The organism is Iamia sp. (assembly GCF_035575815.1).
Taxonomy (GTDB): Bacteria; Actinomycetota; Acidimicrobiia; order Acidimicrobiales; family Iamiaceae; genus Iamia.
In genome coordinates, this window is record NZ_DATLXO010000088.1 from 1 (window position 1) to 54451 (window position 54451).

Annotated in this window: 62 protein-coding genes and 2 tRNA genes (1 of these 64 cut by a window edge); 27 read left to right on the forward strand and 37 right to left on the reverse strand. The window is 72.1% G+C overall.

The window, feature by feature from the left end:
• A partial coding sequence (locus VNL12_RS09370) for a P-II family nitrogen regulator (protein WP_325593859.1) occupies positions 1-280 on the forward strand: 280 nt, incomplete at its 5' end.
• 75 nt (positions 281-355) lie between these two features.
• Here the strand turns inward: VNL12_RS09370 and mnhG are convergent.
• From mnhG to gpmA, 7 genes are all read right to left on the reverse strand, one after another.
• Positions 356-676 carry a monovalent cation/H(+) antiporter subunit G gene (mnhG, locus tag VNL12_RS09375; protein WP_325593861.1) on the reverse strand — a complete coding sequence of 107 codons (321 nt, stop codon included), beginning with the start codon at positions 674-676 and terminating at the stop codon, positions 356-358.
• A complete protein-coding gene (locus tag VNL12_RS09380) occupies positions 673-933 on the reverse strand; it encodes a monovalent cation/H+ antiporter complex subunit F (RefSeq protein WP_325593863.1) in 261 nt (86 codons plus the stop codon). Before VNL12_RS09380 ends, mnhG begins: the two co-directional genes overlap by 4 nt.
• Positions 930-1454, reverse strand: a complete 525-nt coding sequence (locus tag VNL12_RS09385) for a Na+/H+ antiporter subunit E (RefSeq protein WP_325593864.1) — start codon at positions 1452-1454, stop codon at positions 930-932. Before VNL12_RS09385 ends, VNL12_RS09380 begins: the two co-directional genes overlap by 4 nt.
• Positions 1455-1694: 240 nt before the next feature.
• Positions 1695-3179, reverse strand: coding sequence for a proton-conducting transporter membrane subunit (locus VNL12_RS09390; protein WP_325593866.1), 1485 nt, complete (start codon positions 3177-3179; stop codon positions 1695-1697).
• Positions 3176-3598: an NADH-quinone oxidoreductase subunit K gene (locus VNL12_RS09395; protein WP_325593868.1), complete on the reverse strand. Its 423-nt coding sequence runs from the start codon at positions 3596-3598 to the stop codon at positions 3176-3178. The genes VNL12_RS09390 and VNL12_RS09395 overlap by 4 nt, the downstream gene beginning before the upstream one ends.
• The gene (gene mbhE / locus VNL12_RS09400) at positions 3595-6438 is read right to left on the reverse strand and encodes a hydrogen gas-evolving membrane-bound hydrogenase subunit E (protein ID WP_325593870.1); all 2844 of its coding nucleotides are present in this window, start codon (positions 6436-6438) and stop codon (positions 3595-3597) included. Before mbhE ends, VNL12_RS09395 begins: the two co-directional genes overlap by 4 nt.
• A gap of 309 nt (positions 6439-6747) precedes the next feature.
• Positions 6748-7548 (reverse strand): 2,3-diphosphoglycerate-dependent phosphoglycerate mutase, encoded by an 801-nt coding sequence (gpmA, locus tag VNL12_RS09405; protein WP_325593872.1) that lies wholly within the window; start codon positions 7546-7548, stop codon positions 6748-6750.
• Between the two features lie 193 nt (positions 7549-7741).
• Here gpmA and dnaK point away from each other — a divergent pair, with 193 nt between their 5' ends.
• The 8 genes from dnaK to VNL12_RS09445 all read left to right on the forward strand — a co-directional run bounded on the left by dnaK (position 7742) and on the right by VNL12_RS09445 (position 15590).
• Positions 7742-9616, forward strand: coding sequence for a molecular chaperone DnaK (gene dnaK, locus VNL12_RS09410; RefSeq protein ID WP_325593874.1), 1875 nt, complete (start codon positions 7742-7744; stop codon positions 9614-9616).
• The gene (locus VNL12_RS09415) at positions 9616-10263 is read left to right on the forward strand and encodes a nucleotide exchange factor GrpE (RefSeq protein ID WP_325593876.1); all 648 of its coding nucleotides are present in this window, start codon (positions 9616-9618) and stop codon (positions 10261-10263) included. Before dnaK ends, VNL12_RS09415 begins: the two co-directional genes overlap by 1 nt.
• A 5-nt stretch (positions 10264-10268) precedes the next feature.
• Complete coding sequence (gene dnaJ / locus VNL12_RS09420) at positions 10269-11435, forward strand: molecular chaperone DnaJ (protein WP_325593878.1); 1167 nt, start codon at positions 10269-10271, stop codon at positions 11433-11435.
• Between the two features lie 159 nt (positions 11436-11594).
• Positions 11595-11975: a heat shock protein transcriptional repressor HspR gene (locus VNL12_RS09425; protein ID WP_325593880.1), complete on the forward strand. Its 381-nt coding sequence runs from the start codon at positions 11595-11597 to the stop codon at positions 11973-11975.
• Positions 11976-12028: 53 nt separating this feature from the next.
• Positions 12029-12262: a hypothetical protein gene (locus VNL12_RS09430; protein WP_325593882.1), complete on the forward strand. Its 234-nt coding sequence runs from the start codon at positions 12029-12031 to the stop codon at positions 12260-12262.
• A 66-nt stretch (positions 12263-12328) separates the two neighbouring features.
• A complete protein-coding gene (locus tag VNL12_RS09435) occupies positions 12329-14812 on the forward strand; it encodes an ATP-dependent Clp protease ATP-binding subunit (protein ID WP_325593884.1) in 2484 nt (827 codons plus the stop codon).
• 149 nt (positions 14813-14961) lie between these two features.
• Positions 14962-15198: a FitA-like ribbon-helix-helix domain-containing protein gene (locus tag VNL12_RS09440; RefSeq protein WP_325593886.1), complete on the forward strand. Its 237-nt coding sequence runs from the start codon at positions 14962-14964 to the stop codon at positions 15196-15198.
• The gene (locus VNL12_RS09445; RefSeq protein ID WP_325593888.1) at positions 15192-15590 is read left to right on the forward strand and encodes a type II toxin-antitoxin system VapC family toxin; all 399 of its coding nucleotides are present in this window, start codon (positions 15192-15194) and stop codon (positions 15588-15590) included. Before VNL12_RS09440 ends, VNL12_RS09445 begins: the two co-directional genes overlap by 7 nt.
• A gap of 105 nt (positions 15591-15695) precedes the next feature.
• Here VNL12_RS09445 and VNL12_RS09450 read toward each other — a convergent pair whose 3' ends face one another.
• Both VNL12_RS09450 and VNL12_RS20910 read right to left on the reverse strand, forming a co-directional pair.
• Positions 15696-16082 (reverse strand): type II toxin-antitoxin system VapC family toxin, encoded by a 387-nt coding sequence (locus VNL12_RS09450; RefSeq protein ID WP_325593890.1) that lies wholly within the window; start codon positions 16080-16082, stop codon positions 15696-15698.
• Between the two features lie 159 nt (positions 16083-16241).
• Entirely contained in the window at positions 16242-16589 is a 348-nt protein-coding gene (locus tag VNL12_RS20910; protein ID WP_349257827.1) for a putative Ig domain-containing protein, read from the reverse strand.
• A gap of 87 nt (positions 16590-16676) precedes the next feature.
• Here VNL12_RS20910 and VNL12_RS09455 point away from each other — a divergent pair, with 87 nt between their 5' ends.
• Entirely contained in the window at positions 16677-17222 is a 546-nt protein-coding gene (locus VNL12_RS09455; RefSeq protein ID WP_325593892.1) for a Uma2 family endonuclease, read from the forward strand.
• Between the two features lie 60 nt (positions 17223-17282).
• Here the strand turns inward: VNL12_RS09455 and VNL12_RS09460 are convergent, their stop codons facing one another.
• The 5 genes from VNL12_RS09460 to VNL12_RS09480 all read right to left on the reverse strand — a co-directional run bounded on the left by VNL12_RS09460 (position 17283) and on the right by VNL12_RS09480 (position 19655).
• Positions 17283-17777 carry a hypothetical protein gene (locus VNL12_RS09460; RefSeq protein ID WP_325593894.1) on the reverse strand — a complete coding sequence of 165 codons (495 nt, stop codon included), beginning with the start codon at positions 17775-17777 and terminating at the stop codon, positions 17283-17285.
• 4 nt (positions 17778-17781) lie between these two features.
• Positions 17782-18138 (reverse strand): helix-turn-helix transcriptional regulator, encoded by a 357-nt coding sequence (locus VNL12_RS09465; protein ID WP_325593896.1) that lies wholly within the window; start codon positions 18136-18138, stop codon positions 17782-17784.
• 144 nt (positions 18139-18282) lie between these two features.
• Positions 18283-18681: a type II toxin-antitoxin system VapC family toxin gene (locus VNL12_RS09470; RefSeq protein WP_325593898.1), complete on the reverse strand. Its 399-nt coding sequence runs from the start codon at positions 18679-18681 to the stop codon at positions 18283-18285.
• Complete coding sequence (locus VNL12_RS09475; RefSeq protein WP_325593900.1) at positions 18678-18917, reverse strand: FitA-like ribbon-helix-helix domain-containing protein; 240 nt, start codon at positions 18915-18917, stop codon at positions 18678-18680. Before VNL12_RS09475 ends, VNL12_RS09470 begins: the two co-directional genes overlap by 4 nt.
• Positions 18918-19043: 126 nt before the next feature.
• Positions 19044-19655: a hypothetical protein gene (locus VNL12_RS09480; protein WP_325593902.1), complete on the reverse strand. Its 612-nt coding sequence runs from the start codon at positions 19653-19655 to the stop codon at positions 19044-19046.
• 6 nt (positions 19656-19661) lie between these two features.
• Between VNL12_RS09480 and VNL12_RS09485 the strand changes: the two genes are divergently transcribed.
• The 4 genes from VNL12_RS09485 (at position 19662) to purD (ending at position 24716) form a co-directional block, all read left to right on the forward strand.
• The gene (locus VNL12_RS09485) at positions 19662-21335 is read left to right on the forward strand and encodes a PQQ-binding-like beta-propeller repeat protein (protein WP_325593903.1); all 1674 of its coding nucleotides are present in this window, start codon (positions 19662-19664) and stop codon (positions 21333-21335) included.
• A 48-nt stretch (positions 21336-21383) separates the two neighbouring features.
• On the forward strand, positions 21384-21878 hold the full coding sequence (locus tag VNL12_RS09490; RefSeq protein ID WP_325593905.1) for a hypothetical protein: 495 nt from the start codon (positions 21384-21386) through the stop codon (positions 21876-21878).
• Between the two features lie 83 nt (positions 21879-21961).
• A complete protein-coding gene (locus tag VNL12_RS09495; protein WP_325593906.1) occupies positions 21962-23299 on the forward strand; it encodes an adenylosuccinate synthase in 1338 nt (445 codons plus the stop codon).
• Between the two features lie 214 nt (positions 23300-23513).
• Positions 23514-24716, forward strand: coding sequence for a phosphoribosylamine--glycine ligase (gene purD, locus VNL12_RS09500; protein ID WP_325593908.1), 1203 nt, complete (start codon positions 23514-23516; stop codon positions 24714-24716).
• 207 nt (positions 24717-24923) lie between these two features.
• Here the strand turns inward: purD and VNL12_RS09505 are convergent, their stop codons facing one another.
• On the reverse strand, positions 24924-25946 hold the full coding sequence (locus VNL12_RS09505) for an LLM class flavin-dependent oxidoreductase (RefSeq protein WP_325593910.1): 1023 nt from the start codon (positions 25944-25946) through the stop codon (positions 24924-24926).
• A 161-nt stretch (positions 25947-26107) separates the two neighbouring features.
• Here VNL12_RS09505 and purE point away from each other — a divergent pair, with 161 nt between their 5' ends.
• Positions 26108-26581 (forward strand): 5-(carboxyamino)imidazole ribonucleotide mutase, encoded by a 474-nt coding sequence (gene purE / locus VNL12_RS09510; protein WP_325593912.1) that lies wholly within the window; start codon positions 26108-26110, stop codon positions 26579-26581.
• An 18-nt stretch (positions 26582-26599) separates the two neighbouring features.
• Here the strand turns inward: purE and VNL12_RS09515 are convergent, their stop codons facing one another.
• Complete coding sequence (locus tag VNL12_RS09515; protein WP_325593914.1) at positions 26600-26986, reverse strand: hypothetical protein; 387 nt, start codon at positions 26984-26986, stop codon at positions 26600-26602.
• Positions 26987-27110: 124 nt separating this feature from the next.
• Here VNL12_RS09515 and purB point away from each other — a divergent pair, with 124 nt between their 5' ends.
• The 4 genes from purB to purQ all read left to right on the forward strand — a co-directional run bounded on the left by purB (position 27111) and on the right by purQ (position 30799).
• Positions 27111-28484, forward strand: a complete 1374-nt coding sequence (gene purB, locus VNL12_RS09520; RefSeq protein WP_414654870.1) for an adenylosuccinate lyase — start codon at positions 27111-27113, stop codon at positions 28482-28484.
• 29 nt (positions 28485-28513) lie between these two features.
• Positions 28514-29401, forward strand: coding sequence for a phosphoribosylaminoimidazolesuccinocarboxamide synthase (locus VNL12_RS09525; protein WP_325593918.1), 888 nt, complete (start codon positions 28514-28516; stop codon positions 29399-29401).
• 469 nt (positions 29402-29870) lie between these two features.
• Entirely contained in the window at positions 29871-30125 is a 255-nt protein-coding gene (gene purS / locus VNL12_RS09530) for a phosphoribosylformylglycinamidine synthase subunit PurS (protein WP_325593920.1), read from the forward strand.
• The gene (purQ, locus tag VNL12_RS09535; RefSeq protein ID WP_325593922.1) at positions 30122-30799 is read left to right on the forward strand and encodes a phosphoribosylformylglycinamidine synthase subunit PurQ; all 678 of its coding nucleotides are present in this window, start codon (positions 30122-30124) and stop codon (positions 30797-30799) included. Before purS ends, purQ begins: the two co-directional genes overlap by 4 nt.
• 71 nt (positions 30800-30870) lie before the next feature.
• Here the strand turns inward: purQ and VNL12_RS09540 are convergent, their stop codons facing one another.
• Positions 30871-31302 (reverse strand): hypothetical protein, encoded by a 432-nt coding sequence (locus VNL12_RS09540; RefSeq protein ID WP_325593924.1) that lies wholly within the window; start codon positions 31300-31302, stop codon positions 30871-30873.
• A 220-nt stretch (positions 31303-31522) separates the two neighbouring features.
• Between VNL12_RS09540 and purL the strand changes: the two genes are divergently transcribed.
• Genes purL through purM form a run of 3 tightly spaced genes read left to right on the forward strand, consistent with a single transcriptional unit; the run spans position 31523 to position 36402 of the window.
• Positions 31523-33745: a phosphoribosylformylglycinamidine synthase subunit PurL gene (gene purL, locus VNL12_RS09545; protein ID WP_325593926.1), complete on the forward strand. Its 2223-nt coding sequence runs from the start codon at positions 31523-31525 to the stop codon at positions 33743-33745.
• Between the two features lie 45 nt (positions 33746-33790).
• Positions 33791-35332: an amidophosphoribosyltransferase gene (gene purF, locus VNL12_RS09550; protein WP_349257828.1), complete on the forward strand. Its 1542-nt coding sequence runs from the start codon at positions 33791-33793 to the stop codon at positions 35330-35332.
• Positions 35333-35349: 17 nt separating this feature from the next.
• Positions 35350-36402 carry a phosphoribosylformylglycinamidine cyclo-ligase gene (purM, locus tag VNL12_RS09555; protein WP_325593930.1) on the forward strand — a complete coding sequence of 351 codons (1053 nt, stop codon included), beginning with the start codon at positions 35350-35352 and terminating at the stop codon, positions 36400-36402.
• A 99-nt stretch (positions 36403-36501) separates the two neighbouring features.
• On the opposite strand, the gene VNL12_RS09560 is transcribed toward purM, so the two are convergent.
• Both VNL12_RS09560 and VNL12_RS09565 read right to left on the reverse strand, forming a co-directional pair.
• Positions 36502-36870, reverse strand: a complete 369-nt coding sequence (locus tag VNL12_RS09560; protein WP_325593932.1) for a hypothetical protein — start codon at positions 36868-36870, stop codon at positions 36502-36504.
• Complete coding sequence (locus VNL12_RS09565; RefSeq protein WP_325593934.1) at positions 36867-37667, reverse strand: ParA family protein; 801 nt, start codon at positions 37665-37667, stop codon at positions 36867-36869. Before VNL12_RS09565 ends, VNL12_RS09560 begins: the two co-directional genes overlap by 4 nt.
• Positions 37668-37995: 328 nt before the next feature.
• On the opposite strand from VNL12_RS09565, the gene VNL12_RS09570 reads away from it, so the two are divergent.
• Complete coding sequence (locus tag VNL12_RS09570) at positions 37996-38124, forward strand: hypothetical protein (protein WP_325593936.1); 129 nt, start codon at positions 37996-37998, stop codon at positions 38122-38124.
• Positions 38125-38284: 160 nt separating this feature from the next.
• Here the strand turns inward: VNL12_RS09570 and VNL12_RS09575 are convergent, their stop codons facing one another.
• Positions 38285-38725: a type II toxin-antitoxin system VapC family toxin gene (locus VNL12_RS09575; protein WP_325593938.1), complete on the reverse strand. Its 441-nt coding sequence runs from the start codon at positions 38723-38725 to the stop codon at positions 38285-38287.
• Positions 38725-39021, reverse strand: a complete 297-nt coding sequence (locus tag VNL12_RS09580) for a hypothetical protein (RefSeq protein WP_325593940.1) — start codon at positions 39019-39021, stop codon at positions 38725-38727. The genes VNL12_RS09575 and VNL12_RS09580 overlap by 1 nt, the downstream gene beginning before the upstream one ends.
• A 121-nt stretch (positions 39022-39142) precedes the next feature.
• On the opposite strand from VNL12_RS09580, the gene VNL12_RS09585 reads away from it, so the two are divergent.
• Entirely contained in the window at positions 39143-39379 is a 237-nt protein-coding gene (locus VNL12_RS09585) for a hypothetical protein (RefSeq protein WP_325593942.1), read from the forward strand.
• Between the two features lie 206 nt (positions 39380-39585).
• Here VNL12_RS09585 and VNL12_RS09590 read toward each other — a convergent pair whose 3' ends face one another.
• The 3 genes from VNL12_RS09590 to VNL12_RS09600 all read right to left on the reverse strand — a co-directional run bounded on the left by VNL12_RS09590 (position 39586) and on the right by VNL12_RS09600 (position 42561).
• A complete protein-coding gene (locus VNL12_RS09590; RefSeq protein WP_325593944.1) occupies positions 39586-41316 on the reverse strand; it encodes an N-acyl-D-amino-acid deacylase family protein in 1731 nt (576 codons plus the stop codon).
• A gap of 155 nt (positions 41317-41471) precedes the next feature.
• Complete coding sequence (locus VNL12_RS09595; protein ID WP_325593946.1) at positions 41472-41831, reverse strand: VOC family protein; 360 nt, start codon at positions 41829-41831, stop codon at positions 41472-41474.
• A 43-nt stretch (positions 41832-41874) separates the two neighbouring features.
• Positions 41875-42561: an FHA domain-containing protein gene (locus tag VNL12_RS09600; protein WP_325593948.1), complete on the reverse strand. Its 687-nt coding sequence runs from the start codon at positions 42559-42561 to the stop codon at positions 41875-41877.
• Between the two features lie 190 nt (positions 42562-42751).
• Between VNL12_RS09600 and VNL12_RS09605 the strand changes: the two genes are divergently transcribed.
• On the forward strand, positions 42752-43912 hold the full coding sequence (locus VNL12_RS09605; protein ID WP_325593950.1) for a CapA family protein: 1161 nt from the start codon (positions 42752-42754) through the stop codon (positions 43910-43912).
• A 37-nt stretch (positions 43913-43949) separates the two neighbouring features.
• Here VNL12_RS09605 and VNL12_RS09610 read toward each other — a convergent pair whose 3' ends face one another.
• Together VNL12_RS09610 and VNL12_RS09615 are read right to left on the reverse strand one after the other, a co-directional pair.
• Positions 43950-46067 (reverse strand): alpha-ketoacid dehydrogenase subunit alpha/beta, encoded by a 2118-nt coding sequence (locus tag VNL12_RS09610; RefSeq protein WP_325593952.1) that lies wholly within the window; start codon positions 46065-46067, stop codon positions 43950-43952.
• 19 nt (positions 46068-46086) lie between these two features.
• Positions 46087-47283 (reverse strand): Glu/Leu/Phe/Val dehydrogenase dimerization domain-containing protein, encoded by a 1197-nt coding sequence (locus VNL12_RS09615; RefSeq protein WP_325593954.1) that lies wholly within the window; start codon positions 47281-47283, stop codon positions 46087-46089.
• A 129-nt stretch (positions 47284-47412) separates the two neighbouring features.
• Between VNL12_RS09615 and VNL12_RS09620 the strand changes: the two genes are divergently transcribed.
• The gene (locus VNL12_RS09620) at positions 47413-48831 is read left to right on the forward strand and encodes an NAD-dependent malic enzyme (RefSeq protein WP_325593956.1); all 1419 of its coding nucleotides are present in this window, start codon (positions 47413-47415) and stop codon (positions 48829-48831) included.
• A 138-nt stretch (positions 48832-48969) separates the two neighbouring features.
• On the opposite strand, the gene VNL12_RS09625 is transcribed toward VNL12_RS09620, so the two are convergent.
• The 6 genes from VNL12_RS09625 to orn form a co-directional block, all read right to left on the reverse strand.
• Entirely contained in the window at positions 48970-49392 is a 423-nt protein-coding gene (locus VNL12_RS09625; protein WP_325593958.1) for a hypothetical protein, read from the reverse strand.
• Between the two features lie 65 nt (positions 49393-49457).
• Positions 49458-49533 (reverse strand) — tRNA-Phe (locus tag VNL12_RS09630).
• A 38-nt stretch (positions 49534-49571) separates the two neighbouring features.
• A tRNA-Asp gene (locus tag VNL12_RS09635) sits at positions 49572-49649 on the reverse strand.
• A gap of 75 nt (positions 49650-49724) precedes the next feature.
• Positions 49725-50084, reverse strand: a complete 360-nt coding sequence (locus tag VNL12_RS09640) for a WhiB family transcriptional regulator (protein ID WP_325593960.1) — start codon at positions 50082-50084, stop codon at positions 49725-49727.
• A gap of 132 nt (positions 50085-50216) precedes the next feature.
• The gene (locus VNL12_RS09645; protein ID WP_325593962.1) at positions 50217-50423 is read right to left on the reverse strand and encodes a hypothetical protein; all 207 of its coding nucleotides are present in this window, start codon (positions 50421-50423) and stop codon (positions 50217-50219) included.
• 184 nt (positions 50424-50607) lie between these two features.
• Positions 50608-51162 carry an oligoribonuclease gene (orn, locus tag VNL12_RS09650; protein WP_325593964.1) on the reverse strand — a complete coding sequence of 185 codons (555 nt, stop codon included), beginning with the start codon at positions 51160-51162 and terminating at the stop codon, positions 50608-50610.
• Positions 51163-51237: 75 nt separating this feature from the next.
• On the opposite strand from orn, the gene dut reads away from it, so the two are divergent.
• The gene (gene dut, locus VNL12_RS09655; protein WP_325593966.1) at positions 51238-51675 is read left to right on the forward strand and encodes a dUTP diphosphatase; all 438 of its coding nucleotides are present in this window, start codon (positions 51238-51240) and stop codon (positions 51673-51675) included.
• A gap of 55 nt (positions 51676-51730) precedes the next feature.
• On the opposite strand, the gene VNL12_RS09660 is transcribed toward dut, so the two are convergent.
• From VNL12_RS09660 to xseA, 5 genes are all read right to left on the reverse strand, one after another.
• Entirely contained in the window at positions 51731-52492 is a 762-nt protein-coding gene (locus VNL12_RS09660) for an RNA polymerase sigma factor SigF (protein ID WP_325593968.1), read from the reverse strand.
• Positions 52489-52902, reverse strand: coding sequence for an ATP-binding protein (locus VNL12_RS09665; RefSeq protein WP_325593970.1), 414 nt, complete (start codon positions 52900-52902; stop codon positions 52489-52491). The genes VNL12_RS09660 and VNL12_RS09665 overlap by 4 nt, the downstream gene beginning before the upstream one ends.
• A gap of 94 nt (positions 52903-52996) precedes the next feature.
• On the reverse strand, positions 52997-53440 hold the full coding sequence (locus VNL12_RS09670) for an ATP-binding protein (RefSeq protein WP_325593972.1): 444 nt from the start codon (positions 53438-53440) through the stop codon (positions 52997-52999).
• Between the two features lie 174 nt (positions 53441-53614).
• Positions 53615-53866 carry an exodeoxyribonuclease VII small subunit gene (xseB, locus tag VNL12_RS09675; RefSeq protein ID WP_325593974.1) on the reverse strand — a complete coding sequence of 84 codons (252 nt, stop codon included), beginning with the start codon at positions 53864-53866 and terminating at the stop codon, positions 53615-53617.
• Positions 53859-54451: the final stretch of an exodeoxyribonuclease VII large subunit gene (gene xseA, locus VNL12_RS09680; RefSeq protein ID WP_325593976.1), read on the reverse strand. It continues 874 nt past the right edge of the window; 593 of the gene's 1467 nt are visible here — the last part of the coding sequence; its start codon lies beyond the right edge, outside the window — the gene reads right to left on this strand; the stop codon is at positions 53859-53861. Before xseA ends, xseB begins: the two co-directional genes overlap by 8 nt.

Genomic DNA, 54451 nt, shown 5'->3' on the forward strand with positions numbered 1-54451 from the left:
GAAGACCGCGGGGGTCGTCGGGATCACCGTGACCGAGGTGAAGGGGTTCGGTCGCCAGGGCGGCCACACCGAGACCTATCGGGGCACGGAGTACCAGATCGACTTCGTGCCCAAGGTCAAGCTCGAGGTCGTGATCGACGATGTCGAGATGGACAAGGTGGTCGACGTGCTGGTGGCCGCGGCGGCCACCGGGAAGATCGGGGACGGCAAGGTGTGGGTGCCCCCGATCGAGGCGATCGTACGCATCCGCACCGGCGAGTCGGGGGTCGACGCCATCTAGCCCCGGCCCACCCCGGAACCGCCGAAATTGCGTACATGAGTCGCGCTCGGCGCGACTCATGTACGCAATTTCGGGTCAGTCCAGCTCGTCGACGACGGTGTGGTCGCTCTGGCGGGCGCCGGCCTCGTGCGCAGCGCGGCCGATGAGGTGCGCGGAGACCGGCGCCGTCACCAGCTGGAACGTGGCGGCGAGGAGGAGCTTGGTGACATCGGAGACGTCGTCGACAGCCAGGGCGGCGCCGACCAGGCAGAGGGTGATGCCGAGGGTCGCGGGCTTGGTCGCGGCGTGCATGCGGGCGTAGACGTCGGGCAGCCGGTAGAGGCCGATGACGGCCACGACGGTCAGAGACGCGCCGGCCACCACGAAGAGCCCCGCGAGGATGTCGAGGAGGTTCACGGACCCCGCCGTCCCATGTAGCGGGCGATCGTCACCGTCGCCAGGAAGCCGAGCAGGCTGAGCACGAGAGCGACATCCGCGTACGTGCCGTCGCCGGTCGCCACGATGCCCACCGCGATCCCCGAGATGATCGTAGCGGTGACGGTGTCGAGGGCGATGGCGCGATCGGGGAGGCCCTCGGAGCGCACGACGCGCAGAAGGCAGAGCGCGGCCGACACGGCGAGTGCCGCGAAGCAGACCGTCGCCACGACCGTCATCGCTCGCCCTCGTGGTCGTCCCCGCCCCCCGGGATCGGGGTGAAGGCCGCCGCGGCTCGAGCCTGGAGGTCGAGCACCCCGGCACGAAACGTCTCGAGGTCGCCCAGCCCGAGCACGTGGACGTGCAGCACGCCGGGGTTTGACCCTGCGGTCAGGGTCAGCGTGCCGGGGGTGAGGGTGATGGCGTTGGCCACGAGGGTCGTCACCAGCGGGGTGGCGCCGGGCAGCTCGATCCGGACGATGCCGGCGCGGAGCCGGGCCGGGGTGGGGACGAGGACGGTCACCAGCACGCGGATGCTCGAGGTCACCAGGCTGCCGAGGACGAACAGCACGAAACGGGCGACGCCCACGGGGTGCACCCGGTGGAGGCGCGGCTCATCAGCGAGGGGGAAGATCACGAGCACGCCGGTGGCCACGGCCAGGCCGCCGAGGAGGTTGGCGAGGGTCGGGTCGCCGTTGAGGAGGACCCAGACGAGGGTGAGGACACCGAGCCAGGGCAGGCGACGGCGGGTGGCGGTCATCGGTGGACCGTTGGATCGTCGGACACGTCCGGCCGGGTTGGTGTTGCCGGGGACCGATGACCCCTGACGGCTTCGCCGTCAGAGAGGCCGCGCTGTCTGGTTCGCTCGCTCCACTCGCTCATCGGTTCGCCGTTGGATCGTCGGACACGTCCGGCCGGGTTGGCGTAGCCGGGGACCGATGAGCGCTGCCGGCTCCGCGGGCTTCGCCGTCAGAGAGCCCGTTTTGTCTGGTTCGCTCGCTCACGGTGCCGCCTCCACGTCGCCGGCGTAGTGGCCTGGTGTGGTCAGGTCGGCCGCGGCGCGCTCGCAGAGGGCGTAGAGCGGCCCGGCCCCCAGGGCCACGGTCAGGGTCACGGCGACGAGCACGGCCGTGGCGCCGCCCATGGTCGGCCGGCGCCGGAGGATGCCCCCCTCGCGTGCGTCGCCGTCGGACTTGGGACCCCAGAACGCGCCGAGCCAGATCTTGGCCATCGACACGAGGGTCAGCAGGCTGACGACCAGGGCCACGGCCACCAGGACGTACTGGCCGTCGTCGACCCCGGCGGTGATCAGCCCCAGCTTGCCGACGAACCCCGAGAACGGGGGCACCCCGGCCAGGCTGAGCGCGGGCACGGCGAACAGCAGCGCCAGGGGTCCCGATCGGCGGGCCAGGCCACCCAGCCGGTCGAGCTCGCCGGTGCGCTCGCTGGATTCGACTACCCCCTCCACGAGGAACAGCGAGGTCTTGGTGGGGATGTGGTGCAGCAGGTAGAAGACGGTCGCCGCAACCCCGGCCGCACCCCCGATGGCGAGGCCCATCACCATGTAGCCGATCCCGCTGACGATGAGGAACGACAAGATGCGCTTGATGTCGCTCTGGGCGATGGCCCCGAGCACGCCGATGAGCATGGTGAGGGCCGCGACCACGATCAACAGGGTGCGGTGCTGGTCGGGGAAGAGCAGGGTCTGGGTCCGGATCAAGGCGTAGACGCCGACCTTGGTGAGCAGGCCGGCGAACACCGCGGTCACCGGGCTGGGAGCGGTGGGGTAGGAGTCGGGCAACCAGAAGAACAGGGGGAACACCGCGGCCTTGAGGCCGAAGGCGATCAGGAGCAGCATCTGGAGCCCGGTGCGCAACCCCGGGTCGAGCTCGGCCAGACGGACCGGCAGCTCGGCCAGGCTGAGGGTGCCGGTGGCGGCGTACACCAGGCCCACCGCGGTGAGCAGGAGCAGCGACTCGAGGGTGTTGATGACCACGTAGGTGGTGCCGGCACGCACCTGGCTGGGGCGCCCGTGCAGGGTCAGCAGCACGTAGCTGGCGATGAGCAGGACCTCGAAGGCGACGAAGAGGTGGAAGAGGTCGCCGGTCGAGAAGGCGGCGGCGATGCCCGCGGCGAGCACCAGGTAGGCGGGGTGGTAGTAGGGCGAGCGCTCGTCGTTCGCACCTTGCCCGACGGCGAACACCAGCACCGTGAGCAGGGTCACGAAGGCGATGACGAGCATCAGGGCCGCGAGGCGGTCGACGACGTAGGTGATGCCGATCTCCGACGGCCAGCCGCCGAGGCGGGCCACCACCGCGGCGTCGTCGCGCTCGACCGCCACCAGGAGGACGACCGAGATGGCGAGCGTCGCCCCGAGGCTGACCAGGTTGACGATGCGCTGCACCTGCTGGTGACGCACCGCGAGCAGGCTCAGCGCCGCGCCCAGGAGGGGCAGGGCGAAGGTCAGGGGGACGAGTCGGGTCATCGGGGTCCGCCCTCGCCCGGGGGGTCGGGCTGGGTGTCGGCGTCGACGCCCCCGTCGGTCCCGCCATCGGCATCGTCCATGGGGCCGGCCAGGCGCCGGTCGGAGAGGTCGTCCTCGACCTCGTCGTTGCCGTCGACGGTCCAGTTCCGCCAGGCCAGGGCGAGCAGGAAGGCCTGGAGGGCGAAGCCGATCACGATGGCGGTGAGCACCAGGGCTTGGGGCACGGGGTCGGTGAAGGTTCCCTCCCCGCCGATGACCGGGGCGGTGCCCCGCCGCCCGCCGGCGGTGAGCAGCAGCAGGTTGACGCCGTTGCCCATCACCGCGACACCCAGCACGATGCGGGTGATCGTCCGGTGGAGCATGAGGTAGGTGCCGGTCGCGAAGAGCACCCCTATGAGGGCGACGAGGGGAAGGCTCACCGAGCTCCCGCCCGTGGCGACGCGCCAGGCTCGGCCAGCCCCGGCGGGTGGCCGCTCGACTCCGAACCCAGGTGGGTGAGCACGCTGAGGACCACGCCCAGCACCAGGACGTACACGCCGATGTCGAACACCGTGGACGACACCAGCTTCACCGTGCCGATCAGCGGCAGGCCGACCTCGGCGATCGACGAGGTCAGGAACTCCTCGCCCGTCGCCGCCGCGGTCAGACCGGTCCCGACCGCCAGCAGCAGGCCGGTGGCGATGAGCCCCGACGTGGGCAGGGCCCGGGGGCGCCGGAGGTGGGGCGACCCGGCCGCCAGGTAGCGCATGACGAACGCCATGCCGGCGATGAGGCCGCCGGCGAAGCCGCCACCGGGGGCGTTGTGGCCCCGCAGGGTCACGTACACCGAGACCAACAGGATCAGGGTGAAAACGGCGCGGGAGACCTGGTCGAAGATCACCGAGCGGGCGCCGATGGCGTCGGGCGGGTCGGGCTGGGGCCCGGCTCCCGACAGGTGGGGGTCGCCCAGGGGATCGGTCCCCGCACCGTGGTCCCGCCGGGCGGCGCGCACCAGGTTGGCTACACCGGCGGCGGCGATGGCGAGGACGGTGATCTCGCCCAGGGTGTCGACGCCGCGGACGTCGACGAGGATCACGTTCACCACGTTGCGGCCGCCCGCGTCGGGCTCGGACCGGGCCACGATCTCATCGGCGACCGGGCTGGTGGTGCGCGCCGTGCCGGCGACGAGGGCGAAGGTGGCCACGCCCAGCCCCACGGCGAGGGAGATGGCGATCCGCACGGCGCGGGGAGCCCACTCCGGGGGCGGCGAGTAGCCCTCGGGGAGGTGCCGGAGCACGAGGAGGAACACGACGAGGGTGATCGTCTCCACCAGCACCTGGGTCAGGGCCAGGTCCGGGGCCCCGTAGAGCATGAAGATGGCCGCCATGGCGTAGCCCACGGCACCGAGCATCAGCACCGCCACGAAGCGACGGCGCGCCACCACCATGGCGGCGGCCATGGCCGCCGCGAGCACGGCGACCGCGGCCTGCAGGACGCTGCCCCCCGTGGCGCTGGTGCCGCCCGGACCGATCCCGGCCCCGCCCACGAACGCCGCCGTCATGGCCGCGATGAGCACCACGAACACGACGGCCATGTAGGCCGGCAACGACCCGCTCTGGACGATCGCCGTGACCCGGCGGGCACCGACGAGCAGGCCGTCGAGGGTGGACTGGAAGGCCCGGGTCCCCGACAAGCGCGCCGCGGGCAGGCCCGGGGACCGGGCGAGCAGGAGGTGGAGCCCCGCGCCGGCCGCAACGATGCCCACCGAGAGGAAGAGCGGGAGGTGGAGCCCCGCCCACAGGGTGAGGTGCCCCTCGGCGGCGGGGTCGAGCGCCTCGCTGGCGACCCCGAGCCGGTCGCCGAGGGGGCCGGCGAGCAGCCCGCCGGCGATGGTGAGCCCGACGAGCACACCCACCGGTCCGGTGAGCCCGACCGACGGCGGGTGGCGCACGGTGGCCGGTTCGTCCGTCGGCCCGGGACCGTCGGAGAAGAGCCCGAACCAGAGCCGGGCCGAGTACGCGGTGGTCAGGACCGAGCCGACGACGACCACCACGAGGGCGACCACGCTCCACGCGTCGCCCTCCTCGACGAGGGCGTCGAGGGCGGCCTCCTTGGCCACGAACCCGAGCAGCGGGGGCAGCCCGACCATCGAGGCGGCGGCGACCGCGGTCATCGCCGCCACCCACGGCAGGCGGCGGCCCACTCCGGTCAGGCGGCGGATGTCCCGGCTGCCGGTGGCGTGGTCGACGATGCCGACGGCGAGGAACAGCGCGGCCTTGAACAGGGCGTGGCCCACCAGCAGGGCCACCCCGGCGGCGGTGGTGGCCGGGTGGCCGAGGCCGAAGAGCACCATGAGTAGGCCCAGCTGCGACACGGTGCCGTGGGCCAGGAGAAGCTTGGCATCGTGCTGGCGCAGCGCGCTGATGCCGCCGGTCAGCATCGTCAGCCCGCCCACGACGACGAGGGTCGGTCGCCACCACGAGACCTCGGCGAAGAGGGGCGCCAGGCGGCCAACCAGCACCACCCCCGCCTTCACCATGGTGGCCGAGTGGAGGAAGGCGCTGACCGGGGTGGGCGCGGCCATGGCCCCGGGCAGCCAGAACTGGAACGGGAACTGTGCCGACTTGGTGAACGCCCCGACGAGGACGAGCACCAGGCCCACCTGCACCACCACGGCGGTGGCCGGCGCCGCGCTCAGCCCGGCGAGCGACGTGGTGCCCGCCGCGTCGGCGAGCAGGGCTAGGCCACCGAAGAGGGCGAGGCCACCGGCCCCGGTGACGAGCAGGGCCTGCTGGGCGGCGGACCGGGCGCCGGCGCCCTCGTGGTCGAGGCCGATCAGCACGAAGGAGGTGATCGTGGTCGCCTCCCAGAAGATGAAGAGCGTCCAGGTGTCATCGGCGAGGACGAGCCCGAGCATGGCGCCGGCGAAGGCGACGAACCCGCCGGCGAAGCGCGAGAGCCGCTCGAGGGGCACCTCGGGGCCGAAGTAGCTGCCCGAGTACGCCAGCACGAGGGTGCCCATACCGGTGACGACCAGGGCCATGAGCAGGGCGAACCCGTCGAGCCGGAACGACAGGGCGACGTCGAGGTCGGGCAGCCAGGTCCAGCGCTGCGAGCGTTCGGCCCCGTCGAGCACACCGCCGATCTGGGACGCGAACCAGGCCGCGGCGACACCGGGGACGACCAGCGCGGCGGCGATCGTCCCGCGCCGGCCGAGGCGCGCGCCGAGGCCGAGAAGAAGCGCGGCAGCAAGGATGTGCGAGGTGACGAGGAGGACCATGGACCTACGGGGTCGGAGATGACATCGCCGACCAGGCTTCCCGGCACACCCAGACCGAAGGGTACCAGCCCGCTATCCCGCCGCCTCCCTGGTAGGCGGGTTCGCGGACCCGCCGATGGCGTCGATGAGACGCACCTGTTCGGCCGGCCCGCCGTTGCCGGGACCGATCGGATGGCGTGTCCGGGGTCCCGACCACGTTGGTGACCTGGGAGCGCAACGGGCCGACGCCTCCCGTGCCCCCCGGATGGTGGTCTCACGGCTCGTAGCGGGTGGCCGGATCTTCCGCCCCGGTGCCTCTCGGTCGGGGGCCTACCGGCCCCAGGTCTCTGCGGCGGGGGACCGGGCCGCCTGCTGGGCCACGGCGGCGGCGGCGGCCGCCACCGCCGCGGGGTCGCCCAGGCTGCGGGCCAACGGGTCGCCGGGTTCGGCGGGTCGCATCGTGGCGGGGTCGAGCTCGTACACGAGCGGGACCCCCGTGGGCAGGTTCAGCTCGGAGATGGCATCGTCGGCGATGTCGTCGAGGTGCTTCACGAGGGCCCGCAGGCTGTTGCCGTGGGCGGCGACGAGCACCGTGCGCCCCGCCGCCAGGTCAGCGACGATGGCATCGAACCAGTAGGGCAGCATGCGGGCCACCACGTCGGCCAGGCACTCCGAGGTCGGGAGCACGTCGGGTGGCAGGGCGGCGTAGCGCCGGTCCTCGTTGGGGTTGTGGGCGTTGTCCGGGGCGATGGGCGGCGGCGGCGTGTCGTAGCTGCGCCGCCAGATGTGCACCTGGTCGGCTCCGAAGCGCGCCGCCGTCTCGGCCTTGTCCCGGCCCGTGAGATCGCCGTAGTGGCGCTCGTTCAGCCGCCAGTGGCGCCGCACCGGCACCCACGAGAGGCCCATGGCCAAGAGGGCCAGGTCCGCGGTGTGGATGGCGCGGGTCTGCAGCGAGGTGTGGACGACGTCGGGGGCGAGGCCGGCCTCGGCCATGAGGCGCCCCGACTCGCGCGCCTCCTGCTCGCCGAGGGCCGAGAGCGGGGCGTCCCACCACCCGGTGAAGAGGTTCTCGGCGTTCCAGGTGCTCTGGCCGTGGCGGAGCAGGACGAGGGTGGCGCGGGCGCGGCTCATGGCCGCCACAGTAGGAGGGTCCACGCCGGGCAGGACGACGGTGCTCAGACGACGGGCAAACCGCCACCGTGATGGGTCGACGAGACCCGGCAGGGCGGCAGTTTCGGAAGATCTCGGCGTCAGGTTGATAGTCGGGCACTCAACTTTTATCCTGACGCAAGACACATCTCGTCCCGCACCGGAGGAAACCCCCATGCCCAAGGCCGTCGGAATCGACCTCGGCACCACCAACTCGGTCGTCAGCGTCCTCGAGGCGGGCGAACCGATCGTCATCCCCAACGCCGAGGGGTCGCGCACCACCCCGTCGGTCGTCGCCTTCTCCAAGGCGGGCGAGGTCCTGGTGGGTGAGGTGGCCAAGCGCCAGGCCATCACCAACCCGGGCCGCACCATCCGATCGGTCAAGCGCCACATGGGCACCGACTGGAAGATCGAGATCGACGGCAAGGGCTACACGGCCCAGGAGATCTCGGCCCGCACCCTGATGAAGCTCAAGGCCGACGCCGAGTCGTACCTGAACGACACTGTCCACCAGGCCGTCATCACCGTCCCCGCGTACTTCAACGACGCCGAGCGCACCGCCACCAAGGAGGCGGGCCAGATCGCCGGCCTCGAGGTGCTGCGGGTCATCAACGAGCCCACCGCCGCCGCCCTCGCCTACGGCCTCGAGAAGGTCGGCGAGGACCAGGAGCAGACCGTCCTCGTCTTCGACCTCGGCGGCGGCACCTTCGACGTGTCGGTGCTCGAGATCGGCGACTCGGTGTTCGAGGTGAAGTCCACCCACGGCGACGTGAACCTGGGCGGCGACGACTGGGACCAGGCCGTCATCGACTGGATGGTGTCGGGCTTCAAGAACGCCCACGGCATCGACCTGGCCAAGGACCCGATGGCCGAGCAGCGGCTGAAGGAAGCGGCCGAGAAGGCCAAGATCGAGCTCTCGTCCACCCAGCAGACCCAGATCAACCTGCCCTACATCACCGCCGGCGCCGATGGCCCGTTGCACCTCGACGAGACCCTCTCCCGGTCGAAGTTCCAGGAGCTCACCGCCGATCTGCTGAACCGGTGCCGGGGCCCCTTCGAGCAAGCCATCTCCGACGCCGGGCTCTCCCAGGGCGAGATCAACCACATCATCTTGGTGGGCGGCTCCACCCGCATGCCGGCGGTCACCGAGCTCGTGCGCGAGCTCACCGGCAACGAGCCGAACAAGGGCGTCAACCCCGACGAGGTCGTCGCCGTCGGCGCCGCCGTCCAGGCCGGCGTGCTCAAGGGCGAGGTCAAAGACGTCCTGCTCCTCGACGTCACCCCGCTGTCGCTCGGCATCGAGACCAAGGGCGGCGTGATGACCCGCCTCATCGAGCGCAACTCCACCATCCCGACCCAGCGCAGCGAGACGTTCACCACCGCCGATGACATGCAGTCGCAGGTGGAGATCCACGTCCTGCAGGGCGAGCGGGAGATGGCCCAGTACAACAAGACGCTGGGAAAGTTCCAGCTCGTCGACCTGCCGCCTGCGCCCCGGGGCGTCCCCCAGATCGAGGTCACCTTCGACATCGACGCCGATGGCATCGTGCACGTGTCGGCCAAGGACCGGGCCACCAACAAGACCCAGTCCATGACCATCACCGGCCAGTCGTCGCTCGACAAGTCGGCCATCGACCAGATGGTCAAGGACGCCGAGGCCCACGCCGAGGAGGACCGCAAGCGCAAGGAGGACGTCGAGGCGCGCAACCAGGCCGACACCCTCGTCTACCAGGTCGAGAAGGTGCTGCGCGAGCAGGGCGACAAGGTGGAGGGCTCCGAGAAGGAGGCCGCCGAGGCCGCCCTCTCCGAGCTCAAGAGCGCGCTCGAGGGCTCCGACACCGACGCCATCCGGGCGGGCACCGAGGCGCTCATGACCGCCAGCCAGAGCCTCACCCAGAAGCTCTACGACGCGGCCAAGGCCGAGAACGAGGGCTCCTACGGCGAGGCCGGCGGCGCCGGTGCCACCGACGGCGGCTCCGACGACGACGTGGTCGACGCCGAGGTCGTCGACGACGGCGACGCGGATGACACCGCCAAGGGCAGCTCCTGATGTCCGAGGTGCCTCCGGAACCCGGCGAGGCCGAGGAGCCGACCGGCTCACCGGTCGCGCCCGACACCCCCGGCTCCCCGGTCGCTGACGCGGGCGGGGGCGACGACGGCGACTTCGAGTCGATAGTCGCCGGCCTCGACCCCGCCGGCGCTCCGGGCTCACCCGACGACGGCGGGCCGATGGTTCCCCCGGCGGACGTGTCGGTCGAGGCCCTGCTCGACGACATCGAGCGACTGACCGGCGAGCGCGACGACTACCTCAACCGGCTGCGCCGGGCCCAGGCCGACTTCGAGAACTCCAAGAAGCGGCTCCAGCGCGACGCCGGGAGCCGGGCCGACGCCGTGACCGGTCGCCTTGTCGAGGACCTGCTTCCGGTGCTCGACGCGTGCGACGGCGCCATCGCCCACGGCGAGGCCGCGGTCGAGCCCGTGTTCGCGGCCCTCGTGCAGATCCTCGAGAAGAACGGCCTGGAGCGCATCGACCCGGCGGGCGACGTGTTCGACCCCACCCGCCACGAGGCGGTCATGCACGAACCCGCCAGCGACGACGACGACCCGGCGCTGTCGGTGGTGGCTGACGTGCTGCGCATCGGGTACGCCTGGAAGGGTCGGGTGGTCCGCGCGGCCATGGTGAAGGTCAGGGGCTGAGCGCCGTGGCGCCCCAGCGGGAATGGCTCGAGAAGGACTACTACGCCCTCCTCGGCGTCTCGTCCGACGCGGACCAGAAGGCCGTCACCAAGGCCTACCGGAAGCTGGCGCGCGAGCTGCACCCCGATGCCAACCCGGGCAACGCCACCGCCGAGCAGCGCTTCAAGGACGTCTCGGCCGCCTACGACGTGATCGGCGACGCTGAGCGCCGCAAGGAGTACGACGAGGTCCGGGCGCTCGCCGCCTCGGGTGGCGGCTTCGGCCCCGCTGGCGGCTTCGGCCCCGGCGGCGGCTTCGGGCCGGGTGGCGGTGGCTTCGCCGGCGACCCGGCCGACCTCGGCGACCTCGGCTCGTTGTTCGGCAACCTCTTCGGTCGCGGGCGGGGCGCACCGGGTGCCCGTCCCGGCGCGCGGCCCGGCCCCCAGCGCGGCCAGGACCTCGAGACCGACCTGCACCTGTCGTTCGTCGACGCCGTCGAGGGCGTCACCACCAGCGTCCGCCTCCTGGCTGATGCGGTGTGCGGCACCTGCCACGGTGACGGCGCCCGCCTCGGCACCGCCCCCCGACAGTGCCCCCGCTGCGGCGGCCTCGGGTCCATCGCCGAGGATCAGGGTCCGTTCTCCTTCAGCAGCCCCTGCCCGCAGTGCCGGGGCCGGGGCTCGATCATCGACGATCCGTGCCCCACGTGTGGCGGGTCGGGCATCGAGCGCCGCCCCCGCGAGGTCAAGGTGCGCATCCCCGCCGGCGTCACCGACGGGCAGCGCATCCGGGTGCGGGGCCGCGGCACCCCGGGTCGCGACGGCGGTCCCGCCGGCGACCTCTACGTGGTGTGCCGGGTGGCGCCCCACGAGCTGTTCCGGGTCAAGGGCCGCGACCTCACCCTCACCCTGCCGATCACCTTCGCCGAGGCCGCCCTCGGTGCGGATGTCGCGGTGCCGACCCTCAACGGGTCCACCGTGACGGTGCGCATCGCCGAGGGCACGCCCACCGGACGCACCCTGCGGGTGCGGGGCCGCGGCGTGCCGGCCAGGGCCGGCCCGGGCGACCTGCTCGTCACCGTCGAGGTGGCCGTGCCCACCCGGCTCACCGCCGCTCAGCGCAAGGCCATCGAGGAGCTCGCCGCCCTCACCGCGGATGAGTCCCCCCGCGCCCACATGGAGCCGGTCCCGTGACCCGGCCGCGTCGTCGAAGCTCAAGCTTTGAGCGGTTGTCCGACCCATGCGCACTCAACCGCTCAAGGTTCGCCCCGCCGGGGCCACCCTCGTCGTCCGCTGGTCGCCTCTCCGGGGCGGAGGCCGACGGGCGTGCCACCATGGCGGCCGGAGGTCGTCGTGGTTAGGTCCGCCCGAGCCGTCTACGTCATCTCGGTCGCGGCCGAGCTGGCCGGCGTCCACCCTCAGACCTTGCGCATCTACGAGCGCAAGGGCCTGGTCGACCCGGCCCGCACCGCCGGCGGCAGCCGCCGCTACAGCGACGACGACATCGCCCTGTTGCAGCGCATCACCGAGCTCACCGACGAGGGCCTCAACCTGGCCGGTGTGCAGCGGGTGCTGGCGCTGGAGGAGGAGGTGCGGGCGCTGCGCGCCGCGCTCCACGGCGCCGAGGCCGCCGCCCGGCGCGAGGTCGCCGAGGTCGAGCGTCGCCACCGGTCCGAGCTGGTCCCGGTGTCACAGTCGGTCGTCTTGTACCAAGGTCGCCGTCGCCGTCGCTGACCGGTGACGACCCCGACGGTGCGGCCTGACCCGAGCCGGAGCACCATGGGGATGTGACGACCGATGCGGCAACGGCCATCCGGGCCGCCCACGAGTGGTTCGAGGCCAACAGCGGGTGGGCGCCGCCGGACGAGGAGTGGCTGGCCGACTGGGTGGCCGATGGCCTGTCGCGCTGCCCCGACGACTGCCTGGCGGCCTACGACGGGTGGTGCGAGCACGGCCTGGCCTCATGGTGGCTGATCCTCCGCGACCTCGACGGCACCCTCGGCGACGACGTCCGCTCCTGAGGCAGGCTCGGGAGAAAACCTGACAATCCCATTGGCAAGTTCGGGGGCGGCCCTTAGGCTGCGGTGATGGCGCTCGATCCGAACCGCTGGACCCTGAAGACCCAGGAGGCCGTGCAGGCCGCCACCGAGGCGGCGCGATCCGCCAGCAACCCCGAGGTGACCCCGGATCACCTGCTCATGGCCCTCCTCGGCCAGAGCGAGGGCATCGTGCTCCCCGTCCTGACGAAGGTCGGGCTGGCGCCGCTTCCCCTGCGCAACGCCACCGGGGAACGCCTGGCCAAGCTGCCCCGGGCCTACGGCAGCGAGGTGCGGATGAGCCGTGAGCTCACCAAGGTGATGGATGTCGCCGAGGCGGCCCGGGTGGAGCTCACCGACGAGTACCTCTCTACCGAGCACCTGCTGCTCGCCCTCGCCGACCGGCTGGACGTGGCCCGCGACGACCTGCTCACCGCTCTGCGGGAGGTGCGCGGCAGCCACCGGGTGACCAGCCAGAACCCCGAGGACACGTTCCAGTCCCTGGAGCGCTTCGGGCGCGACCTGACCGAGGCCGCCCGCCAGGGCAAGCTCGATCCGGTCATCGGGCGCGACGAGGAGATCCGCCGCACCATCCAGGTGCTATCCCGCCGCACCAAGAACAACCCGGTGCTCATCGGCGAGCCCGGCGTCGGCAAGACCGCGATCGTCGAGGGCCTGGCCCGGCGCATCGTCGAGGGCGACGTGCCCGAGGGTCTGAAGAACCGCCGGGTCATCTCCCTCGACCTCGGCGGCATGGTCGCGGGGGCCAAGTACCGCGGCGAGTTCGAGGAGCGCCTCAAGGCGGTGCTCAAGGAGATCACCGACGCCGAGGGCGAGGTCATCACCTTCATCGACGAGCTCCACACCATCGTCGGCGCCGGCAAGGCCGAGGGGGCCATGGACGCCGGCAACATGATCAAGCCCATGCTGGCCCGCGGCGAGCTGCGCCTCGTCGGGGCCACGACCCTCGACGAGTACCGCAAGTTCATCGAGACCGATGCCGCCCTTGAGCGCCGCTTCCAGCAGATCTTCGTCGGCGAGCCCTCGGTCGAGGACACCATCGCCATCCTGCGGGGCCTGGCCGAGCGCTACGAGGTCCACCACGGGGTGCGCATCCAGGACTCCGCCCTGGTCGCCGCGGCCGTGCTGTCGGACCGCTACCTCACCGGGCGCTTCCTGCCCGACAAGGCCATCGACCTCATCGACGAGGCGGCGTCGAAGCTCCGCATCGAGATCGATTCGCTGCCGACCGAGATCGACGTCGTCGAGCGCCGCATCCGCCAGCTCGAGATCGAGCGAGTGGCGCTGGCCAAGGAGACCGACCCGGCCTCGGCCGAGCGCCTGGCCGCCCTCGAGCGCGAGCTGGCCGACCTCAGCGAGACCTCCGGTGGCATGAAGGCCCACTGGCAGGCCGAGAAGGAGGCCATCGAGGACATCCGTGAGCTGAAGGAGTCCCTCGAGGCCCGCCGCAGCGAGCTCGAGCGTGAGCCCGACCTCGAGAAGGCTTCGGAGATCCGCTACGGCCAGGTCCCCGCCCTCGAGAAGCAGGTCGACACCGCCACCGCCCGCCTGGCCGAGCTGCAGTCCACCAAGCGCATGTTGAAGGAGGAGGTCGACGAGGAGGATGTGGCCGGCATCGTCAGCTCGTGGACCGGTGTCCCCGTCACCCGAATGATGGAGGGCGAGGTCGCCAAGCTCGTCCGCATGGAAGACGTGCTCCACGCCCGGGTCGTGGGCCAGGACACCGCGGTGGCCGCCGTGGCCAACGCCATCCGCCGCAGCCGGGCCGGCCTGTCGGACCCCGACCGCCCCATCGGCTCGTTCCTGTTCCTCGGGCCCACCGGCGTGGGCAAGACCGAGCTGGCCCGCACCCTCGCCGAGTTCCTCTTCGACGACGCCAAGGCCATGGTGCGCATCGACATGAGCGAGTACATGGAGAAGCACACGGTGAGTCGCCTCATCGGCGCCCCTCCCGGGTACGTCGGCTACGGCGAGGGCGGCCAGCTCACCGAGGCGGTGCGCCGCCGCCCGTACTCGGTGGTGCTGCTCGACGAGATCGAGAAGGCCCACCCCGACGTGTTCAACGTGCTGCTCCAGGTCTTCGACGACGGCCGCCTCACCGACGGCCAGGGTCGCACTGTCGACTTCACCAACACGGTGCTGATCATGACCTCGAACCTGCCCGGTGATCCGCAGGACTTCTTCAAGCCGGAGTTCATCAACCGCATCGACGACATCGTGCGGTTCCGCTCGCTCACCGAGGACGACCTGGGCCCCATCGTTCAGATCCAGCTGGAGTCGCTGCGGCGTCGCCTCGAGGCCCGGCGCATCGCCCTCGAGGTCACGCCCGGTGCCCTCGTGGCTCTGGCCCGCGAGGGCTTCGACCCCGCCTTCGGGGCCCGTCCCCTCAAGCGGGTCATCCAGCGTGAGATCGGCGACCGCCTGGCCGTCGACCTGATCGAGGGCAAGGTGGCGGAGGGCGACACCGTGACCGTCGACGTCGGCCACGACGGCGCCATCACCGTCGAGGGCTGATCGACCGACCGACCCGCACTCCAAACCCGTCGTACTGGGCTGCGACCTGGCTGCTCCAGCAGCCAACCCAGCCAGTACGTCGAGGGTTGAGCCCCGGACCGTGGCCCGAGGCGATGGCCTTGCGCATGCAGCAGCGCTATTGTGCATGCATGACCGTCACGATCACCATCCGCAACGTCCCGGATCCGGTGCGAGATGCGCTCGCGGCTCGTGCGGCCAGCCAGGGCCGGTCGCTGCAGGAGCACCTGCTCCGTGAGCTGACCCGTCTGTCGAGCGCGGCGACGGTTGACGACGTGCTCGACCGTGCCCGGGCGCGGGTGGCGGCGACAGGGTCCTCGGTGACGACCGAGTCGATCCTGGCCGCGCGCGACGCCGATCGATGGTGACCGTGGTCGTCGACTCCTCGGTCCTGTTCGCACTGGTGGCGGCGGGGCTGGAGGGAGAGTGGGCGCACACAGAGGTGCGCGGCCATGACCTGGCCGCTCCGCACCTGGCGCCCTTCGAGACGGCCAACATCCTGCGACGCCACGAGATGGCCGGTCTGATGACGAGCTCGGAAGCGGTGCAGGCCCATGCCGACCTCGTCGATCTGCCCGTCGACCTCGTGGGCTACGGCGCACTCGTGCCGAGGGCGTGGGATCTGCGGGCCAACCTCACGTCCTACGACGCCAGCTACGTCGCCCTGGCCGAGGCGTTGGGCGTCCCCCTGGTCACGCTCGACCGGCGGCTGGCTCGGGCGCCGGCGTTGGGCTGCGACGTGCGCACCCCCGACAGCTGACGATGCCCGCCCGGCGCCCTTGGGTCGCGGGTCCCTCGCAGCGGCGCGGCAGCATCCGTCCGAGGAGCACTCGGATTCACCGGGTCGGTCCGGTCTACGTCCCCGTCAGGCAGGCGGGATGACGACCGATACGCCCAGGCGGGGCGCGCTTGCCAGCCGCCGATCGGAGGTCACCAGCTCGGCATCGAGCAGCCGGACAAGCTCGACGTATACCGCGTCGGCGATGCGGATGTTGTGCCGCATGTCCCACCCCGCTTCGATGATTGGGCGGACCGCCGACCGGTGAAGAGGCCAGGCATGCACTTGGTCGACCATCGCACGGGCACGGACGGCATCGATCTCCTCCGTCTGCTCGAACCCGCGGATCGTCCCGATCACCTCGACGTAGAAGTGCTCCGGCACCGAGATCCCATCGGCCCAGGCAAGCCTCGGTTGGACCCAACGACCTCGGGCCGACTGCAGCAAGACCTCGACTGCGGCCGAGGCAGTCAACCGCGTTCGCTGGATCGGACCGTTGCGAGCATCTCGGAGGCTGAGAGCGTGAGACCGGTGACCGCCTCGCCGTCGCCCTCCTCGAGAGCAAGGTCGCCGACGGCGACAACGTCAAGGTAGGCGCCGGACGGCGAGATCACCGTCGACGGGTGAGGATGCTCAGCCGTGTCGGTCCCACACGAACACATCCGAGTGGTTGTTGGTGTCGTCGGGGACCAGGGTGCCGGTGATTCGGTCGCCAGACAGCGACAGTCCGCTGGGCAGGCCCGCGGCGGTCCAGGTGTAGGGGGCTCGACCGCCGGTGGCGGTGAGCGTGGCTGCGTACGGCTGGCCGACGGTGGCGGCGGGCAGTGATGTCGTCGTGATGGCCAGTGGTGGCGCTGGTGGGTGGTGGGGGGTGGGTCGTTGGTGCCGGCTTGGGCGAGGCGTCGGGTGTAGAGGCGGGTGGATCCGAGCTCGACTTGGCCGCCGATGGCGTCGTCGATGTTGAAGTCGAGCCAGAACCATGGGTTCTCTCACCGCTGTCCCAGCAGGTCACGCGGGTCGGCAACCGCGAGATCGGCGACCGCCTGGGCCGCATGTACCGTTAGGGGTGTGACCGAGGCGATCCTCACCTACCGGTGGACCCCCGAGGGGTTCGTGCGGGCCTGGGAGGCGGGGGCGTTCGAGCGGCGGGTGGAGATGGTCGACGGTGAGGTGATCCCTGTGGTGATCGGCGATTGGCACGGCGCGACCACGGCCCGCCTCATCCGGGCCCTGTCGGCCGAGGGCGTCGAGATCACCACCCAGACCCTGCCCGCCGGCGATTCGCTGCCCGACCCTGACTGCTGGGTCCGCCGGGCTGCCGCCCAGCCGGTCGGGATGCTCGGCGACCGGCTGTCCCGTTGGGCCAGCGACGACGTCGTCCTCGTCGTTGAGGTGGCCGATCACACCGCGACATTCGACCTGACTGTGAAGGCCCGGCTCTATGGCGAGGCCGGCTTCCCGTCCTACTGGGTGGTCACTCACGAGGCGTTGTACGAGCACCTCGGTCCCACGCCGTCGGGCTACAGCCAGCGCAACGAGCACCGCGTCGGCGCATCCGTTGCACTGCCGTACGCCGCCGCCGAGCTCTCGGTGGCCGGGCTCGTCTCCACCTGATCGAAGCAGTCGCCCTGAGAGGCTCGGTGCGGTGCGGCCGCTCCCCGATGCGAAGCCGGTTCAACGATGTCCCAGCAGGGCGCGAAGGGCCGGCAGGATCAGTCGGTCCTTGGGCCGGTCGGCGGCCTCCTTCGACCGGATGACGTCCTCGAGGGCGGCCACGGCGACCGACGTGCCGTCGAGGTCGACGACCACCGCCCCCGGGCGTAGGTCGTCCCAGCCGTCGGTGCCGGTCGGGATGAAGGAGATGTCGAGGTCGCCGTGGCGTGTCGTCAGGTTCCACACCCCGGAGCCAAGGAGGCTGCGACCGTCGTGGTCGAAACTCAGGCCCCCGACGATCCCCGCCACCCGGATGCGGGCATCGAGCTCCGCGAGGGCGGAGGAGAGCCGCTGGGCGTTCGGCGCGTCTCGACGGGGGGTGATGTCGATGTCGGTCGTGACGTGGTCGGCACCGTGGAGCGCGGCGGCGATGCCTCCGATCACCACATGGTCGACCCCGTGGGCCGCGAGCACGCGCAGGATCGCACCGGGGTCGAAGGGCTCGGGATCACGCACCAGGTCACCGTCGCGCCGCGGACATCGACCGGCGCCCGCGCAGGACGAAGTTGGCCGCCCTGGTGGCCCGGTCGAGGCGCTGCGCGGGGGTGAGGCGGAGGTTGGCCTCGATCCGGGCCCGTTGCCCGTCGTCGAGCGTCGCGGCCTCAGGCTCGACGGCGCCCTCGGCGACGAAGGCCAGGTCGTGGCCGCACGCCGCGGCCAGGCGGTGGGCCGTGCGCAGCGATGGTGACACCGCCCCGCGCTCCCACCGGGCGATCGCGGACTGCGTGGTGCCGACCCGTCGGGCCAGCTCGGCTTGGGTCAGACCGGCCCTGAGGCGCAGGGCCCGGATCTGGTCCTCGGCGGTCGGATCGTCCATGGTCCGACGCTATCGACTGGTGAGTGCACATCTGTTATGTGACCTCGCTCCTGAGCGGTCGGCGACAGCCGAACCCGACCTCAGACCCATTGCGGCCATCGTGCTGCGGGCGTCAGGGGTTGAGGGGTTCAGGGCGGCGCGGCGTCACGAGCGTGGGGGCACCAGGATCTCGCAGCTCGGACCGGGGGCGCCGGCCATGCGACGGTCCAGGGTCACCAAGGGGATGTCGAGCGCCTCGGCCAGGGCCAGGTAGGCCGCGTCGTACGCGGTCACGTTGTGGCGAAGGACCCAGACGCGGGCGGCGAACGGCCGATAGGGGTAGAGATCGATCCGCAGAGCGACGAGGTCGTGGTGGGCCAGCGCTCCGGCCGTCGAGTTGATGAGCGATGCGCCCTCGAGGCGGCGCAGCACGTTGGCCACCTCGACCACGGCGTGGTGGGGCGCGGCGAGGCGGGACCCGGCGACGTGCTCGGCCGCCCAACGCGCATCGCGCCCCTGGTCGGCGAGGGCCGACACCAGCACCGAGGCGTCGACCACGATCACCGGTCGCGATCGGCGCGAAGGGCGGCGAGGATCTGGTCGGTCCCGATCGACTGGCCGGTCGCATCGACCCGGTCCCGGGCCCGGGCGACGACCTCGGCGACGGTCGGGAGACCGGCCATCTCGTTCACCTCACCGAGCAGGTACTCCTGCAGCGACTTGCCCTCCGCCGCGGCCCTCGACGCCAGCACCTTGCGGGTGGCTTCGGGCACGTTTCGAATCGTGATCGTCGTGGCCATGCCGTCAGAGTAGCGACGTAGCCGCGGCGATGCCGCCGGATTCTCGTCAGGGGCGGCCGGTCCGAGGCGCTCGGCGGCCGAGTCCTCGACAGGAGGCGGGCGGGCGAGGTCGGCCGGACGAATGAGTCAACCCAGGTGGCTCCAGACGAAGACATCGTGGTGGCCGTCGGTGTCGTCGGGCGCCAGCGGTGACCCTGCGGAGGAGAACGCGACCTGGGATCCGTCGGCGGAGATCGTCGGGTAGCTCCAGCCGCCGGTCCCATCGCTGATGCGCGTGGTCGTCGAAGTCACCTGATCCCAAACGAAGAGGTCCCTCTCGCCGTTGGTGTCGTCGGCGACGAGGTCCGAGGCGAAGGACCCGAATGTGATGTGGCGTCCATCGCTGGAGATGGCGGCCCCGCCGGAGTCATCGTTGCCGTCGGTGATGCGGGTGATGACCCCGGTGGTGCGGTCCCAGGTGAAGACGTCGGTTCGGCCGTTGGCGTCGCCCGGGACCAGGTCGGACGCTCGTGAGTGGAACGTGATGTGGCGGCCGTCGGCCGAGACGGCCGGATCGTAGGAGTCGTCGTTGCCGTCGGTGACGCGGGTGGTCGTCCCGGTGGTGCGATCGACCGTGAAGACGTCACCCTTGTCGTTGGTGTTCCCGGCGACCAGGTCCGATGCGTAGGACTGGAGGGGCCGCTCCCAGCGACCGGCGCCGGGGCTGTCCCGGGGGCGGGCACCGCGAGTCCCTAGCATCGGCCCGTGCACGCCGACGGTCCCCTGCAGGGCCAACCCCTCCGCTCCCGGATCAAGCACCGGCGCCAGCAGCGGCTGGTGGGCACCCTCACGGTCCTGACCCTGGTGGTCTTCGCGTGCGTCAACGACCGGGTCGCGGGCACGGGGCCCTTCGCCACGGCGAACAGCTCGAGCGCGTCGTCGCCCACCCGCCCGGAGGCCGATGAGGTCGCCGCGGTCCCCGACGGCCCGGCGGCAGGGGCCGAAGGCGAGAACGGCGGGACGGGGGACGCCGAGCAGGAGGGGGAGGCCGAGGGGGCGGATGGGCCCACGGCCAACGGGTCGGACTACGACGGCTGGGTCGACCCGGCCTCGTCGGGCAACCCGTGGACGACCGAGGTGGAAGGCCTGCTCACGTTCCGGGGCAACCCGACCCGTTCGTTCTACGGCACCGGCCCGGCCCCGGCCGCTCCCGAGGTGCTCTGGAGCGTGCCCGAGGGCGGAGGCTTCTGCGGGGAGTCGAGCGTGGGCGGCGCCTCGAAGACCTGGTGCGGCACGGGTTGGACCGGCCAGCCCTCGGTCTGGGAGGACGACGGCACGACGTGGGTCGGCTTCGGGGCCTACGACAAGAACATCCACTTCCTGGACGGCGACGACGGCTCGGACCTCATCGGCGCCTTCGACATCGGCGACATCGTCAAGGGCTCGGTCACCCGCGACCCCGACGGCTTCCCCCTGCTCTACAGCGGCAGCCGAGCCGACTTCCACGTCATCGCCACCGACCGCGCCAGCGGTGCGGCCGAGAGCCTGTGGAGCATGGCGGCTGACGAGGTCTCGCCCACCAAGTGGAACGACGACTGGGACAGCTCGCCGCTGGTGATCGACGACCACCTCTTCCAGGGCGGGGAGAACGGGCAGTTCTACATCGTGAAGCTCAACCGCGCCATGGGTGACGACGGCCTGGTCACCGTCGCCCCCGAGGTCGTGTTCAACGCGCCCGCCTGGGACGAGGAGCTCCTCGCCGACCTGGCGGGGTCGGGCAGCCGGGTCAACGACGTCTCGGTCGAGAACTCCCTCGCGATATCGGGCGACACCCTCTACTTCGCCAACTCGGGCGGGCTCGTCCAGGGCTGGGACATCTCCGGTGTGGCCAACGGCGAGGACCCGATCCGCACCTTCCGGTTCTGGGCCGGCGACGACATCGACGCCTCGATCGTGATCGACGAGGAAGGGATGCTCTACGTCGCCCAGGAGGTGGAGCGGGCCTCGAGCAGCGAGCGCAACCTCGAGGTCGGCCAGCTGGTGAAGCTCGACCCCTCGAACCCTGATGACCCCATCGTGTGGTCGGTGGCCGACGACCGGGGCATGTGGGCCACCCCGGCCATCGCCGGCGGTGTCGTCTACGCGCCGACCGACAGCGGTCGCATCGTCGGCGTCGACCAGGAGAGCGGTGAGATCCTGTGGGAGAAGGACCTGCCCGGGCCCACGTGGTCCTCGCCCGCCATCGTCGACGACGTGTGGATCCAGGGTGACTGCAACGGCGCGCTCCACGGCTTCGACGTGTCGGACCCCCGCGTTCCGCCGCCCGAGCTGTGGAGCGTGCAGCTCGAGGGCTGCGTCGAGTCCACCCCCGCGGTGTGGGACGGGCGGATCTACGTCGGTGCCCGCGGCGGGAAGTTCTACGCCATCGGCGACGCCTGAGGTCCAGACCCACGCTCACAGTCGACCTCCGGGAGCCGATGGGACCACATGGTCCGTCTCGGTCGCACCCCCGCCGCGCCCCGTCCGGTTCCGGTCGTCATCCTCGTCGTCGCCCTCGCCTTGGGGTCCGTTGCCGGCTGCGCGTCCTCATCGGGTTCCAGCCAGGCAGAGTACGTCGTCGCCGCCGACGGGATCTGCCAGAGCACCGACGACCGGCTCGCGGACCTCGAGGAGACCTACCAGGAGGAGTTGCGCGGTGGTGACGACGCGGCGCCGGACGCGGCGCCGACGGTCGACCCCCGTCCGGAGCGCTGGGTGCGGGCCCGGGTGATCCCCCAGTACAAGCGCCTCGACGGCGGGCTGCGCGGCATCACCCCGCCCGGCGACGACGCCCGCTACCTCGCCGACGTGTACGACGACCTGACCGCGCTGATCAAGGAGCTGAACCTCCGGCCCGGCCAGGGGCGCGACCTGATCCGGGAGGACGAGGAGCTGCGCACGCGGTTCTCGACCTACGGCATGAAGGTGTGCGGCCGGATCTGAGCCCCGGTCGCGGTGTGGGCGCGCCCGGTGCGGTGCCCGACAGGTAGGTTCCCATCGTCCTGTCCGCATCAGAGGAGACCGTCGTGCCCGCCACCGTCCTGGTCGGCACCCAGTGGGGTGACGAGGGCAAGGGCAAGTTCACCGACCTCGTCGCCAAGGAGGCGTCGATGGTCGTCCGCTACCAGGGCGGCCACAACGCCGGCCACACCCTGGTCGTCGACGGCGAGCAGTTCGCCCTCCAGCTCCTGCCCAGCGGCATCCTCTACGACCACATCACCCCCGTCATCGGCAACGGGGTGGTGGTCGACCCGCAGGTGCTCATCGCCGAGATGGACACCTTCGCCCGCCGGGGCGTCGACGTCTCGCGCCTGCGGGTCAGCGGCAACGCCCACCTCATCCTGCCGTTCCACCAGGAGATCGACCGCCTCACCGAGCGCCGCCTGGGCCGGGCCAAGCTGGGCACGACCAAGCGGGGCATCGGGCCGGCCTACGCCGACAAGTCGTCGCGGGTGGGGCTGCGGGTGCAGGACCTGCTCGACGCCAAGATCTTCCGGACCAAGCTGGAGGCCTTGGCCAAGGAGAAGAACCAGGTCCTGGCCAAGGTCTTCAACCAGCTGCCCCTCGACGTCGACGAGATCGCCGATCGCTACCTCGACGAGTACCTGCCTCGAATCCGGGACCACATCGCCGACACCGTCAACCTGGTGCACGACGCCCTCGATGCCGGCCAGCACGTGCTCTTCGAGGGGGCGCAGGCCACGTTCCTCGACCTCGACCACGGGACCTATCCGTTCGTCACCTCGTCGAACCCGGTCGCCGGCGGGGTCTGCACGGGCGCCGGCGTCGGCCCCCGCTACATCGACCGCGTGGTCGGCGTGGCCAAGGCCTACGTCACCCGCGTCGGCACCGGGCCCTTCCCCACCGAGCTGGCCATGTCGTATGACGCCATCGGCGGCAAGGACCGCGAGGGCGTCGACGCCGAGGAGGTCCGGATGGGGGACCACTTCGTCGACGTGGGCCGGGAGTACGGGGTCAACACTGGCCGTCGCCGTCGCCCGGGCTGGTTCGACGCGGTGATGCTGCGCCATGCGGTACGCCTGAACTCGCTGTCGGAGCTGGCCATCACCAAGCTCGACATCCTCGACGCGCTCGAGACGGTGAAGCTGTGCGTCGCCTACGAGGTCGACGGCCAGCGCACCACCCAGCTCCCGTACCACCAGTCGGATCTCCACGCCGCCCGTCCCGTCTACGAGGAGATGCCCGGGTGGCGGACCGACCTCACCGCCGTCACCGAGGCGTCGGACCTGCCGGCCGAGGCGGCCGCGTACCTCGATCGCCTCGAGTCCGAGGTCGGCGTCCCGGTCGCCCTGGTGGGCACCGGGCCGGGCCGCGACCAGTTCGTCCACCGCCGCGACCCGTGAGCTCCCCGTCCCGAGTGGTCACCCCCTCGTACCGGTACCGGATCTGGGGGTGGGAGCACCCACTATCCCGACCAGTTCGTCCACCCTCGCCGCCAGATGTGCGGGCGTGCCCCCTGCGGACCGCGTCCCCCTCGTACTGGTACGGGATCTGGGGGTGGGAGCACCCGATCTCCCGACCAGTTCGCTGCGGTGGGTCGACGTGAGGGTCTGCATCGTGGGCTCCGGAGGGCGCGAGCACGGCTTGGCGATCGCCCTCGGGTGCACCGCCGAGGTCGTGGTGGCGCCCGGGAACCCGGGCATCCCGGATTCGGTCGCCACCGACCCGGAGGACCTCGAGGCCGACCTGTTCGTGATCGGACCGGAGCAGCCACTCGTCGACGGCCTGGCCGACCGGTTGCGGGCGGCCGGCCGACGGGTGCTCGGCCCCGGCGCGGACGGAGCCCGCGTCGAGGGGTCCAAGGCCTACATGAAGGAGCTCGTCGGCCAGGCGGGCGTGCCGACCGCCCGCTACGGCGTGTTCTCCGAGGTGGACCCGGCGCTGGCCTTCCTCCAGACGCTGCCCGGGCTCTACGTGGTGAAGACCGATGGACTGACCGCCGGCAAGGGCGTGCTGGTCACCGAGTCCTTTGAGGAGGCCGCAGCCGACGTGCGCGACAAGCTCTCGGGCCTGTCGTTCGGCGCCGCCGGGCGCACGGTGGTGATCGAGGAGGGCCTCACCGGCCCCGAAGCATCGGTGTTCGCCATCTGCGACGGCACCCGGGCCGTGACCCTTCCGCCGGCCCAGGACTTCAAGCGCCTGGGCGATGGCGACGCGGGGCCCAACACCGGGGGCATGGGGGCCTGGTCCCCGGTGCCGGTCGCCGGGGTCGAGCTAGGCGACGAGGTGGTCGCACGCTTCGTCGAACCCACCCTCGCGGCCCTTCGCGCCCGGGGCGTCGACTACCGAGGCGTGCTCTACGCCGGGCTGATGCTCACCCCCGACGGCCCCAAGCTGATCGAGTACAACGTCCGCTTCGGAGACCCCGACTCCCAGGTGGTGCTCCTGCGGGTCACGTCCGACCTGGCCGAGCTGCTGGCCGCCGCGGCCGACGGTGACCTCGGCCGGGCCCCGCCGGTCACCACCACCGACGACGTCGTCGTGGCCGTGGTGGCGGCCAGCGACGGCTACCCGGTCGCGCCCCGCACCGGCGACCGGATCGAGGGATTGGAGGCGGCTCGGGCGATCGACGGGGCCGAGGTGCTCTGCGCCGGCGTCGCCCTCGACGACGAGGGGCACCTCATCACCGATGGCGGCCGGGTGCTGAACGTCGTCGGCCGGGGCCCCGACTCCGCCACGGCGCGCCGGCGCGCCTATGAGGCCATGGCGTGCATCTCGTGGCCGGGCCTGCACCACCGCGCCGACATCGCGGCGCCCTGACCGACCCGCCACCAACTGGTCGCGATCGACGTTGCTGGGCGGGCGGGTTCCGCGACCAGAACCAGGGTTGCCGGGAACTGGTCGCGAAAGGCGTTGCGGGGAGGACGGGTTCCGCGACCAGAACCAGGGCTGCTGAGAACTGGTCGCGATCGACGTTGCGGGGACGACGGGTTCCGCGACCAGAACCAGGCTGCTGTCGCGACCAGCTCAGGCGGGGGCGGGGGTGAGCGCCATGACGTCGGCGACCAGCTTGTAGCTGCGCATCCGGTGGTCGGGGCCGTGGGCCATGGTGGTGATCATCAGCTCCTCGGCGCCGGTGCGGTCGGCCAGCTCGAGGAGGCCGGCACGGACGCCGTCGGGGGTCCCGATGACGTGGTTGCGGCCCCAGCTCCTCGCCGTCTCCGCCTCCAGCGGTGAGTAGCTGTGGGCGGCCGCCTCCTCGGGGGTGGGGTACACGTCGGGCCGGCCTTGGCGCAGGCGGGCCATGGACAGCTTGCCGGGGCCGGCGATGTACTGGGCCTCGTCGTTCGACGGCGCGCACAAGACGTTGACGCCCAGCATGAGGTACGGCTCGTCGAGCACCGCCGAGGGCTGGAACGCCCGGCGGTAGGTCGCGACGGCGACATCGGTGTTGCCGGCGGCGAAGTGGTGGGCGAAGGAGAACGGCAGGCCGAGCGCCCCGGCCAGGTGCGCGCTTTGGTCGCTCGAGCCGAGCAGCCAGATGGCCGGCTGGTAGCCCCGGCCGGGGGTGGCCACGATGCGTCCGAAGGGGTGGTCGTCGGGGAACGTGCCGTTGAAGTAGGCGAGCAGCTCGCCGAGCTGGTTGAAGTACTCGTCGTCGCCTTCGCGTCGCGTGCTGCGCCGGAGAGCGGCGGCAGTCACCTGGTCGGTGCCCGGCGCCCGGCCCAGCCCCAGGTCGATGCGCCCGGGGTGGAGGGCCTCGAGCATGCCGAACTGCTCGGCGACGACCAGGGGCGAGTGGTTGGGCAGCATGACGCCACCGGACCCGAGGCGCAGGGTCGTCGTGTGGGCGGCGAGGTGGGCGATGAGCACGGGTGGTGAGGAGCTGGCGATGCCGGGCATGTTGTGGTGCTCGGCCACCCAGTAGCGGTGGTAGCCGAGCCGCTCGACCCCCTGGGCCAGAAGCCGGGAGGAGGCGAGGGCGTCGGCAGGGGTCGAGCCGCGACCCACGATCGAGAGGTCGAGGACCGAGAGGAGCGGGTGCGACATGGGGCGGGGTCTCCGGGTGCGGTCCGCTCGCAGAGGGGAGGCGGACACCAGGGGGCAACGCCCCACGACTCTGGGCTCTTCCGCCGCCCTCCGGCCGGGGCGCGAGGCGGGTCAGGGCGGGCCGGCCGTCGGGTGGCGGCGCCGGGGCTACGGTCCGGGCCATGTCCACGTACAAGGTCGCGGTGCTCATGGGTTCTCCGAACGACGGCGAGAAGATGGCCCCGGTGGCCGCCACGCTCGCCGGCTTCGGCATCGAGGCGGACGTCCGCGTCCTCTCGGCGCACCGCACGCCCACCGAGGTCGCGACCCTCGCCGCCACCGCCCGCGACGAGGGCTTCGCCGCGTTCGTCTGCGGCGCAGGGATGGCGGCCCACCTCGCGGGCGCCGTCGCCGCCCACACCACCCTGCCGGTCGTGGGCGTCCCCCTTTCGCGCGGTGCCCTCAACGGCGTCGACGCGCTGATGAGCACCGTGCAGATGCCCCCGGGCATCCCGGTCGCCACGGTCGCGGTCGACGGCGCCGTGAACGCCGCTCTCCTGGTCGTCCAACTGTTGGCCGTCGGCGACGCCGCGCTCGCAGACCAGCTGGCCGAGGATCGGGTGGCGCGAGCCACGCCGGTCCCGTCCTCGACCTGAGGTCGGGGTGGCGGCCGATCAGGCCGGGCGGAGCCGGCTCCGCAGCGAGCGGCGCGGACGGGAGCCGTGGGCGTCGACCGACGGGAGCGGCGTGCGGGTGAGCCCGCCGGCGGTGACGACCGCGCCACGCCGGTGCTCGTTGCGCTCCGCCCGGCGCTCGGCCTTCTCGATGGTGCGGATCTCGCGGGCCGAACGCACCTTGGGCGCACCAGAGGATCGACGCACGCCGGAGCGCCCGATGGCACACGAGATGCACAGCGCGGGCTTGCGGGGGCCCCAGGGCGTGACGAGGCATCCGTCGCAGTGCCAGCGGCCACACTCGTGACAGAGGCGCTCGGCGGTCTCGAAGGGGTGCAGGACGCAGCTCTCGTGCGTGGGCGCGTCTGCACCGAGGCCGATGGTCACCACCCCCCATCGGACGGGTCGTCCCGCCCTTGAGGAAGGGGAGCGGCGGCGGGACCGCCGGTACGATCGGCAGGTGACCGCAACGCCCCCCAACGTGCTCGCCCTGCGGTACGCCAGTCCGGCCATGGTCGACCTCTGGTCGCCCGGGACCAAGGTCGTCCTCGAACGTCGGCTGTGGTTGGCGGTGCTACGAGCCCAGCGCGACCTGGGCGTCGCGGTGGCCGACGGGGTGATCGAGGCCTACGAGGCGGTCGCCGAGCGGGTCGACCTCGGGTCGATCGCGTCGCGGGAGCGGGTCACCCGCCACGACGTGAAGGCCCGCATCGAGGAGTTCTCGGCCCTGGCCGGCCACGAGGCGATCCACGCCGGCATGACGTCGCGCGACCTCACCGAGAACGTCGAGCAGCTCCAGGTGCGCGATGCCCTGCGCCTCGTCCGCCGCCGGCTCGTCGCGGTGCTGGTGCGCATGGCCGCTCGCGCCGCGGAGCACGAGACGTTGGTGATGGCGGGCCGCAGCCACAACGTGCCGGCCCAGGCCACGACGCTCGGCAAGCGCTTCGCCAACGCCGGGCAGGAGACCCTGCTCGCCCTCGGTCGCCTCGACGACCTCCTCGCCCGCTACCCGCTTCGGGGCATCAAGGGCCCCGTCGGCACCCAGCAGGACATGCTCGACCTGCTCGGGTCCGACGCCGCTGTCGACCACCTCGAGACCGAGGTGGCCGCTGCGCTGGGCTTCGACGCCGTGCTCACCAACGTGGGCCAGGTCTACCCGCGCTCGCTCGACCTCGACGTGGTGGCGGCTCTCGTGCAGGCCGCCGCCGGTCCGACCAGCCTGGCCACCACGATCCGCCTCATGGCCGGCCAGGAGCTCGTCACCGAGGGCTTCGCTCCCGGCCAGGTCGGCTCCTCCGCGATGCCCCACAAGATGAACACCCGCTCTGCGGAGCGGATCTGCGGGCTCTCCGCCGTCCTCGGGGGCCACCTGGCCATGGTGACGGCCCTGGCCGGAGACCAGTGGAACGAGGGCGATGTGAGCTGCTCGGTCGTGCGGCGGGTGGCCCTGCCCGATGCCTTCTTCGCCGTCGACGGCGTGTGCGAGACGGCCCTGACCGTGCTCGACGAGTTCGGCGCGTTCCCCGCGGTGGTCGAGCGCGAGCTCCAGCGCTACCTGCCCTTCCTGGCCACCACCAAGGTCCTGATGGCGGCGGTCCGCGCCGGCGTCGGGCGCGAGGTCGCCCACGAGGCCATCGGTGACCACGCCGTGGCCGTCGCCCTCGAGATGCGGGAGAAGGGCGCGGCCGACAACGACCTGCTCGACCGGCTCGGCGCCGATGAGCGCCTCGGCCTGGGGGCCGAGCAGGTGGCTGCGGTGGTCGCCGAGCCGCTGAGCTTCGTCGGCCGCGCCCCGGCCCAGACCGCGGCCTTCGTCGCGGAGGTCGGCGCCCTGGCCGCGGCGGATCCCGACGCCGCCGCCTACGCACCGGCGCCGCTCCTCTAGCCGCGACCGGCCCGGTAGGTTCTGCATCCGTGCCCGAGATCGCCCTTCCCCACCTGTCCTCCGGCAAGGTCCGCGAGATCTACGACGCCGGTGACGACCGGCTCCTGCTCGTCACCTCCGACCGGGTGTCGGCCTTCGACGTGGTGATGGCCGAGCCCATCCCCGACAAGGGTCGGGTGCTCACCGCCATGTCCGCGTTCTGGTTTGAGCACCTGGCCGACGTGGCGCCCGGGCACCTGATCTCCACCGAGCTGGACGACCTGCCGAGCGAGGCCCGTGACCCGTCGCTCGCCGGGCGGGTGATGCTCTGCCGCCGGGCCGAGATGCTGCCCATCGAGTGCATCGTTCGCGGCTACCTCACCGGTTCGGCGTGGAAGGAGTACCGCACCTCGGGCACCATGCACGGGGCCCCCTTGCCCGAGGGGCTGCAGGAGTCCGATCGGCTGCCCGAGCCGGTGTTCACGCCGTCGACCAAGGCCGCGGTCGGCGATCACGACGTCAACCTCTCGTTCGAGGAGGCGGTCGGGCTGGTGGGTCGCGACCTGGCCGAGCGGACCCGCGACGTCTGCCTCGAGCTTTACCGCCGGGGGGCGGCGTGGGCCGCCGAGCGGGGGATCGTCATCGCCGACACCAAGTTCGAGCTGGGCCTGATCGACGGCGAGCTGATCGTGGCCGACGAGGTCCTGACCCCGGACTCCTCGCGCTTCTGGCCGGCGGACTCCTGGCACCCCGGCACGACCCCGCCGTCGTTCGACAAGCAGCCGGTGCGCGACCACCTCGAGACCCTCGACTGGGACAAGACCCCGCCGCCGCCCCGCCTGCCCGACGCGGTCGTGGCGGCCAGTGCCGCCCGCTACCGCGAGGCCTACGAACGCATCACCGGTCGGGCGCTGGCGGACTGGCCCGGCGGCACGTGAGCTGAACCACGACCCGTGCTCGCTCGCCGCTACCGTTCGGTCATGGCGCCCCGCCGGATCGAGCTCCGCCACGAGTGGGGCCACCACCCGCTCTGGGACGTGGACCGCGACGTCGACCTCGACCCGTCGAGCCTGGGCCTCCCCGCATCGGTCGTGGACCGACTCGACGCGTGGGCCGCCCGGTGGGACACGACGTTCGATCTGATCGCGCCCGACCGCCGCAAGGTGGAGCACTTCGTGATCGAAGAGCTGGGCCGCGACGGCGCGCGGCTCTGGCGGGCCCTGCTCGGTCTGCTCCCCCCGTCGGAGGTGACCTTCTCGTTTGTCCACGAGCAGGTCACCTACCGCGACGCCTCCGAGCTACCGGTCGAGTGGCGCTTCGGGGTAGGTCCGGGGCCCGAGCGGGCGGGGGTGCTCCGGGCCCACTGGCGTTCGGAAGCGCGTCGGCCGGTGTGCCACCATGACCGCCATGCGGTTCGACGTGCTGGTGGAGGTGAGCCCCCGCCAGGGCGTGGCGGACCCCCAGGGCCAGACCATCGAACGCTCGTTGCCGGCGCTCGGCTTCGACGGCGTCACCGGGGTGCGGGTCGGCAAGGCCATCCGGTTCCAGGTGACCGCGGACTCCGAGAGCGCGGCGCGGACCGAGGTCTCCGACATTTGCGCCCGGTTCCTCACCAACCCGGTGATCGAGGACAGCGACGTGTCGCTCACGGCCGCGTCGTGACCGCGACCGTCGGGGTCGTGCAGTTCCCCGGCTCCAACTGCGAGCACGACGCCGTGGAGGCGCTCAGGTCCCTCGGCGCGGAGGCCCGGCTGCTCTGGCACGGCGACGCGACCGTCGACGGCGTCGACGCGGTCATCGTCCCCGGTGGCTTCGCCCACGGTGACTATCTGCGCCCCGGCGCCATCGCCCGCTTCTCGCCGGTGATGGACGCCGTCGCCGCCTTCGCCGGTGCCGGCGGGCCCGTCGTCGGCATCTGCAACGGGTTCCAGGTGCTCACCGAAGCCGGGCTCCTACCCGGTGCTCTTCACAAGAACGAGGGCCTTCGCTTCTTGTGCACCACTGTAGAGCTGCGCGTCGAGAGCACCCGCTCGGTGCTCACCGGCGCCGCGTCGGTCGGCGATGTGCTGCGAGTGCCGATCAACCACTTCGAGGGCGCCTTCACCTGTGATGACGAGACCCTCGCCCGGCTGGAGGCGAAAGACCAGATCGTCCTCCGCTACGTCGACAACCCGAACGGGTCGAGAGCCGACATCGCGGCGGTCAGCAACGAGGCCGGCAACGTCGTGGGCCTGATGCCGCACCCCGAGCGGGCCGTGAGCGAGCTGCTCGGGTCGGTCGACGGCATCCCGCTGCTGCGCTCGATCATCGGGCGCGCCAGCGCACCCGTCGCCTAGCGCTCGGCTGATCTGAGGTCTCCTCCCGCTCGGTCCCAAGTCCCTCCGACCCCGAGCAGGACTGATGAGGGTCAGCGGCGACGGGAGATCCCAGCCTTCTCGAGCAGAGCCGGCGCCACGCCGGACTTCCGCCACACGGCGTAGCTGATGCCCTTGCGCTCGCCGTAGGCGGCGGCGTGGGCGACGAAGTCTCCCTCGACGGCACTGAGGTCGACGGTGGGCTGCTTGGTGCGCAGCTCGCGCTCGAGGTCCTGCTTCTCCTGACGGAGGTTCAGCGTGGCGATGGCATCGGCATCGGCCAGCTCGGCCTCGATGGCATCGATGCGGTCCTGGATGGTGCTCGCCGTGCGCTGGCGACCGCGCTTGGGCTTGTTCGCGGCGAGCGCCTCGAGGTACCTCGACACTGCTCTTGACTCCACCCGCCCTTGGGCGATGGCGGCCTTGTGCTCATCGGACATGGTGCGCTTGGACGGTGTGCTCTTGGCTGTCTTCTTGGGGGGCATCGCGCCAGCCAATCACTTCTATTCGCTCGGGACAAGTCAATCGAAGAGGGAGGAGTGGCTTGAGGCTTTGGTGACCGAGAACGAGGATGTTGACCACCATGAGATGGGCGCTTCTCATTCAGCGGTGTCGCGCCGGAACCGAGAGATGCGAGAGCCGGACGCCGGCGCCGCTCGCGACCGGCTTCCCGGCCGCGGACCCGTCCCGGTAGGTTCATCCCACGTGACCGAGACCGAGGGACCCTCCATCCACCAGGCCCTCGGCCTCACCGACGATGAGGCCGGCGACATCACCGACATCCTCGGACGGGCTCCCAACCACCTCGAGCTGGCCATGTACGCGGTGATGTGGTCCGAGCACTGCTCCTACAAGTCCTCGCGCCTGCACCTCCGGCGGCTCCCCACCGAGGGCGAGGGCGTCCTCGTCGGACCCGGGGAGAACGCAGGCGTCATGGACGTGGGCGACGGCATCGCCGCCGCAATCCGCATCGAGAGCCACAACCACCCGTCGTTCATCGAGCCCGCACAGGGCGCGGCCACCGGCGTCGGCGGCATCCTGCGCGACATCTTCACCATGGGGGCCCGTCCCATCGCCCTCATGGACCCGCTCCGCTTCGGTCCCCTCGACGACGCCCGCAGCCGCTGGGTGGCCGAGGGCGTCGTGTCGGGCATCTCCTCCTACGGGAACTCCGTCGGGGTGCCCAACGTGGGCGGCGAGGTCGACTTCGACGCCTGCTACCAGGGCAACCCGCTCGTCAACGTGCTGTGCCTGGGGGTGCTGCCCACCGATCGCCTCGTGCTCGGCGCCGCCACCGGTCAGGGCAACCTGGCTGTCCTGCTCGGGTCGGCCACCGGCCGCGACGGCATCGGCGGGGTCAGCGTGCTGGCGTCGGCCGGCTTCGACGAGACCAGCGAGGACAAGCGCCCCTCGGTGCAGGTCGGGGACCCCTTCGAGGAGAAGCGCCTGATCGAGGCCTGCCTGACGTTGCTCGACGCCGGGCTGGTCGTCGGCATCCAGGACCTCGGCGGCGCCGGTCTGACCTGCGCCACCAGCGAGACGGCCTCCCGCGGGGGCGTGGGCATGGACGTCGATGTGACCGCCGTGCCCCGGCGAGAGCACGACATGGAGCCCTTCGAGGTCCTGACCAGCGAGTCCCAGGAGCGGATGCTCGCCATCGTCACCCCTGACGGCCTCCCCGAGGTCCTGCGCCTCTGCGCCCGGTGGGAGGTCACCGCCAGCGTCATCGGCCGGGTGACCGAGGGCGGGCGCCTGCGCATCCGGGACGGCTTCGACGGCGAGGTGCTGGCCGACGTGCCCGCCAGCAGCCTCCACGACGCCGCCCCGCTCTACGACCGGCCCCGGGCGGCCCCCGCCGATCGCACCTCCCGGGTGGCCGAGGACCCCGGTGTCCCCGAGCCGGGCGAGTGCACGGTGATCATGCGGGACCAGCTCTGCGACACCAGATGGGTGTGGTCGCAGTACGACCACCAGCTGTTCCTCAACACCGTCGAGGCGCCCGGCGGCGATGCCGCCGTCCTGCGGCTGAAGCACCCCACCACCGGCGTCGACACCGGCCGGGGACTGGCTCTCACGACCGACGGCAACCACCGGTGGTGCGCGGTCGACCCCCGGGTCGGCACCGCGGCGACGGTGGCGGAGTCGGTGGTGAACTTGGCGTGCGTCGGAGCTCGTCCCATCGCCGTGGTCAACTGCCTCAACTTCGGCAACCCTGAGCACCCCGAGGTCATGTGGCAGCTCTCGGAGGCCATCGACGGGATGGCAGAGGCGTGCCGGGCCTTCGGCCTGCCCGTCGTGGGCGGCAACGTGAGCCTCTACAACGAGACCGCCGGCGTCGACATCGACCCCACGCCGGTGATCGGCCTGTTGGGTGTGGTCGACCGGCTCGACCGTCGCCCGCCCGGCGTCACCCTGGTCGAGGGCCACCACCTCCTGCTGCTCGGCGAGCAGCCGGGCGGATCGCTCGCCGGGTCGACCTGGGCCGCGTCGGCCGACCGCCGAGGTGGCGTGCTCGACCCGCTCGACCTGGGCGCGGTGACCCGTCTCGCCGTCCTGGTCCGCCAGCTCGTGAACGACGGCGAGCTCAGCGGGGCCCACGACGTCGGCGCCGGGGGTCTCGGCCTGGCGCTGGCCGAGATGGCCGTCCGCTCCGGCATCGGCATCGGCGTCCACGGCGTCGACGGCGTCGCCGACCTCCTGGCCGAGATGCCGGGCCGGGTGGTCATCTGCGTGCCCGCCGAGAGCTCGTCGCGGATCGCAGAGCTGGCGGGCACGCCGCCGGCTGCGGTGCGGACGACCTTCCTGGGGCGGGTCGGCGGCGACCGCATCGGCATAGAGGGGCTCGTCGACCTGGCCCTCGACGACGCCATCCGCGCGTGGCGCGACCGCATCCCGGCCGCGCTCGACGGACCGGTCGCGTCGGCGTGACGATGTGAGGGCCGGAGGTGGGGAACGCGACCGTCGCGTGCGATCATGGATGTCGTGAGGGATCCCTTCGACGACTCGCCGAAGGAGGCCTGTGGCGTCTTCGGCGTCATCGACCGGACCGATCCTGTCGCCCACCTGACCTACCTGGGGCTCTACGCGCTGCAGCACCGGGGTCAGGAGTCCGCCGGCATGGCCGTCAGCGACGGCGACTACGTCACCGTCGTGCGCGACATGGGCTTGGTCTCGAACGTCTTCGACGACCGCACCCTGGCCCCGCTCACCGGGCACCTGGCCATCGGCCACACCCGGTACTCGACGACCGGGTCGAGCACGTGGGGCAACGCCCAGCCCGTCTACCGCAACGTCGGCGACCACCAGTTCGCCCTCGGTCACAACGGCAACCTCACCAACACCGCCGAGCTGGCCGACGAGCACGGGATGCTTCCCGGTACGGTGTCGAGCGACAGCGACCTGGTCGCCGAGCTCATCGGCCACGAGCTGGCGGTGGCCGCCGACCACGACAACCCCGACGCTCTCGAGCACGCCCTCCTGGCCGTCCTCCCCCGGCTCGAGGGGGCGTTCTCCTTCGTGCTGATGGACACCCACCGGGTCTACGGCGTGCGTGATCCGAACGGCCTGCGCCCCCTCTGCCTCGGCCGCCGCGACAACGGGTGGGTCGTCGCCTCGGAGAGCCCGGCGCTCGACATCGTCGGCGCCGAGATGATCCGCGAGGTCGGCGCCGGTGAGGTCGTCGCGCTCGAGGCCGGCGCCACCCCCCGCTCGGTCTGGCCGTTCGCGCCCGAGCGGATCGACCCCACGCTGTGCCTCTTCGAGTTCGTCTACTTCGCCCGGCCCGACGCCCGGCTGTACGGCCAGAGCGTCCACCACGCCCGAGTGCGCCAGGGTGAGGCCCTCGCCGCGCAGGCACCGGTCGAGGCCGACATGGTGATGGGCGTGCCCGAGTCCGGCGTGCCCGCGGCCGAGGGCTACGCCCGTGCCAGCGGCATCCCGTTCGGCCAGGGTCTGGTCAAGAACCGCTACATCGGTCGCACGTTCATCGCGCCGACCCAGGAGATGCGGGCTCTCGGCGTCCGCATGAAGTTCAACCCGCTCCGCGACAACATCGAGGGCCGTCGCATCGTCGTGGTCGACGACTCGATCGTCCGGGGCACCACCCAGCAGCAGATCGTGAGGATGCTGCGCGAATCTGGCGCCCGTGAGGTCCACCTGCGGGTGACGTCGCCGCCGGTCAAGTGGCCGTGCTTCTACGGCATGGACTTCGGGGACTCGAAGGAGCTGCTGGCGTCCAACATGAGCGTGGAGGAGATCCGGGACCACCTCGGCGTCGACAGCATCGCCTTCATCGAGATCGACCGCCTTCGGGCCTCCACGGGAGCGGCGGAGGCGGGGTTCTGTGATGCCTGCTTCACCGGCGCCTACCCCGTCGAGGTACCTGTCGAGCTCACCAAGGGCGTGCTCGAGGACGGCACCGTCACGCACGACGAGCGGACCACGTCGGTCGCCGCAGGAGCGGTGCTCGGACAGCCTTCCCTGTTGCCGGCCGACGACGCCCGCCGCACCGGCTGAGGGGGACCCGAGCACCCATGAGCGAGGACGGAGTCGAGCGCGCCTCGACCTACAAGGACGCCGGGGTCGACATCGCCGCCGGAGAAGATGCGGTGGAGCGGATCAGGGCCAAGGTCCGGTCGACCTTCCGGCCCGAGGTCATCGGCGACATCGGCGGCTTCGGCGGCCTGTTCTCATTCGCCGGGCACCGCTACGTGCACCCGGTGCTGGTCTCCTCCACCGACGGGGTCGGCACCAAGGCGCTGATCGCCCAGGCCACCGGCCGCTTCGAGACCATCGGTGTCGATCTGGTGGCCATGTGCGTCGACGACATCGTGTGCGCCGGCGCCGAGCCGCTGTTCTTCCTCGACTACATCGAGGTGGGCACGCTCGACCCCGACCACATCGAACAGCTCGTCGAGGGCGTGGCCGAGGGTTGCCGCCAGGCCGGGTGTGCCCTCATCGGCGGCGAGATGGCCGAGCACCCCGGCGCCATGGAGCCCGGCGAGTTCGACCTGGTCGGCTTCGCCGTGGGCGTCGTCGAGCGCGACCTCATGCTCGGCCCCGAGCGCGTGCACCCCGGCGACGTGGTGATCGGTCTGCCCTCGCCGGGGCTGCGATCGAACGGCTACTCGCTGGCCCGCAAGGTGCTGCTCGACCAGGGCGGCCGCCGCCTCGACGATCCCGCCTTCGAGGGGGCCCGCCACTCCCTCGCCGATGAGCTGCTCGAGCCGTCGGTCATCTACGCACCGGCGATCCGGGCTCTCCTCGACGCCGTCGACGTGCACGCCATCGCCCACGTCACCGGCGGCGGGCTCCCGGGCAACCTGCCCCGCTCACTGCCCAAGGGCTGTGACGCCGTCGTCGACGAGAGCGCGTGGGAGGCGCCCCGCATCTTCGGCGAGATCCAGCGCCTGGGCGCCATCGGCGACGACGAGATGCGCAAGGTGTTCAACCTCGGCCTCGGAATGGTGGCCATCGTCGCCCGCGAGGACCTCTACCGCGCCCTCGACACGCTGCGCGCCGCCGGCCACCGGGCCGTCGAGATCGGTCACGTCGAGCGCGGCCACGGCACCCTCCGCTACGCCTGAGCGCCCTCCGCGGCCATCGGCGATCCAACTTTGTACGGGTGAACGCTCCACCAAGGGTCGAGCGTCCGCGTCACGCGGCGGCGCAGCTCCCGCCCTCGGTCACTCGTTCCAGGCGACGGAGCACCAGTGGCGCTGCTCGCAGGCGGGGCACCGCATCCAGTGCCCCCGTCGACGGCCGGGCACCCACACCGAGAGGGTGGCGAGGCGCATGGCCACATCGGTGAGCGAGACGCGGGTGCGCACCTGGCAGCCGCCGCACTCGACGACCGCCGAGCCGGCCTGGCGGGGGCCGGTGGAGTAGAGGGCGTCCTTGCCCTCCTTGGCGTCGCCGCTGCGGATCGTGTCGCGCGCGGCGTCGACGGGCATCTCGAACAGCGCCCGGCGGCCCTGGGGGTCGAGGCGACGGTTGCGGCCGCGAGTCGTCGGCGTCTCGTCGCCGCGGTCGGGCGTCTCGGCCGGCGGGGTCACGATGCCGACCTCCCCTTCTTCTTCCTCGACGGCTTGGGCGTGGGGGCGAAGATCACCTGGGCCAGCTCGCGGTAGGCCACCGCGCCGCGGGACGTGGGGGCGTGCTCGAGCACCGAGCGACCCTGACCGGGTGCCTCGGCGACCTTGACCGACTTGGGCACCGGCGGGTCGAAGACCTCGAGGCCGTGGTTGGCCCGGACCTCCTCGACCACCTGGCGAGCCAGCTTCGTGCGCCCGTCGAACATGGTGGCGATCACGCCCCGGACCTCGAGGTCGCGGTTGGTGTAGGACCGCACGTCGTCGATGGTCTCCATCAGCTGGCCCACGCCCCGCTGGCCGAGCGCCTCGCACTGCAACGGGATCAGCACCTCCTGGGCGGCGGTGAGGCCGTTGATGGTGAGGATGCCGAGCGAGGGCGGGCAGTCGATGAGCACCACGTCGTAGTCCGCAACGATGCGTTCGAGGGCCTTGCGCAGGACGTACTCGCGACCGGTCTTGGTGAGCAGGTGCATCTCGGCGCCGGCCAGATCGATGGTCGACGGCAGCACGGATAGGCCGTCCACCTCGGTGGCGGCTATGGCGTCGGCGGCCTTGGAGCGTCGCAGCAGCACCTCGTGCATCGAGCGTTCGAGGCCGTCGGGGTCGATGCCGCAGGCCCAGGTCAGCGACGCCTGGGGGTCGACGTCGACGAGCAGCACCCGGCGTCCGGACTGGGCCAGCGCGACCCCCAGCGAGTGGACGGTGGTGGTCTTGGCCACGCCCCCCTTCTGGTTGGCGACGGCGACGACTCGGGTCATGGGAGCGAGTGTGGCACGGGTCGTACTGTCGCGGCCATGTCCGACGTCTCCACCTCGGGGACCGAGCTCCCGACCTGCGAGTTCCCGGCCCTCCGTGACCACCTCCTGGCCCACAGCGTCCAGCGCGGCGACTTCACCTTGAAGTCCGGGAAGCGCTCGGCGTGGTTCATCGACGCCAAGGCCACCACCTGCTCACCGGAGGGGATGGTCCTCGTCGCCGACGCCCTGCGCCCCGGTGACAAGGTGGCGATCACCGAGGACGCGGTCACCCGCGGCGTGTCGATGCTCGAGGCCGTCGAGGTCATCCGAGCGGTCGGGGGCCGAGCCGGTGCTGCTGGTCCCCGTCGTCGATCGGGGGGGCACCGTCGAGGCCATGGCCGCGGAGGCCGGCATCGCCCTCCGGGCCCTCGTCACCGCTCACGATCTCGGCTTCTCCTACGAGCGCCCCGACCGTTGAAGCGCAACACCTCGTTCTGGCTTCGCTCCTGCGCCCATGGGGCCCACCAGTTACGCCAGAAGGGGAGATCAGTGGATCGAGCCGGCGGGGGCGACCCACTCCGTTGGTTGGCCGGTGACCTCGGCGATCACGTCGAAGTCACGTGCCAGGTACTGGGCGGTCAGATCGTGACGAACCCGAGGGCGCGGGCCGCTTCGGCCTGGTGGAGGTCTCGCGACGCCACGTGGAGCGTGGCCCCCGGGTCGAGCAGAGGTACGGCGCCGATGCGGGCGCAGGCGAGGTGGAGGGCATCGAGGGCTCGCAGGCCGTGGGCCATGATGATGGCGTGGGCTTCGGCCTCCATCGCGCTCTGATCTGGCGTCAGGAGCGTCACCGATCCCTCGACCGACAGGTCCTCTTCGAGGACGGGCAACGAGAGGGCCGGGTCACAGCGTCCGGCGGTCGCGGCGCGGAGGATCACGGACGTCGCCTCAAGCCGCGCGAGGGACGAGCTCACCAGCAGCACGTCGTCGTCGGTGAGCAGCCCGAGGGCGTCGTCGTGGTCCGGTTCGTCGGCGAGGTACGCCCGTACCAGAAATGAGGTGTCGACGTAGACGAGCATCAGCGCCCGTCGGCGAGCAACTGGTCGAGGATGGCGCCTCGGCCGCGAGTGGCGGCGAGTGCGGCCTGGCGATCGGGCGGTGGAGCCGAGGCGGATGGACCCGGTGAGGCGGGCTCGGCGAGGACCCCGAGGGCGCGCGCCCGGGCGCGCAGCGCCTGGCGGGGGGACGGAACAGCGGCGTGCCGCTCCAGCACCTCGTTGGCGATCGCGTTCACGGGACGACCCTCGGATCGGGAGCGGGCGGCCAGCCGGGCGTGGAGGTCTTCGGGCACTCGGAGGAGGAGCTGCTTGGCCATGCCGACGATGCTATCAACCGGTTGATAGCAAGGCGGCCGGCCGTCGTCGTCCTGAGCACCCGTTGCCTCCCCATCCCTGCAAAGCGTGTAGACGCCCGGTCTACACCGGTACAGTGCCTCCATGGAGACGACCACGATCAGGGTGGACGTGGAGACGCACCGGCGTCTTCGAGCCCATGCCCGGGACGAGGGGCAACCGATGATGGACGTCGTCCGTGCCGCCCTCGACGCACTCGAACGGGCCCGGTTCGCGGAGCGGGTGCGCCACGAGCTCGCCGACCTCCGAAGCGATCCCGTGGCGTGGGTCGAGTACCTCGCCGAGGGCGACGCGCTGCCGGTCGGCGATGGCATCGATTGACGAGGTCTGGCTGGTCGACTTCGGCGATCCCCACCCCGGAGAGCCTGCTCATCATCGCCCGGCCGTGGTGATCGGTCCTCCAGACACGTTCGGACCGGAGTTCCCCTGTGGTCCGGCGCCTGCTCGGCCACTGACGGCCGGGCGGCCCACCTCTGCGGTTGCTGGTGGGCCAGACCCCAGAACGCGTGCGTTCGCCCGAACGAAGGTCAGCGGCTGAGCACCGTGTCGGTGTCGCGGCCGCTGCGGAGGACCGTCCCGGGGAGGGCGTCGGTGGCCTCGTTGTCGACCACGGTGACGACACCGTTGACGAAGACCCGCGTCACGCCGTGGGCACCGGCGGTGAGGCGGGGCGAGTCGCCCGGCAGGTCGTGCACCAGCGTGGCATGCTCGGCGCCGACCGTCTCGGGGTCGAACACGAAGATGTCGGCGCAGCCGCCCTCCACCAGCGTGCCCCGGTCGCGGAGGCCGAACAGCCGGGCCGGCACCTCGGTCATGAGCTGCACGGCCCGCTCGAGGGTCACCAGCCGGCGGCCCCGCAGGGTGTCGGCCAGGAAGCGGGTCGGGAACGGCGCGCCGCACATGCGGTCGAGGTGGGCGCCGGCATCGGAGCCGCCGAGCATGGCCCGGTCGTCGGCCCAGGTCCGGCGGCGCAGCTCCCACGAGGCGTCGTCGCCGTCGGGCGGGATGGGCCAGAGGATCGTGCGCAGGTCGTCGGCCACCACGATGTCGACGAGGGCGGCGAAGGGCTCCTGCCCCCTCTCCTCCGCGATGTCGCCCAGGCGCCGGCCCTTCAGGCCCTCGTTGGCCTCGGAGTAGGTGTCGCCGATGACGTAGTTGGCGAAGTCGGCCAGCCGCTTGAACACGCCGGCCTCGTCGGAGGCGGCCCGCTCGAGCATGTGGGCCTGGGTCTCGGGATGCTGGAGCTTCGCGATGCGCTCGGCAACGGGCAGGCGGAGGATCTCTCCCCAACCGGGGATGAGGAACAGCCCGCAGTGGGTGAGGAAGCTCATGTTCATGGGCACCTGCACCGGCAGGGTGAGGGCGACGAGGCGGCCGCCGCGCGCCGCGGCGACCGCGTCGGCTCCGAGCTGGCGGGGGATGCGACCCGGCTCCCGGGAGTCGATGGTGAGCACGTTCCAGTTGAGGGGCCGCCGCGCCGCGGCCGACATCGATGCGAAAAGGTCGATCTCGTCGTCGCTGAAGCGGTCGAGGCAGCCGTCGGTCATGCCCTCGAGGGTGGTGCCGTCGTGCTCGCCCACGACTCCACACAGCGCCAGCAGCTCCTCCGTGGTCGACCAGCGCGAGGCCACGGGCTGACCGTCGCCGTCGGAGTGGGTGCGGCTCAGCGTGGTCGAGAAGCCCAGACCACCGGCGGCCAGCGAGTCGGCCAGCACCGTGCGCATGGCGTCGAGCTGCTCGGGCGACGCCTCGTGACCCACGGCGTTCGCGCCCATGACGTAGCGGCGCAGGGCACAGTGGCCCACGAGGAAGCCGGCGTTGACCCCGATGCCGCCCTCGAGCTTGTCGAGGTAGTCGCCGAAGGTGTCCCAGTCCCAGGGCACGCCCCGCTCGAGGGCGGCGACCGACATGCCCTCGACGCTGGCCATCATCTCCCGCGTGTAGGCGGCGTCCTCCGGGCGCAGCGGGGCGAGGGTGAAACCGCAGTTCCCGCTCACGACGCTGGTCACGCCGTGGACGTTGGACGGCGTGGCCCAGGGGTCCCAGAACAGCTGGGCGTCGTAGTGGGTGTGGGGGTCGATGATGCCGGGTGCGACGACGAGCCCGGTGGCGTCAAGGGCCTCGACCGCGTCCTCTGTGATCGAGCCGAGGTCGCCGATGGCGACGATCCGCCCGTCGCGCACGCCCACGTCGCCCGTGCGTGGTGCCACGCCGGTTCCGTCGACGACGGTCCCGCCGGTGATGAGGTGGTCGAGCATCGGAGCCTCCCGGCCGGAGCGGCCGACATCTGACGACCCGTCAGGTTAGCGGCCTGAGCCGCCGCTGCCGACCGGAGCTGGCCCGGCCTCGCGGAGCGGGACCGCCAGGTGGCCCGATGACCGTCACTGTCGGGTCGGGGTCGCCCGGGTCGCGGTCAGCCGGCGGCGCGGCGCGAGGAGAGGACGCAGAACTCGTTGCCTTCGGGGTCGGCCAGCACGACCCACGTCTCGTCGCCCTGGCCCACGTCGGCGCGGGTGGCACCCCGGGCGAGGAGCCGGTCGACCTCGGCGTCGCGGTCGTCGGGGCGGAAGTCGAGGTGGAGCCGGTCCTTGACCGCCTTGGGCTCGGGGACGGCCAGGAACAACAGCCCGGGGAGGCGCCCGGGGGCCGAGCGGATCTCGACCTCCTCCGCGTTCTCGTCGACCACGACCCAGCCGAGGGCCTCGGCCCACCAGCGCCCGAGCGTCACCGGGTCGGTGGCGTCCACGATGACCTGCTCCCACTCGAGGCTCATGGCTGCGAGGATAGGAGCCGGTGGTGCCGCCGGTGCGAACAGGCTACGGGATGTGCTCGAGGTCGGCGGCGCCGATGGAACCGGAGCGCACCGCGTAGCGGCACAGGTTGTCCTTGGCCTCGGGCCCTTCGAGACCCGGCACGCCGGCCGAGGCGTACTTCTTGACGAGGTCCGCGATGCAGTTCTCCACGCGGCTGCGCGACAGGAACAACCGCTCGGCGGCCTGGGCGTAGGAGGCGGGGCGGGCCTGGTCGCCACGCGCGGTCAGCAGCGGCTCGCACAGGGCGGTGAGGATCCGGCGCTCGGCGTTGGTGAACTCCAGCAGGTACTGGGTGGCGGGTCCGTCGGTGGGGATCGGGCGGGTATCGCCGAGCGTGGGGGAGGTCTCCAGCTCGACCTGCACCTCGTGGGTGCGGATGCGGCCCCGGAGCTGCACCGTGACCCGGTCGATCGGGAGCGAGGCGATCTCGTCCTGGTTCTCGAGCACCCGCGTGGGGCCGGTCTCGGGCACGAGGTAGACCGGTTGGCTGGCCGAGTCGTTGCGGACCCACAGCCGACCGTCCTGCATGCTGACGGTGGCCGCGGTGCGACTGACCCCGAGGTCCTCGGGCCCACCGTCGCCCCCTGCGCCGACCTGGACGTCGCACACCGTGCTCCGCCCGACCCGGACCCGCTGACCCTCGTCGATGGTCGCCTGGGTGTCGCCGTGACTCACCGTCGCTCTGGCCATGGTCCCCATGATTCCACGATCTGGGTCGCTCGGGGGTTCCTCCGAGGCGCTGGGCTTCCTGCACCGGGGGGTTGGAGGCGGGGCGCCGGCGCTGAGCGTCAGCCGTGTCCGGCGCGTAGTGTGTCGTGGCCACCGATGGGCTCAGGGAGGGAGGACCGTGATCGCCGGAAGACGAGGCCTCACATCGCGGGTGGCGGCGTGGACGACCCACGGTCGTCATGTCGTCGCCATCGTCACCCTCGTGTCGGCCGCGGCCTGCTCGGGCTCGGGCTCGGATGACGGATCCGGCGAGCAGTCGTCCGCCTCCACCACCACCGTGTCGCCCGAGGGTCAGGCCACCACCGGTTCGGCCCCCCCGCCTCCTTCGGGTGCGCCGGGCTTCGATCCTCTGATCCCTGGTTCCACCCCGCCGTCGGGTGCGACGAGGCCGATCACCATCGCCTTCGCCGGCGACAGCTACGGCGAGGGCCTCAGCGGCGACGTGGCCGCCGGCATGATCGGCCGACTGAGCCCCATGGCCCCCGTCCTCTCGGCCGCCGACCTGGCCGTGCTGAACCTGGAGACGGCCATCACCGAGCGGGGCGAGCCGGTGCCGAAGAGCTTCACGTTCCGGGCCCCCGCCTCGATCCTCGATGGCATCGCCCTGTCCGGGGTCGACGCGGTCTCCGTGGCCAACAACCACGGCATGGACTACGGCGAGGTCGGGCTGATGGACTCACTCGACGCCCGCGTCGACTCGCCCATCCCGGTGGTGGGCATCGGCGTCGACGAGACCGACGCCCTGTCGCCCGCCCGCTTCTCCGTCGAGGGGACCAGCGTGGCCGTCATCGCCGCCACCCAGGTGCTCGACGACAGCGTCCTCGACAGTTGGACGGCCACCCCCAGCCATGCCGGCCTCGCGTCGGCCAAGCGGGTGGAGGAGCTGGAGGAGGCCGTCGAGGAGGCGACGGCGGACGCGGACGTGGTCATCGTCTTCCTCCACTGGGGCATCGAGACCGAGACCTGCCCGAGCGCGGTGCAGGCCGGCCTGGCCGAGACCCTCGCCGCGGCCGGGGCCAGTGCGGTGGTCGGTGGCCACGCTCACCGGTTGCAGGCGGGCGGTTTCCTCGACTCCACCTACGTGCACTACGGCCTGGGCAACTTCGCGTTCAAGGCCAGGTCGGAGGCCAGCGCCAAGACTGGTGTGCTCACCCTCACCTTCGCCGGTGGTCGCGTCACCGACGAGCAGTGGACGCCCGGGGAGGTCCGCGACTCCAGCCCCCACCCCCTCGAAGGTGACGACGCGGCGCGGGCGGTCGATGAGTGGGAGTCGTTGCGGGGCTGCGCCGGGCTGGCCGCCGCCCCCGGCTGAGGCGTCGCCGGCGTCTCCCTTGGCCGACGAGGGAGCGTCAGACCGACAGCAGCGCCCGCAGCTCGACGGCGATGCGCGCCGCGTCGATCGACAGGGCATCCTCGAGCGGCGGCGCGAAGGGGAAGGCGGGCACATCGGCGGTGGCGAGACGTCGCACGGGGGCATCGAGGTCGAAGAACGCCTCCTCGGCGACGGTCGCCGCCACCTCGGCCCCGACGCCGAAGCTGAGGTTGTCCTCGTGCACCACCAGGCAGCGGCCGGTGCGGATCACCGAGGCGAGGATGGTGTCGACGTCGAGGGGCGCGATGGTGCGCAGGTCGACGACCTCGACCGACCCCGCCCCGTCGGCGGCCAGGCGGTCGGCGGCTTCGACGGCGAGGTGCCGCATCATCCCGTAGGCCACCACGGTGGCGTCGGTGCCGGGGCGGGCGATGGCGGCCACGCCGATCGGCACCCGCCAGGTCGGGTCGTCGGGCACCGGGCCCTTGATGAGCCGGTAGCTCTTCTTGTGCTCGAGGAACAGGACGGGGTCGGGGTCGGCCACCGCCTCGCGGAGGAGCCCGGCCACGTCAGCGGGGGTGGAGGGAGCCACGACCTTGAGCCCGGGCAGGTGGGCGTAGGTCGCCTCGATGGACTGCGAGTGGTACAGCGCGCCGTGCACGCCGCCGCCCCAGGGCGCCCGGATGACCATCGGGACACCGAAGTCACCGTTCGACCGGTAGTGGATGCGGGTCGCCTCGCTGGCGATCTGGTCGTAGGCGGAGTGGATGAAGTCGGCGAACTGGATCTCGCAGATCGGGCGCTGGCCGGCGAGCGCGAGTCCGATGCCGATGCCGACGATCGAGGACTCGGCCAGGGGCGTGTCGAGCACGCGCGCCCCACCGAAGGCTGCGGCCAGCCCGTCGGTGGCCCGGAAGACGCCGCCGCGAGGCCCGACGTCCTCGCCCAGGATCATGACCCGCTCGTCGCCGGCGAGGAGGTCGTGCTGGGTCTGGCGGATGGTGTCGACGATGTTGCGCTCGGTGGTCGGCCCGGCACGGTCGAGCGGCACCTCGGGCGCAACCGCCACCGGGGCGTCGCCGATGCCCTCGGGGGCGCCCTGGAGCGCCCGGAGCGGCCGGGCGAACACCCGCGCCCCGGCGGTGGAGGGCTCGGGGAAGGCCAGGGCCTCGGCCCGGCGGGCGGCCTCGTCGACAGTGACCTTGAGCTCGGCCTCGGTGGCGACCTCGTCGGCTTCGGACAGGAGGCGCTGCTCGATGAGGTACTGGCGGACCTGGCGGAGGGGATCCTTCTTCCGCCACGCCTCGATCTCCTCGGGGGTGCGGTAGGTGCGGTCGTCGTCGTCGGAGGTGTGGGCCCGGAAGCGGTAGGTCTTGCACTCGATGAGCGTGGGTCCGTCTCCCGCACGCGCTCGCCGCAGGGCCTGGTGGGTGGCGGCGTAGACATCGAGGAGGTCGTTGCCGTCGACGATGACCCCGCCGAAGCCGTAGCCGTGGGCCCGGTCGGCCACATCATCGACGGCGGACTCCTTGGTGAGCGGGACCGAGATGGCGTAGCCGTTGTTCTCACAGATGAACACGCACGGCAGCGAGTGGATGCCGGCGAAGTTCAGGGCCTCGTGGAAGTCGCCCTTCGAGCTGGCGCCCTCACCGAAGTAGGACACCGCGACCTGGTCGTCACCGCGCTGCTTGGCCGCGTAGGCCAGCCCCGCGGCGTGGGGCAGCTGGGTGGCGATGGGCGACGATCCGGTGATGATCCCGAGGCGGGCACTGCCCCAGTGGTTGGGCATCTGGCGCCCGCCCGAACAGGGGTCCGCGGCCCGGGCGAAGACGCCCTGGAGGACCTCGTCGGGCGTCATCCCCAAGGTGAGCACCACGCCGGTGTCGCGGTAGTAGGGCAGCACGACGTCGTGGCCCGCCCGCAGGGCCCACGCCGAGCCGACCTGGGCGCCCTCGTGGCCTTGGCTCGACACCACGAACGGGGCCTTGCCCATGCGGTTGAGCGACCAGATCTTCTGGTCGAGAAGGCGGGCCAGCAACACCGTGTGGTACATCCCGACGAGGTCGTCGGCGGTGAGGCCGAGCGCGGTGTGGCGGTCGTTCAGGTGCAGCGTCGAGCGATCCTCTGCGGTGGGTGCGTGCAGGGTGCGGGCCATGCGGCGGCGGCCTCCGGGGTCAGGTCACGTCTGCGTTGTGGGGCACGACCTGGTCGCGGGGGCGGCCGCCGCGTGCCCCAGTTCGGGCGTGGAGGGGTTCACTGGCCGGTGTGGGTGGGCGCCGCCGGGCGCCGCCGGCCTCCTCGATGCGCTCCTCGGCCGAACGGTCGGCCGCCTCGGCGGGGGTGATCCCCTCGGCGTCGGCCCGGTCGAGCACGCCCCGCAACGTCGCGGCGATCCCCGCCACCCGGCGCCGGGCCCGATCGCGGTCGTACGGCGCTCCCGACGGGTGGCGCTCCTCGGCGATGTTGATCACTCCGCCGGCGTTCACGACGTAGTCCGGCGCGTACAGCACACCCGAAGCCACCAGTCGCTGGCCATCGGTAGCGGTTGCGAGCTGGTTGTTGGCCGATCCGCACACTGCTGCGCAGCGTAGCTCCGGGATCGTCCGGGCGCTGAGGACCGCCCCGAGGGCGCACGGGCTGAAGACGTCGGCCGCAACGGCGTGGGCGTGGGCCGGGTCGACGACGGCGACGGTCGGGTGCCGAGCCCGGACCGAGGCCACGGCCGCCTCGCTCACGTCGGCGACGGTGATCCGCATGCCGGCGGCGACGAGGTGGTCGACCAGAGCGGAGCCGACCTTCCCCACCCCGGAGACCACCACGTGGCGCCCGGCCAGACCGTCGTCCCAGAGACGCTCGGCCACGGCATCGAGGGCGCAGCGCACCCCCCAGGCCGTGGCCGGCGAGGGATCGCCGGAGCCACCCAGGGACTCGCGGGTGCCGGTGACGTGGGCCGTCTCGGTGCCGATGAGGTCCATGTCGTCCTGGGTGGTGCCGACGTCCTCGGCGGTGAGGTAGCGGCCGCCCAGCCCGTCGACGAAGCGGGCGTAGGCTCGGATCAGCGCCTGGCTGCGGGTCGTGCGGGGGTCACCGATGATCACCGCCTTGCCTCCGCCGGCGTCGAGGCCCGACACCGCGTGCTTGTAGGTCATGCCGCGGGCCAGACGGCACACGTCGGCGACGGCGTCGCCCTCCGACGGGTACGGCAGGAAGCGGGTGCCCCCGATGGCGGGGCCCAGGGCAGTGGAGTGGATGGCCACGATCGCCCGCAGCCCGGTCGGGGCGTGGTGACCGAAGGCCACCTGCTCGAAGCCCTCGGCCTCGGCGTGGGCGAACACCCCTCCGACGGGCGGCACGTCGCGCTCTGTGGACACTGACGCGAGGGTACGCCCCACCCCCGGCCGTATCAGTCCTCGCGCCGTCAGGTCGTCCGCGCGTCCTGACGGCGCGGGGGACGGTGGCGGGCCTTGGGGCGCCTTGAGGGGCTCCGGTACCGTTCGGCGATGGCCACCCCCACCGCCGCCTACTCGGTCCGGCTCCGCGTCCGGCTCCCCAACGTCCCCGGTGCCCTGGGCCGCCTGTCGGTCGCCCTCGGTGAGATCGGCGCCAACATCGTCGGCCTCCACGGCTTCGAGGCCAAGGGGCCGGTGCTCGACGAGGACGTGGTGGTCAACTGCTCCGACGCCGCCCACATCGAGCTGGTGCGCGAGGTGCTCGTCGGCCTCGAGGGCGTCCAGATCCTCGACTTCGCCGATCGCACGTTCGAGATGCACGCCGGGGGCAAGATCCACGTGCTCGCCACCGTGCCGATCGTTGACCGCGACGACCTCTCGATGGCCTACACGCCGGGCGTGGCGCGGGTGTGCACCGCGATCGCGACCGAGCCGCACCTCGTCCACGAGCTCACCATCAAGAAGAACACCGTCGCCATCGTCACCGACGGCACCGCCGTGCTCGGCCTGGGCGACATCGGCCCCGCCGCATCGCTGCCGGTGATGGAGGGCAAGGCGCTGCTGTTCAAGAGCTTCGCCGACGTCGACGCGTTCCCCGTCTGCATCGACACCTCCGGCGACGAGTCCCGCCAGGCCAAGGTCGACGCCATCGTGGAGACGGTACGGCGCATCGCACCGGTCTACGGTGGCATCAACCTCGAGGACATCGCCGCGCCGGCGTGCTTCGAGGTCGAGGAGCGGCTCCGCGAGCTGCTCGACATCCCGGTGTTCCACGACGATCAGCACGGCACCGCAGTGGTCACCCTCGCAGCCCTCGAGAACGCCCTCGATATCGTCGGCAAGCACATGGAAGACCTGCGGGTCGTCATCTCCGGTGCCGGCGCCGCAGGGGTCGCCATCGCCAAGATCCTCATGGCCGCCGGCGTCTGCGACATCATCGGCTGCGACAGCCGGGGCGCCGTCCACCTGGGCCGCGACGACCTGAACCCGGCCAAGCGCGACTTCGCCGCCCTGACCAACCCGAACAGGGCCACCGGCGCCCTGACCGACGTGCTGCCCGGCGCGGACGTGTTCATCGGGGTGTCGGCCCCGGATCTCCTCCAGGCCGACGACCTGCGCAAGATGGCCACCGACCCCATCGTGTTCGCCATGGCCAACCCCGACCCCGAGATCCGACCTGAGGTGGCCGAGGGCGTGGTCGCGGTGATGGCCACCGGGCGCAGCGACTACCCCAACCAGATCAACAACGTGCTCGCCTTCCCCGGCATCTTCCGGGGCGCACTCGACGCCGGGGCCACGACCATCACCGAGGGCATGAAGGTCGCCGCCGCCGAGGCCATCGCCTCGGCCGTGCCTGCCGATGAGCTGGGCCCGGAGTGCATTGTGCCCTCGGTGTTCGACCGCACCGTGGTCGAGCTGGTCGCCGCCGCGGTGGCCGGCGCGGCGGTGACCGACGGCGTGTGCCGGTAGGCCGTCCCGGTTCGCCTCACGGCTCCGGTGGGCCGCCGGGGGGCCACCCTCTGGGGGTCGACGTCGGGTTCGGGGCGCGGCCAGGGCCTCAGGCGGGACGCGAGGCCCGCCGGAGGCGCAGGGAGCGGCGGAACACGATCACCGCCATGGCGGTGACCGCCACCGACAGGCCGATCGACGTGATGGGCGTGAGGTTGACCGCGTCCCGCCTGCCTCCCACCACGGACGGGGCTCATCGACGCCGTGGCAGGCTCCGAGGAAGCAGTCCCGGCGGTCGGTGTAGTCGACGGTGATCGACGAGCCGGCGAGGGCGAGCGTGCCGCCCAGCAGGAGAGCGCGCAGGGTGCGGTCCCCGACCGCCGGTCCCCGACTGTAGAGGTGGGCGGCGACCCAGAGGATCGGCGCCAACCAGGGCAGGACCAGGAACAGCTGGATCAGCCCGACCCACCCGAACCCTGCGCTGGCCCGGACCAGGCCGCCGCCGACCACGGCGACGGCGAGGGCGACATCGCCGGTGAGCGGCCACCCCCGCCTCGCCTTCGGTCCACTCGGAGCAGCCACCCCCGTAGTATGGCCAGCGGCGCCTTGCCCGCCCCGGCCCGGGCGCCTGACTCGCGGACCCGGGGTGGTGGCTGGAACCGGCGTCGATCCGGTGACCTCGCGCTTTTCAGGCGCGCGCTCTGCCAACTGAGCTACCCAGCCGTGCGGCCGTCCCACCTGCGGGGCGGCCGTGATCTATGTGGCGGTCCCGACGGGATTTGAACCCGCGACCTCCGGCTTGACAGGCCGGCGTGCACTCCAAACTGCACCACGGGACCAGCACCCCTCTCGGGGCGGGAGCAACCTACCACCGACCCCGGGGGCCGGTCCCAACCGATCCCCGGGGTCGCGGTTCATGCGGTGCGCCGGATGACCACGTCGGCGAGGGCCTCGGGGACCGCCACCTGGGGCAGCTCGTCCTCGGGGCGGGCCACCTTGGGCGGACGGCCTCGGCGCCGCTTGGAGGCGAGGATCCGGCCGTTGCGGAAGAGCTGGCCGCCCCAGACGCCCCAGGGCTCACGCCGGGCGAGGGCGCCGCCCAGGCAGTCCTCGATCACCGGGCACAGGGCGCAGATGCGCTTGGCCGCGGCGATGTCCTGGAGCTCCTCGGAGAAGAACAGGGCCGAGAGCGAGCCGTTGGCGTCGTCGCAGCGGGCGTCGGCCCACCAGCTGCGGTCCTCGGCTGCGTCCTGCAGGTCGTTCAGCGCGATCACTGGTCTCTCTCCTCGGTTCTGCTCTGCGATGGGGGTGTCGTGGGTGGGTGGGATGGGAGTGGACCGGGGCCGAAAACCAGAAAGGCCGCCGGGAGATCCCGACGGCCTTCGGAGGTTCTTGGCTGCTCCCTGTCAGGGAACCGCCTCCTCGGGCCGTGGGGCAGGGGTGAGGTCGTGCCGCGGGGTGACCTTCACGCCCATGGCGGACGGGTTGATGACCCAGTCGCGGTGAGCGGAGAAGGCGCCGGTGCGAGCCGACGGACCGAACCCGGTCGCAGCGGCGATGGCGCGCCGGCTACCGGCGGCGGTGCGCTCGACCAGGTAGGTGCTGCTCAGCATCGGAACCTCGGGACTCGGGGTCGGGGGCCGGAGGGGCCTGCGCCGAGACGTTCCGGGCGCCCGGCCATCGAACCCCACCCCCGTCCGGGCGTCAAGCGAATTGTTTCGTCCTCGTTCGGGCCCGCGCCCGCTCCACCGCGACGAGCGCGGGTGCCCGGCGCGTGCTCGTCGGCGAGGGCCGGGGTCAGGAGGGGGCGGGGCCGGCCTCGGTGCGGAAGACCCGCTCGCGGTAGAAGCGGAGCTCGTCGATGCTCTCGCGGATGTCGTCGAGGGCCCGGTGGCTGGTCTGCTTGCGGACCTGCTGCTCGAGCAGTCCCGGGTACCAGCGCCGGACGAGCTCCTTGATGGTCGACACGTCGACCGAGCGGTAGTGCAACCAGTCCTCGATCTCGGGCAGGTACCGGGCCAGGAACCGCCGGTCGGTGCCGATGGAGTTGCCGCACAGCGGGACCGTGCGGGCCTCGGGCACGTGCTCCTTGATGAACGCCAAGGTGGCGGCGCCGGCCTCCTCGAGGCTGGTCGTCGACGCCCCGATGGCCGGCAGCAGACCGGAACGGGTGTGCATGGAGCGCACGATCTCCTCCATGGCCGCCAAGGCCTCCGGAGGCTGGTGGACGACGAGGTCGGGACCCTCGGCCACGATGGTCAGGTCGTCGTCGGTGACGAGGGTGGCGATCTCGACGATGACGCACCGGTCGGGGTCGAGGCCGGTCATCTCGAGATCCATCCAGACGAGCACGACGCCCGATGGTAAGCGGATCGGACCGACCCGGGCGGATCGCCACCGTCGGGGCGTCGGCCATGATGGGCGCCGATGCTGCGCGTGCCCGTTCTCCGGCTCGACCCGGACCTGCCCCTGCCGACCTACGCCCACGACGGCGATGCCGGGGCCGACCTGCGCGCCCGCACGGACATCGTGCTCACCGCCGGCGGCGGTCGCGCCCTCGTTCCCACCGGCATGGCGTTGGCCCTGCCCGCCGACCACGCCGGCTTCGTGCAGCCCCGCAGCGGCCTGGCGCTGCGCCACGGCGTCACCTGCCTCAACACGCCGGGCCTCATCGACTGCGGCTACCGCGACGAGCTCAAGGTGCTGCTCGTCAACCTCGACCCGAGCAACGACTACCAGGTCACCCGGGGCGACCGCATCGCCCAGCTGGTGATCCAGCGGGTCGAGCGGGCCTGGTTCGCGCCGGTCGAGGAGCTGCCCCGCACCACTCGCGCCGCCGGCAGCTTCGGCTCCACCGGCCGCTGACCCACCGTCGCTCACCGCGAGGCCCGGCCCGGCGGCGCGCCGGAGGGGAGGTGGATCAGCCCAGGCCCTCGTGCTCGAGGCGGTGGCGGAGCTGGACCAGGCTCCGGGCCAGCAGGCGCGAGACGTGCATCTGGCTGATGCCGAGGCGCTCGGCGATCTGGGTCTGGGTCATGCCGTCGTAGAAGCGGAGCCGCATGATCAGCTGCTCGCGCTTGGGCAGCGTCTCGACCAGGGACGCGACCAGCATCTTGTTCTCCGCCGCGAACAGGTTCGTGTCGTCGTCACCCAGCTGCCCGGCCAGGCCGAGGCCCGAGTCGTCGCCGCCGGAGGGAGCGTCGATCGACGCGGAGCGGTAGGCCTGGGCCGCCTCCATGGCCTCGAGCACCTCCTCCTCGGAGGTCCCCGACGCCCGCGCCAGCTCGTCGATGGTGGGTGAGCGACCGAGGCGTTGGGTCAAGGTGCCGACGAGGCCGTTGATCTCGACGTGCAGCTCCTGGATGCGGCGCGGGACCCGCACCGCCCACCCCTTGTCGCGGAAGTGGCGCTTCAGCTCGCCCACGATGGTGGGGGTGGCGAAGGTCGAGAACTCGAGTCCCCGCTCGGGCTCGAAGCGCTCGACGGCCTTCACCAGACCGAGCGACGCCACCTGCACCAGGTCCTCGAGCGGCACGCCGCGGTTGTTGAACCGCCGGGCCAGGTGCTCGGCCAACCGTAGGTGCGCTTCGATGAGCTCGTCCCTGATGGCCCTGTCGCCGGTGACCTGGAGCTCTCGGAACCGCTCGCGGAGGCGCTCGCGCTCCGCGTCGTCGAGGCTCATGTCGAAACCGGCCCCGCAGCACCTTCAGCCGGGCTGTGCCGCTTGGTGATCCACACCGTGTCGGCGGCCAGCTCCACACCGTGCTCATCGACCACCGCTGCGAGGATCTGGTCCGACAGCTCGGTGTCGCCGTCATCGCCCGGCGCGTCGCCCGCCAGCTGGCCCACGATGGTGACGGTGATGGACTCGGTGGCGAGGGCGAAGGACAGCGTCAGGGTGCCGGCGCGCTGGCCGGACCCGATGAGCAGGGAGCACGCCTCACCGACGGCGATGCGCAGGTCCTCGACCTCGTCGTAGCCCATCCCCACCCTTGTCGCGAGCCCGGCTCCGGTCAGCCTCGCGATGCGCACGAACTCCGGTGCGGCCGGCACGGTCAGGGTGGTCTCGTCGGTGTGTGGTTCGTCGGGCACTCGTGCTCTCTCTGCGGTGATGTGCGCAGAGTCTGGCACGGCGCAACTCGGCCCCCGGGCGGCGCTCGGCACCCAGAGCGGCCCGGACACCCCGCTAGGTGGTGAGGGCGAACCAGACGCTCTTGCCGGGGAGGATCTTGGTGACGCCCCACGAGTCGGCCAAGCGGTCGACGAGGGCGAGGCCCCGGCCCCCGGTGGCGAGCACGTCGGCGTCGGTGGGGCGGAGCGGGGCGGCGGATCGGTCGATCACCTCGACCGCCAGGCGAGCCCGGTCGAGGTCGATGACGAGCTCCACGGGGCTCCCCGCGTGCACGACGGCGTTGGCGACGAGCTCGCTGGTGAGCAGGCAGGCGGTGTCGACCATCTCGGGGCGCCGGCCGCGGCGAAGGAGCTCCCCCACCACCGACCGGGCCTGGCACGGGGCGTCGAGGCTCGAAGGCAGAGATGTCGCGATCAGGACGTGGTACGGATCGGGAAGAGGGGCCGAGCGCGAGGCGGGGAGGGGGGACGGGGCACTCGGCGCCGAGGAGGCGGCCATGCGGGGTGGGGTACCCGACCCCCTCGATGGGCAAACGACGGCCGGCGGGGCGCGACCTCGGCCGGGGACCCGACCTCGACAGGATCCGGGCGCTCTACGGGGACCAGGCCGTCGACAGGCCAACCGCCCCGGCGACGACGGCCTGAGGCGGCGGGCACCGGCCCGACCGCCGGGTCACGTGTCGCCAACCCCGGGGTCGATCTCGGCGACGATGCGCTCGACGTCGACCCGGGCCCCGTCGATGCGACCGCGGCACCAGCGGATGAGCAGCGCGGCGCGGGCGACCTTCTGGGTGAGCACGTCGACGTCGACGGCGTCGTCCTCGATCTCGGCCAGGATCGCCTCCAGCTCGGCCATGGCGTCGGCGTAGCGCGTCGGCTCGGGGCCGGCAGCGGTCGCCGCGGTCAGGGGCTCCTGGTCAGCCATCTGATGATCCTGGCCCATCAGACGAGGCCGGGTCGCGATCCGCGGCGGGCTCGACGCGGCTGCGCACCCGACCGTCGGCCACGACGGTCACCAGCGCATCACCGGCCGTGACGTCGCCCGGTCCTCGGACCAGGGCGCCGTCGGCCCGGTAGGTGATCGACCACCCTCGCGCCAGGGCCAGCACCGGGTCGGCGGCGCGGACCCGCGCCTCGAGCCCGCTGAGATCGCGCCGGTGCCGGTCGAGGGTCGGTCCCGGTCGTCGGACGAGGCGGGTCACGGCGGCCGTCACCAGCCGGTCGGCCCCGGTGACGTCACGGCGGACCTCACGGCCCACGGCCGCAGCCGTGACGTCGAGCCGGCGGGTCGCGGTGGCGAGGGCGCCGGGACCGGCCCGGCGGGCGCGGGCGGCAGCCGTGGCGACCTGGGCGTCGCCGGCGCGCAGCGCGGCACCGGTCACCGACGCTCCGTGCCGGGCGGTCACGGCCAGGCGGTGCGCGTGACCGTCGATGGCCCGGCGCGCCCCGTTGGCCACCGCCTCCCACAGAGCCTCGGCCCGGTCGCGGGCGAGGGCCACGAGGCTGACGA

What these genes read in the sequence shown, in the direction of transcription:
- VNL12_RS09380 (WP_325593863.1), bottom strand. Translation starts at nt 933, where the DNA reads ATGACGGTCGTGGCGACGGTCTGCTTCGCGGCACTCGCCGTGTCGGCC.
- VNL12_RS09385 (WP_325593864.1), bottom strand. Translation starts at nt 1,454, where the DNA reads ATGACCGCCACCCGCCGTCGCCTGCCCTGGCTCGGTGTCCTCACCCTC.
- VNL12_RS09390 (WP_325593866.1), bottom strand. Translation starts at nt 3,179, where the DNA reads ATGACCCGACTCGTCCCCCTGACCTTCGCCCTGCCCCTCCTGGGCGCG.
- mbhE (WP_325593870.1), bottom strand. Translation starts at nt 6,438, where the DNA reads ATGGTCCTCCTCGTCACCTCGCACATCCTTGCTGCCGCGCTTCTTCTC.
- gpmA (WP_325593872.1), bottom strand. Translation starts at nt 7,548, where the DNA reads ATGAGCCGCGCCCGCGCCACCCTCGTCCTGCTCCGCCACGGCCAGAGC.
- dnaK (WP_325593874.1), top strand. Translation starts at nt 7,742, where the DNA reads ATGCCCAAGGCCGTCGGAATCGACCTCGGCACCACCAACTCGGTCGTC.
- VNL12_RS09415 (WP_325593876.1), top strand. Translation starts at nt 9,616, where the DNA reads ATGTCCGAGGTGCCTCCGGAACCCGGCGAGGCCGAGGAGCCGACCGGC.
- VNL12_RS09435 (WP_325593884.1), top strand. Translation starts at nt 12,329, where the DNA reads ATGGCGCTCGATCCGAACCGCTGGACCCTGAAGACCCAGGAGGCCGTG.
- VNL12_RS09440 (WP_325593886.1), top strand. Translation starts at nt 14,962, where the DNA reads ATGACCGTCACGATCACCATCCGCAACGTCCCGGATCCGGTGCGAGAT.
- VNL12_RS09445 (WP_325593888.1), top strand. Translation starts at nt 15,192, where the DNA reads ATGGTGACCGTGGTCGTCGACTCCTCGGTCCTGTTCGCACTGGTGGCG.
- VNL12_RS20910 (WP_349257827.1), bottom strand. Translation starts at nt 16,589, where the DNA reads ATGGTTCTGGCTCGACTTCAACATCGACGACGCCATCGGCGGCCAAGT.
- VNL12_RS09465 (WP_325593896.1), bottom strand. Translation starts at nt 18,138, where the DNA reads ATGGACGATCCGACCGCCGAGGACCAGATCCGGGCCCTGCGCCTCAGG.
- VNL12_RS09475 (WP_325593900.1), bottom strand. Translation starts at nt 18,917, where the DNA reads ATGGCCACGACGATCACGATTCGAAACGTGCCCGAAGCCACCCGCAAG.
- VNL12_RS09480 (WP_325593902.1), bottom strand. Translation starts at nt 19,655, where the DNA reads ATGCTAGGGACTCGCGGTGCCCGCCCCCGGGACAGCCCCGGCGCCGGT.
- VNL12_RS09490 (WP_325593905.1), top strand. Translation starts at nt 21,384, where the DNA reads ATGGTCCGTCTCGGTCGCACCCCCGCCGCGCCCCGTCCGGTTCCGGTC.
- VNL12_RS09505 (WP_325593910.1), bottom strand. Translation starts at nt 25,946, where the DNA reads ATGTCGCACCCGCTCCTCTCGGTCCTCGACCTCTCGATCGTGGGTCGC.
- purE (WP_325593912.1), top strand. Translation starts at nt 26,108, where the DNA reads ATGTCCACGTACAAGGTCGCGGTGCTCATGGGTTCTCCGAACGACGGC.
- purB (WP_414654870.1), top strand. Translation starts at nt 27,111, where the DNA reads ATGGTCGACCTCTGGTCGCCCGGGACCAAGGTCGTCCTCGAACGTCGG.
- purS (WP_325593920.1), top strand. Translation starts at nt 29,871, where the DNA reads ATGCGGTTCGACGTGCTGGTGGAGGTGAGCCCCCGCCAGGGCGTGGCG.
- VNL12_RS09540 (WP_325593924.1), bottom strand. Translation starts at nt 31,302, where the DNA reads ATGCCCCCCAAGAAGACAGCCAAGAGCACACCGTCCAAGCGCACCATG.
- purF (WP_349257828.1), top strand. Translation starts at nt 33,791, where the DNA reads ATGGATGTCGTGAGGGATCCCTTCGACGACTCGCCGAAGGAGGCCTGT.
- purM (WP_325593930.1), top strand. Translation starts at nt 35,350, where the DNA reads ATGAGCGAGGACGGAGTCGAGCGCGCCTCGACCTACAAGGACGCCGGG.
- VNL12_RS09565 (WP_325593934.1), bottom strand. Translation starts at nt 37,667, where the DNA reads ATGACCCGAGTCGTCGCCGTCGCCAACCAGAAGGGGGGCGTGGCCAAG.
- VNL12_RS09575 (WP_325593938.1), bottom strand. Translation starts at nt 38,725, where the DNA reads ATGCTCGTCTACGTCGACACCTCATTTCTGGTACGGGCGTACCTCGCC.
- VNL12_RS09580 (WP_325593940.1), bottom strand. Translation starts at nt 39,021, where the DNA reads ATGGCCAAGCAGCTCCTCCTCCGAGTGCCCGAAGACCTCCACGCCCGG.
- VNL12_RS09585 (WP_325593942.1), top strand. Translation starts at nt 39,143, where the DNA reads ATGGAGACGACCACGATCAGGGTGGACGTGGAGACGCACCGGCGTCTT.
- VNL12_RS09590 (WP_325593944.1), bottom strand. Translation starts at nt 41,316, where the DNA reads ATGCTCGACCACCTCATCACCGGCGGGACCGTCGTCGACGGAACCGGC.
- VNL12_RS09595 (WP_325593946.1), bottom strand. Translation starts at nt 41,831, where the DNA reads ATGAGCCTCGAGTGGGAGCAGGTCATCGTGGACGCCACCGACCCGGTG.
- VNL12_RS09600 (WP_325593948.1), bottom strand. Translation starts at nt 42,561, where the DNA reads ATGGCCAGAGCGACGGTGAGTCACGGCGACACCCAGGCGACCATCGAC.
- VNL12_RS09610 (WP_325593952.1), bottom strand. Translation starts at nt 46,067, where the DNA reads ATGGCCCGCACCCTGCACGCACCCACCGCAGAGGATCGCTCGACGCTG.
- VNL12_RS09620 (WP_325593956.1), top strand. Translation starts at nt 47,413, where the DNA reads ATGGCCACCCCCACCGCCGCCTACTCGGTCCGGCTCCGCGTCCGGCTC.
- VNL12_RS09645 (WP_325593962.1), bottom strand. Translation starts at nt 50,423, where the DNA reads ATGCTGAGCAGCACCTACCTGGTCGAGCGCACCGCCGCCGGTAGCCGG.
- dut (WP_325593966.1), top strand. Translation starts at nt 51,238, where the DNA reads ATGCTGCGCGTGCCCGTTCTCCGGCTCGACCCGGACCTGCCCCTGCCG.
- VNL12_RS09660 (WP_325593968.1), bottom strand. Translation starts at nt 52,492, where the DNA reads ATGAGCCTCGACGACGCGGAGCGCGAGCGCCTCCGCGAGCGGTTCCGA.
- VNL12_RS09670 (WP_325593972.1), bottom strand. Translation starts at nt 53,440, where the DNA reads ATGGCCGCCTCCTCGGCGCCGAGTGCCCCGTCCCCCCTCCCCGCCTCG.
- xseB (WP_325593974.1), bottom strand. Translation starts at nt 53,866, where the DNA reads ATGGCTGACCAGGAGCCCCTGACCGCGGCGACCGCTGCCGGCCCCGAG.